General features: G+C 71.7%; 55 protein-coding genes, 1 pseudogene and 1 riboswitch (2 of these 57 only partly in view). Of the genes and pseudogenes, 23 read left to right on the top strand and 33 right to left on the bottom strand.

All coding sequences use genetic code 11. The features are described 5' to 3' along the window. The 4 genes and pseudogenes from ACIQK6_RS00955 to ACIQK6_RS00940 form a co-directional block, all read right to left on the bottom strand. On the bottom strand, window positions 1–856 hold the 5' portion of the coding sequence (locus ACIQK6_RS00955) for a hypothetical protein (RefSeq protein WP_329099450.1). It extends 317 nt beyond the left edge of the window; 856 of the gene's 1,173 nt are visible here — the first part of the coding sequence; its start codon is at window positions 854–856; its stop codon lies beyond the left edge, outside the window. Between the two features lie 50 nt (window positions 857–906). Continuing rightward, window positions 907–1,815, bottom strand: coding sequence for an N-acetylneuraminate synthase family protein (locus ACIQK6_RS00950; RefSeq protein WP_329107706.1), 909 nt, complete (start codon window positions 1,813–1,815; stop codon window positions 907–909). Window positions 1,816–2,235: 420 nt separating this feature from the next. Further along, window positions 2,236–2,607, bottom strand: a pseudogene (locus tag ACIQK6_RS00945) (cytidylyltransferase domain-containing protein); the annotation flags it as partial. Continuing rightward, window positions 2,604–3,935, bottom strand: coding sequence for a DUF6716 putative glycosyltransferase (locus ACIQK6_RS00940; RefSeq protein WP_329099451.1), 1,332 nt, complete (start codon window positions 3,933–3,935; stop codon window positions 2,604–2,606). The gene ACIQK6_RS00940 and the pseudogene ACIQK6_RS00945, both read right to left, overlap by 4 nt. Window positions 3,936–4,111: 176 nt before the next feature. Here ACIQK6_RS00940 and ACIQK6_RS00935 point away from each other — a divergent pair, with 176 nt between their 5' ends. Continuing rightward, a complete protein-coding gene (locus tag ACIQK6_RS00935; RefSeq protein WP_329099452.1) occupies window positions 4,112–5,098 on the top strand; it encodes a glycosyltransferase family 2 protein in 987 nt (328 codons plus the stop codon). Next, the gene (locus tag ACIQK6_RS00930) at window positions 5,095–6,441 is read left to right on the top strand and encodes a polysialyltransferase family glycosyltransferase (protein WP_329099453.1); all 1,347 of its coding nucleotides are present in this window, start codon (window positions 5,095–5,097) and stop codon (window positions 6,439–6,441) included. The genes ACIQK6_RS00935 and ACIQK6_RS00930 overlap by 4 nt, the downstream gene beginning before the upstream one ends. On the opposite strand, the gene leuE is transcribed toward ACIQK6_RS00930, so the two are convergent. Both leuE and ACIQK6_RS00920 read right to left on the bottom strand, forming a co-directional pair. After that, window positions 6,434–7,084, bottom strand: coding sequence for a leucine efflux protein LeuE (leuE, locus tag ACIQK6_RS00925; RefSeq protein ID WP_189733146.1), 651 nt, complete (start codon window positions 7,082–7,084; stop codon window positions 6,434–6,436). The two genes, ACIQK6_RS00930 and leuE, sit on opposite strands and share 8 nt — an antisense overlap. Before the next feature lie 45 nt (window positions 7,085–7,129). After that, window positions 7,130–8,710, bottom strand: a complete 1,581-nt coding sequence (locus ACIQK6_RS00920) for a methylmalonyl-CoA mutase family protein (RefSeq protein ID WP_329099454.1) — start codon at window positions 8,708–8,710, stop codon at window positions 7,130–7,132. A gap of 205 nt (window positions 8,711–8,915) precedes the next feature. Here ACIQK6_RS00920 and ACIQK6_RS00915 point away from each other — a divergent pair, with 205 nt between their 5' ends. Then, a complete protein-coding gene (locus tag ACIQK6_RS00915) occupies window positions 8,916–9,806 on the top strand; it encodes a peptidoglycan-binding protein (protein ID WP_402694062.1) in 891 nt (296 codons plus the stop codon). A gap of 319 nt (window positions 9,807–10,125) precedes the next feature. Here the strand turns inward: ACIQK6_RS00915 and ACIQK6_RS00910 are convergent, their stop codons facing one another. Next, window positions 10,126–11,175 carry a hypothetical protein gene (locus ACIQK6_RS00910; protein ID WP_402694061.1) on the bottom strand — a complete coding sequence of 350 codons (1,050 nt, stop codon included), beginning with the start codon at window positions 11,173–11,175 and terminating at the stop codon, window positions 10,126–10,128. Further along, on the bottom strand, window positions 11,175–11,918 hold the full coding sequence (locus tag ACIQK6_RS00905) for an RNA polymerase sigma factor (protein ID WP_329107709.1): 744 nt from the start codon (window positions 11,916–11,918) through the stop codon (window positions 11,175–11,177). Before ACIQK6_RS00905 ends, ACIQK6_RS00910 begins: the two co-directional genes overlap by 1 nt. Before the next feature lie 340 nt (window positions 11,919–12,258). Between ACIQK6_RS00905 and ACIQK6_RS00900 the strand changes: the two genes are divergently transcribed. The 7 genes from ACIQK6_RS00900 to ACIQK6_RS00870 all read left to right on the top strand — a co-directional run bounded on the left by ACIQK6_RS00900 (window position 12,259) and on the right by ACIQK6_RS00870 (window position 17,644). Continuing rightward, window positions 12,259–12,891, top strand: coding sequence for a 2-oxo-4-hydroxy-4-carboxy-5-ureidoimidazoline decarboxylase (locus ACIQK6_RS00900; protein WP_329099457.1), 633 nt, complete (start codon window positions 12,259–12,261; stop codon window positions 12,889–12,891). 152 nt (window positions 12,892–13,043) lie between these two features. Then, entirely contained in the window at window positions 13,044–13,424 is a 381-nt protein-coding gene (gene sdhC, locus ACIQK6_RS00895) for a succinate dehydrogenase, cytochrome b556 subunit (protein ID WP_329099458.1), read from the top strand. Window positions 13,425–13,429: 5 nt separating this feature from the next. Further along, a complete protein-coding gene (locus ACIQK6_RS00890; RefSeq protein WP_030010307.1) occupies window positions 13,430–13,912 on the top strand; it encodes a succinate dehydrogenase hydrophobic membrane anchor subunit in 483 nt (160 codons plus the stop codon). A 23-nt stretch (window positions 13,913–13,935) separates the two neighbouring features. Then, window positions 13,936–15,690 (top strand): succinate dehydrogenase flavoprotein subunit, encoded by a 1,755-nt coding sequence (gene sdhA, locus ACIQK6_RS00885; protein WP_329099459.1) that lies wholly within the window; start codon window positions 13,936–13,938, stop codon window positions 15,688–15,690. Continuing rightward, window positions 15,690–16,448 (top strand): succinate dehydrogenase iron-sulfur subunit, encoded by a 759-nt coding sequence (locus ACIQK6_RS00880; RefSeq protein ID WP_189733159.1) that lies wholly within the window; start codon window positions 15,690–15,692, stop codon window positions 16,446–16,448. The genes sdhA and ACIQK6_RS00880 overlap by 1 nt, the downstream gene beginning before the upstream one ends. Before the next feature lie 143 nt (window positions 16,449–16,591). After that, window positions 16,592–16,894 (top strand): hypothetical protein, encoded by a 303-nt coding sequence (locus ACIQK6_RS00875; protein WP_329099460.1) that lies wholly within the window; start codon window positions 16,592–16,594, stop codon window positions 16,892–16,894. A gap of 189 nt (window positions 16,895–17,083) precedes the next feature. Beyond that, window positions 17,084–17,644 carry a hypothetical protein gene (locus ACIQK6_RS00870; RefSeq protein WP_329099461.1) on the top strand — a complete coding sequence of 187 codons (561 nt, stop codon included), beginning with the start codon at window positions 17,084–17,086 and terminating at the stop codon, window positions 17,642–17,644. On the opposite strand, the gene ACIQK6_RS00865 is transcribed toward ACIQK6_RS00870, so the two are convergent. Both ACIQK6_RS00865 and ACIQK6_RS00860 read right to left on the bottom strand, forming a co-directional pair. Then, entirely contained in the window at window positions 17,620–19,620 is a 2,001-nt protein-coding gene (locus ACIQK6_RS00865) for an RNA polymerase sigma factor (protein ID WP_329099462.1), read from the bottom strand. The genes ACIQK6_RS00870 and ACIQK6_RS00865 overlap by 25 nt on opposite strands. Window positions 19,621–19,694: 74 nt before the next feature. Further along, window positions 19,695–20,018, bottom strand: a complete 324-nt coding sequence (locus ACIQK6_RS00860; protein ID WP_030010579.1) for a YciI family protein — start codon at window positions 20,016–20,018, stop codon at window positions 19,695–19,697. Between the two features lie 143 nt (window positions 20,019–20,161). Here ACIQK6_RS00860 and ACIQK6_RS00855 point away from each other — a divergent pair, with 143 nt between their 5' ends. From ACIQK6_RS00855 to ACIQK6_RS00840, 4 genes are all read left to right on the top strand, one after another. Next, a complete protein-coding gene (locus tag ACIQK6_RS00855; RefSeq protein WP_329099463.1) occupies window positions 20,162–20,839 on the top strand; it encodes a DUF998 domain-containing protein in 678 nt (225 codons plus the stop codon). 81 nt (window positions 20,840–20,920) lie between these two features. Next, the gene (locus ACIQK6_RS00850) at window positions 20,921–21,325 is read left to right on the top strand and encodes a hypothetical protein (RefSeq protein ID WP_329099464.1); all 405 of its coding nucleotides are present in this window, start codon (window positions 20,921–20,923) and stop codon (window positions 21,323–21,325) included. 3 nt (window positions 21,326–21,328) lie between these two features. Further along, the gene (locus tag ACIQK6_RS00845; RefSeq protein WP_329099465.1) at window positions 21,329–21,763 is read left to right on the top strand and encodes a DCC1-like thiol-disulfide oxidoreductase family protein; all 435 of its coding nucleotides are present in this window, start codon (window positions 21,329–21,331) and stop codon (window positions 21,761–21,763) included. A gap of 11 nt (window positions 21,764–21,774) precedes the next feature. Further along, window positions 21,775–22,527: a TetR family transcriptional regulator gene (locus ACIQK6_RS00840; protein WP_329099466.1), complete on the top strand. Its 753-nt coding sequence runs from the start codon at window positions 21,775–21,777 to the stop codon at window positions 22,525–22,527. 18 nt (window positions 22,528–22,545) lie between these two features. On the opposite strand, the gene ACIQK6_RS00835 is transcribed toward ACIQK6_RS00840, so the two are convergent. From ACIQK6_RS00835 to ACIQK6_RS00825, 3 genes are all read right to left on the bottom strand, one after another. Further along, the gene (locus ACIQK6_RS00835) at window positions 22,546–24,102 is read right to left on the bottom strand and encodes an ABC transporter substrate-binding protein (protein WP_329099467.1); all 1,557 of its coding nucleotides are present in this window, start codon (window positions 24,100–24,102) and stop codon (window positions 22,546–22,548) included. Between the two features lie 122 nt (window positions 24,103–24,224). Then, window positions 24,225–25,490, bottom strand: a complete 1,266-nt coding sequence (locus ACIQK6_RS00830) for a metallophosphoesterase (protein ID WP_329099468.1) — start codon at window positions 25,488–25,490, stop codon at window positions 24,225–24,227. Further along, window positions 25,487–25,789: an SCO4848 family membrane protein gene (locus ACIQK6_RS00825; protein ID WP_402694060.1), complete on the bottom strand. Its 303-nt coding sequence runs from the start codon at window positions 25,787–25,789 to the stop codon at window positions 25,487–25,489. Before ACIQK6_RS00825 ends, ACIQK6_RS00830 begins: the two co-directional genes overlap by 4 nt. Window positions 25,790–25,910: 121 nt before the next feature. Here ACIQK6_RS00825 and ACIQK6_RS00820 point away from each other — a divergent pair, with 121 nt between their 5' ends. The 3 genes from ACIQK6_RS00820 to ACIQK6_RS00810 all read left to right on the top strand — a co-directional run bounded on the left by ACIQK6_RS00820 (window position 25,911) and on the right by ACIQK6_RS00810 (window position 28,695). Then, window positions 25,911–27,158 carry a D-alanyl-D-alanine carboxypeptidase gene (locus ACIQK6_RS00820; RefSeq protein ID WP_329099470.1) on the top strand — a complete coding sequence of 416 codons (1,248 nt, stop codon included), beginning with the start codon at window positions 25,911–25,913 and terminating at the stop codon, window positions 27,156–27,158. Window positions 27,159–27,292: 134 nt separating this feature from the next. After that, window positions 27,293–28,207, top strand: coding sequence for a hypothetical protein (locus tag ACIQK6_RS00815; protein ID WP_329099471.1), 915 nt, complete (start codon window positions 27,293–27,295; stop codon window positions 28,205–28,207). Between the two features lie 59 nt (window positions 28,208–28,266). Next, window positions 28,267–28,695, top strand: coding sequence for a hypothetical protein (locus tag ACIQK6_RS00810; RefSeq protein ID WP_030012512.1), 429 nt, complete (start codon window positions 28,267–28,269; stop codon window positions 28,693–28,695). A gap of 100 nt (window positions 28,696–28,795) precedes the next feature. Here ACIQK6_RS00810 and ACIQK6_RS00805 read toward each other — a convergent pair whose 3' ends face one another. The 4 genes from ACIQK6_RS00805 to glyA form a co-directional block, all read right to left on the bottom strand. After that, the gene (locus ACIQK6_RS00805; RefSeq protein WP_329099472.1) at window positions 28,796–29,731 is read right to left on the bottom strand and encodes a YihY/virulence factor BrkB family protein; all 936 of its coding nucleotides are present in this window, start codon (window positions 29,729–29,731) and stop codon (window positions 28,796–28,798) included. Between the two features lie 202 nt (window positions 29,732–29,933). After that, window positions 29,934–30,557 carry a 2'-5' RNA ligase family protein gene (locus ACIQK6_RS00800; protein ID WP_329099473.1) on the bottom strand — a complete coding sequence of 208 codons (624 nt, stop codon included), beginning with the start codon at window positions 30,555–30,557 and terminating at the stop codon, window positions 29,934–29,936. A 96-nt stretch (window positions 30,558–30,653) separates the two neighbouring features. Continuing rightward, complete coding sequence (trpS, locus tag ACIQK6_RS00795) at window positions 30,654–31,667, bottom strand: tryptophan--tRNA ligase (RefSeq protein ID WP_402694059.1); 1,014 nt, start codon at window positions 31,665–31,667, stop codon at window positions 30,654–30,656. Between the two features lie 128 nt (window positions 31,668–31,795). Beyond that, complete coding sequence (glyA, locus tag ACIQK6_RS00790) at window positions 31,796–33,064, bottom strand: serine hydroxymethyltransferase (protein WP_329099475.1); 1,269 nt, start codon at window positions 33,062–33,064, stop codon at window positions 31,796–31,798. 34 nt (window positions 33,065–33,098) lie between these two features. Beyond that, a riboswitch (ZMP/ZTP riboswitch) is annotated at window positions 33,099–33,189 on the bottom strand. 132 nt (window positions 33,190–33,321) lie between these two features. Here glyA and rocD point away from each other — a divergent pair. Then, window positions 33,322–34,527 (top strand): ornithine--oxo-acid transaminase, encoded by a 1,206-nt coding sequence (gene rocD / locus ACIQK6_RS00785; protein ID WP_329099476.1) that lies wholly within the window; start codon window positions 33,322–33,324, stop codon window positions 34,525–34,527. Window positions 34,528–34,542: 15 nt separating this feature from the next. On the opposite strand, the gene ACIQK6_RS00780 is transcribed toward rocD, so the two are convergent. Both ACIQK6_RS00780 and ACIQK6_RS00775 read right to left on the bottom strand, forming a co-directional pair. Continuing rightward, entirely contained in the window at window positions 34,543–35,745 is a 1,203-nt protein-coding gene (locus ACIQK6_RS00780) for a glutathionylspermidine synthase family protein (RefSeq protein WP_329099477.1), read from the bottom strand. Between the two features lie 7 nt (window positions 35,746–35,752). After that, window positions 35,753–36,052 carry a hypothetical protein gene (locus ACIQK6_RS00775; protein WP_329099478.1) on the bottom strand — a complete coding sequence of 100 codons (300 nt, stop codon included), beginning with the start codon at window positions 36,050–36,052 and terminating at the stop codon, window positions 35,753–35,755. Between the two features lie 116 nt (window positions 36,053–36,168). On the opposite strand from ACIQK6_RS00775, the gene ACIQK6_RS00770 reads away from it, so the two are divergent. After that, window positions 36,169–37,002 (top strand): hypothetical protein, encoded by an 834-nt coding sequence (locus ACIQK6_RS00770; protein WP_329107711.1) that lies wholly within the window; start codon window positions 36,169–36,171, stop codon window positions 37,000–37,002. A gap of 146 nt (window positions 37,003–37,148) precedes the next feature. Here the strand turns inward: ACIQK6_RS00770 and ACIQK6_RS00765 are convergent, their stop codons facing one another. After that, window positions 37,149–38,549 carry a PLP-dependent aminotransferase family protein gene (locus tag ACIQK6_RS00765; protein WP_329099479.1) on the bottom strand — a complete coding sequence of 467 codons (1,401 nt, stop codon included), beginning with the start codon at window positions 38,547–38,549 and terminating at the stop codon, window positions 37,149–37,151. 47 nt (window positions 38,550–38,596) lie between these two features. Between ACIQK6_RS00765 and ACIQK6_RS00760 the strand changes: the two genes are divergently transcribed. Further along, window positions 38,597–39,088 carry a carboxymuconolactone decarboxylase family protein gene (locus ACIQK6_RS00760; protein ID WP_329099480.1) on the top strand — a complete coding sequence of 164 codons (492 nt, stop codon included), beginning with the start codon at window positions 38,597–38,599 and terminating at the stop codon, window positions 39,086–39,088. A 20-nt stretch (window positions 39,089–39,108) separates the two neighbouring features. Here ACIQK6_RS00760 and ACIQK6_RS00755 read toward each other — a convergent pair whose 3' ends face one another. From ACIQK6_RS00755 to ACIQK6_RS00725, 7 genes are all read right to left on the bottom strand, one after another. Further along, window positions 39,109–39,924, bottom strand: coding sequence for a hypothetical protein (locus tag ACIQK6_RS00755; RefSeq protein WP_402694058.1), 816 nt, complete (start codon window positions 39,922–39,924; stop codon window positions 39,109–39,111). A gap of 3 nt (window positions 39,925–39,927) precedes the next feature. Continuing rightward, entirely contained in the window at window positions 39,928–40,302 is a 375-nt protein-coding gene (locus ACIQK6_RS00750) for a hypothetical protein (protein ID WP_329099482.1), read from the bottom strand. Then, the gene (locus ACIQK6_RS00745; RefSeq protein ID WP_329099483.1) at window positions 40,299–42,008 is read right to left on the bottom strand and encodes a hypothetical protein; all 1,710 of its coding nucleotides are present in this window, start codon (window positions 42,006–42,008) and stop codon (window positions 40,299–40,301) included. The genes ACIQK6_RS00750 and ACIQK6_RS00745 overlap by 4 nt, the downstream gene beginning before the upstream one ends. Window positions 42,009–42,142: 134 nt before the next feature. Continuing rightward, window positions 42,143–43,132 carry a malate dehydrogenase gene (locus ACIQK6_RS00740; protein ID WP_327264070.1) on the bottom strand — a complete coding sequence of 330 codons (990 nt, stop codon included), beginning with the start codon at window positions 43,130–43,132 and terminating at the stop codon, window positions 42,143–42,145. Between the two features lie 195 nt (window positions 43,133–43,327). Beyond that, window positions 43,328–43,465 (bottom strand): hypothetical protein, encoded by a 138-nt coding sequence (locus ACIQK6_RS00735; protein WP_402694057.1) that lies wholly within the window; start codon window positions 43,463–43,465, stop codon window positions 43,328–43,330. Continuing rightward, on the bottom strand, window positions 43,462–43,998 hold the full coding sequence (locus ACIQK6_RS00730) for a DUF3017 domain-containing protein (protein ID WP_402694056.1): 537 nt from the start codon (window positions 43,996–43,998) through the stop codon (window positions 43,462–43,464). Before ACIQK6_RS00730 ends, ACIQK6_RS00735 begins: the two co-directional genes overlap by 4 nt. Further along, window positions 43,988–44,848: a bifunctional methylenetetrahydrofolate dehydrogenase/methenyltetrahydrofolate cyclohydrolase gene (locus ACIQK6_RS00725; RefSeq protein ID WP_030712694.1), complete on the bottom strand. Its 861-nt coding sequence runs from the start codon at window positions 44,846–44,848 to the stop codon at window positions 43,988–43,990. Before ACIQK6_RS00725 ends, ACIQK6_RS00730 begins: the two co-directional genes overlap by 11 nt. A 246-nt stretch (window positions 44,849–45,094) precedes the next feature. Between ACIQK6_RS00725 and ACIQK6_RS00720 the strand changes: the two genes are divergently transcribed. Then, a complete protein-coding gene (locus ACIQK6_RS00720) occupies window positions 45,095–45,766 on the top strand; it encodes a hypothetical protein (RefSeq protein ID WP_402694055.1) in 672 nt (223 codons plus the stop codon). Between the two features lie 78 nt (window positions 45,767–45,844). On the opposite strand, the gene purH is transcribed toward ACIQK6_RS00720, so the two are convergent. Next, window positions 45,845–47,449, bottom strand: a complete 1,605-nt coding sequence (gene purH / locus ACIQK6_RS00715) for a bifunctional phosphoribosylaminoimidazolecarboxamide formyltransferase/IMP cyclohydrolase (RefSeq protein ID WP_329099487.1) — start codon at window positions 47,447–47,449, stop codon at window positions 45,845–45,847. Continuing rightward, on the bottom strand, window positions 47,446–48,069 hold the full coding sequence (gene purN / locus ACIQK6_RS00710; RefSeq protein ID WP_030012097.1) for a phosphoribosylglycinamide formyltransferase: 624 nt from the start codon (window positions 48,067–48,069) through the stop codon (window positions 47,446–47,448). Before purN ends, purH begins: the two co-directional genes overlap by 4 nt. Window positions 48,070–48,312: 243 nt before the next feature. Between purN and ACIQK6_RS00705 the strand changes: the two genes are divergently transcribed. Beyond that, window positions 48,313–48,897: a hypothetical protein gene (locus ACIQK6_RS00705; protein ID WP_329099488.1), complete on the top strand. Its 585-nt coding sequence runs from the start codon at window positions 48,313–48,315 to the stop codon at window positions 48,895–48,897. Window positions 48,898–49,005: 108 nt separating this feature from the next. On the opposite strand, the gene ACIQK6_RS00700 is transcribed toward ACIQK6_RS00705, so the two are convergent. After that, window positions 49,006–50,655, bottom strand: coding sequence for a DUF6350 family protein (locus ACIQK6_RS00700; RefSeq protein WP_402694054.1), 1,650 nt, complete (start codon window positions 50,653–50,655; stop codon window positions 49,006–49,008). Window positions 50,656–50,774: 119 nt separating this feature from the next. On the opposite strand from ACIQK6_RS00700, the gene ACIQK6_RS00695 reads away from it, so the two are divergent. Then, window positions 50,775–52,028, top strand: coding sequence for a helix-turn-helix domain-containing protein (locus ACIQK6_RS00695; RefSeq protein ID WP_329099490.1), 1,254 nt, complete (start codon window positions 50,775–50,777; stop codon window positions 52,026–52,028). A 71-nt stretch (window positions 52,029–52,099) separates the two neighbouring features. Here ACIQK6_RS00695 and sucD read toward each other — a convergent pair whose 3' ends face one another. The 3 genes from sucD to ACIQK6_RS00680 all read right to left on the bottom strand — a co-directional run. Next, window positions 52,100–52,987 carry a succinate--CoA ligase subunit alpha gene (gene sucD, locus ACIQK6_RS00690; RefSeq protein WP_329099491.1) on the bottom strand — a complete coding sequence of 296 codons (888 nt, stop codon included), beginning with the start codon at window positions 52,985–52,987 and terminating at the stop codon, window positions 52,100–52,102. 21 nt (window positions 52,988–53,008) lie between these two features. After that, a complete protein-coding gene (gene sucC / locus ACIQK6_RS00685; RefSeq protein WP_329099493.1) occupies window positions 53,009–54,187 on the bottom strand; it encodes an ADP-forming succinate--CoA ligase subunit beta in 1,179 nt (392 codons plus the stop codon). Between the two features lie 280 nt (window positions 54,188–54,467). After that, window positions 54,468–55,319: the 3' portion of a VWA domain-containing protein gene (locus tag ACIQK6_RS00680; protein WP_329107713.1), read on the bottom strand. Its footprint extends 342 nt past the window's final position; 852 of the gene's 1,194 nt are visible here — the last part of the coding sequence; the start codon falls outside the window, past its right edge; its stop codon occupies window positions 54,468–54,470.

Here is a 55,319-nt window from a genome sequence, read left to right as displayed (position 1 = left end):
GGTGGGCGAAGTAGCGGGTGGCTCCGTGCTCCAGGGTCAGGGCGCGCACCGCGTCCAGATAGCGGTCCGGGTCCACCACCCCGGTCTCCACGAGCGAGGTGCCAACCAGGTCGGTGCCCTTGGTCAGCCGGGGCGGGCCGAACCGGGCGCGGGTCCAGGCGAAGTCGTTGACGCGCAGCGTCATCCCGCCGTGGGCGGTGACGGGCATCGAGCTGAACACCTCGACGCGGTGGCCGCGGTGTGCGGCCGGGGTGAAGCGGCGGCGCGCGGTCGCCGAGACGGGTGCGTACGCCAGCTCGCGGACCCGGCCGGGCAGTCCGCCGCCGCCGACCCGGTGCCACCGTACGAGGCGTTCACCGCGGGCGGTCTGGGCCATGAACTCCATGGTGGCGGTGCCGTCGTCGACCACCACGAGCTCCTCGGCGCGCACCAGGGTGAGCAGCAGCTGGACGTAGCGCGAGAAGGGGTCTCCGACGACGACCGTACGCGCGGCGCGCACGTCGCGCGCCAGCGCGGTGAGCGCCTTCAGCGGCGCGAACCGGCTCCCGCGCGCCTCCTGCCACCGGACCTCGTGTCCCTCGTCCCGCGCCAGCGCGGCCACCCGGCGCAGCTGGCCGCGGGACATCGGGTCGGTGGGCGGCAGGACGACGATCCGCAGGGGTGACGCCTCGCCGCCCGGCCGGGGGGCGGCGCCGGGTGGGTCCCCGCCGTCGCCGCGGCGGCCCCGCTGGCGCGGGACGCCGTCCAGCTGCGGCTGCCCTCCGGGCCGTGCGTACGCCCACTCCAGCACGTTCAGGAGCTGGACCGGACTCTCGACGAACGCCAGGGTGGGGGCGGAGGGGCTGGAGGGGGTCACCACGTGCTCCTTGTCGGGGGACGGAACGCGTACGCGCCAGGCGGCGGGGCTCAGACGGCTGCCAGCTCGCCCCGGACGCGGCGGAGCTTCTTCATGGGGCCGAGCTCGGACTCGTAGACGCGCTTGACGCCGTCGCCGAGGGCGGTCTCGATGGTGCGGATGTCGCGGACGAGACGGGTGAGGCCGCCGGGCTCGACGGAGGCGGCCTGGTCGGAGCCCCACATCGCGCGGTCGAGGGTGATGTGGCGCTCGACGAAGGTGGCGCCGAGGGCGACGGCGGCGAGGGTGGTCTGCAGGCCCGTCTCGTGGCCGGAGTAGCCGATCGGGACGTTCGGGTACTCCTCCCGGAGGGTGTTGATCACCCGCAGGTTGAGCTCCTCAGCCTTGGCCGGGTACGTCGAAGTGGCGTGACAGAGAAGGATGTTGGCGCTGCCGAGGACCTCGACCGCGTGACGGATCTGCTGCGGTGTGGACATGCCGGTGGACAGGACGACGGTGCGGCCGGTGGCGCGCAGGGCGCGCAGCAGCTCGTCGTCGGTGAGGGAGGCGGAGGCCACCTTGTGGGCGGGGACGTCGAACTTCTCCAGGAAGGCGACGGCCTCGGTGTCCCACGGGGAGGCGAACCAGTCGATGCCGCGCTTGGCACAGTGATCGTCGATGGCGCGGTACTCGTCCTCGCCGAACTCGACCTTGTGGCGGTAGTCGATGTAGGTCATCCGGCCCCAGGGGGTGTCGCGTTCGATGTCCCACTGGTCGCGCGGGGTGCAGATCTCCGGGGTGCGCTTCTGGAACTTCACGGCGTCGCAGCCGGCTTCGGCGGCGGCGTCGATGAGGGCGAAGGCGTTGCCGAGGTCGCCGTTGTGGTTGATGCCGATCTCACCGACGACGTAGACGGGGCGGCCGGGGCCGGCGGTGCGGGGGCCGAAGCTGCGCAGGCGGGAGTCGGGGGTGGTCGTCATGGCAGGAGGCGTCCTTCGGTGCGGGGGTGTACGGGGCGTACGGGGCGTGGGCTGCGGGTCGGGGTGTGCGTCCGGATCCGGGACGGGCCGTTCGGGGTGTGCGTCGGGGCGCGGGTCGAGCAGGGGGGCGAGCAGTCGGGCGCGGGCCAGGTCGTGCGGGTCGTCGATCTCCAGGACGCGCGCGGGGTCGGTGGCGACGGGGAGGGTGCGGCCGAAGAACCGGTGCCGGGCGCTGCGGAAGCCCGCGGCGTCCATGGCGTAGGCGGCGCCCGTCTCCAGCAGGTCCTGCGACCGGTCCTGGCGCCGGGGGCGGTGCGCCGCGTCGTGGTTGACGCCGGCCCCGCAGCCGTCGGCCCCCTCCCGCCAGAGGAACCCGTGGAACGGGGCCACCGTCAGGGCCGAGTCGGCCGACCCGGAGGCGACGGCCACGGCGACCGACTCGACGTCGGAGGTGGCGAGGAAGGGGCTGGTGCACTGGACGAGGAGGACCACGTCCACGACGAGGGAGTGCAGTTCTTCGAAGGCGGCGAGCGCGTGCAGGACCGCGGCCTCGCTGCTCGCGGTGTCGCCGGAGATCGCGGTGGGGCGGGCGATGACGTCGGCCCCGGCGGCGCGGGCGGCGGCGGCGATCGCCTCGGAGTCGGTGGAGACCACCACGTCGGTGACGGTCGGTGCGGCCCGGCAGGCCAGGACGGCGCGGGCGACGAGCGGGGTGCCGGCGACCTCGGCGAGGTTCTTGCCGGGGACCCCCTTGGAGCCGCCGCGGGCCGGGATGACGGCGAGGACCCTCACAGCTCCCCCAACCTGCGGATCACCGGGGCCACGCGCTGCACGCCGTGCCGGTAGGCCCCGCGGGCGGCCTCGCGCAGGTGGCCGCGGAGCCTGCGGCGCAGCCGGGACTCCCCCGCGGCCGGGCGCACCGCGCCGGGCAGCGGGGTGCCGTCGGGTGCGAGGTGGTGGCGGGCGAGGATCCCGGGGAGGTATCCGGGTGCGGTGGTGCGCGTGTAGTAGGGGGCGGGCGAGGGCAGCCGGGCGGCGGCGAGCAGTCCGGCGACCTTGGCCCGGGCGACGGCGTGGGCGTCCGCGCCCGTGGCCGCGCCCCCACCCGTGTCCGCGGCGGGCAGGACGCCCTGCGCCGCCAACCAGGCCGGGTCGCCCACCGGGAGGAGACCGGAGTCGATCTGGTCCCAGGAGGCCAGGCAGCCGGAGCCGAGGAAGTGGTGGTTGCCGAGGGCCTCGCGGATGCCGAGGTCGGTGAGGACGGCCGTCGGGATGGACCGGTGCAGGGATTCCAGGGCGGCCGTGGAGGAGACGGTGACGAGCAGGTCGGCGCCGTCCAGGACCTCGCCCATGTTCCCGTACACCAGGCGGCAATTGGCGGGCAGTCCGCCCGGAACCTTCTCGGCGAGCCGCTGGTACGGCTGCTCCTCCAGGTGCGTGGTGTGTTCCCCGGGCTTGCTGCGCAGCTTGATCAGCACGTCCCGCTCGGGGTGCAGCCGGGCGTGTCCGACGGCCCGTTCCAGCAGGTAGGCGCGGTCGGCGCGGCTGTCAGGCACGGAGGGCTGAACGGCGAAGACCACCGTGCGGGCGCGGCTGACGGCCGGCTCGTACGGCGCTCCGCCCAGGAAGGGCAGGGCGGTCTCGGTGACGGCGGCGGCGTCCGCGCCGACGCCCTCGTACACGGCGCGGAACCGCTGCGCGTCGTGGCGGGAGTTGGCGAGGACGAGGTCGGCGCCGTGGCGCAGCAGCAGCCCGTCGGCGAGCTTCTCGTATACGACTCCGACGTATCCGGTGACGAGGACGGGGCGCCGGGCGGGGGCGGGCCACAGGGCGCGGGCCCCGTGCAGGACGGCCTGGACGGCCCCGCCGACGAGCGCGAGGACGACCACGTCGTAGCGCTCGCGTTCGATCTCGGCGAGGAACTCGGCGCAGGTCACCTCGGAGAGCCGGTCGGCCCGCACCCCCACCTCGCCGAGCTGGCGCGCGGTGGGCGTGGCCCGGCCGCGCAGCAGGAATCCGGTGAGTTGGTGGTCGGGTACGAGACGGCGGGCGGTGAGTGCGCCCCATTTCCATCGCGTATCGGAATCGGCGAGTACGGCGACGCGTTTGCGTTCTGGCACGCGGCAGAAGCTATTCCGCGATTTCGGTGATCGGCCCAACGACCGCACAACAGCGGGTTAACAACGCGTCGACTAAATGCGAAAGCGCACGGGTTAACTCGCCCGCCCCGCGCCGTTCACATGGATTCCGCGTACGGGCCACAGTGAATGACGGGCGGCGCCCTAATGTCTCGCAGGTGCCCAAGCTCTCTGTTGTCGTGCCGTTCTACAACGTGCAGACGTACGCACCGGACGCCCTGAGGAGTCTCGAACTCAATGCCCGGGAGGATTTCGAGTTCCTGCTCGTCGACGACTGCTCGACGGACGGGACGCCCGACCTGCTGGAACGGGCGGCGCGCGAGCTGCCGGGGGCGGTGCACCTCAGACACGAGCGCAACGGCGGCCTGGCCACCGCGCGGAACACCGGCCTGGACGCGGCCCGCGGCGAGTACCTGACCTTCTTGGACGGGGACGACTGGCTGGCGCCCGGCCACCTGGCCCGGACCTTGGCCGCCATAGAGTCCCTGAGCTGCGATTTCGTCCGTACCGACCATGTGCGGTGCACCGGCCGCACGCGGAGCGTGCAGCGCGTCCCCTACGGCCCGCAATCGGTGGTCGCCGCGCCGCGCGCCGCGATCCTGCCCGCCGACCGGGCCACCTCGGTGGACTATCCGTACGCCTGGGCCGGGATGTACCACCGGCGGCTGCTGGACCGCGGGGTGCTGCACTTCACCGACGGGCTGCGGACCGCGGAGGACCGGCCGTGGATCTGGCGGCTGCACCGGGAGGCGGAGTCGTTCGCCGCGGTCGGGCTGCCCGGTATCTTCTATCGGCGCGGGGTTTCCACTTCGTTGACGCAGGTGGGGGACGAACGGCAGCTCGATTTCATCCGCGCATTCGATCAAGTGCTCGCGGAGGTCATCGCCGATCGAGAATGCGATCGACTGCTCCCGAAAGCCGTCCGAACCTATTGTGCAATTATAGCCCACCATTTCGGGTCCATCGAAAGGTTCGAGCCGGACGTGGCCAAGAAACTCCGTCTCATGAGCTCGGCCGCGCTCGGCCGCATGCCGCAGGACGTACTGGACCAGGCCCTGGACTCGATGGACGTCGAACGCTCCACCGTGCTGCGCCGCCTGCGCACCGGCCGCCGCCCCGCCCCGTCGGGAGCGGGTGCCCGATGACCACCCAGATCTTCCTGGCCTCCACCCTCTACGGTGCGGCCACGCTCGCGGCGGGAATCGACGCGGGATCCTTCCCGCCCGCCGGCCGCCGCATCCTGCTGACCAGCAACCACGCCGTCACGGCCGAGGTCACCCCGGGGGTCACGGACATGCCGGGCTTCGCCGCCCTGCGCCCCCGCTTCGACGAGGTCCTCGACTGGAACCGCGTCATCGAGCCGCAGCACCCGAGCACCTGGGCCCCGCGCGCGGAGGACGTCCCGATCTGGGAGCGGCAGCTGCGCACGCTGTGGAACCTGGGCGAGGACCGGGTCGAGCTGATCGTGGAGTCCCTCCAGGTCCCGCCGGCCCAGAGCCTGTGCCGGCTCTTCCCGGGCGCGGCCGTCGACGTCTACGCCGACGGGCTCATGAGCTACGGACCCACCCGCTTCCGCCTCGACCCCCAGCTCGGGATGCGGGTGCGGCGGGTGCTCCACCTGGACCTGGTGCCCGGGCTGGAGCCGCTGCTGCTGACGGAGTTCGGGGTGCGGGTGGAACTGGTGCCGACGCAGCCGTTCCTCAAGGTCCTCGCGGAGCTCGCCGATGCCACCGCGGACGGGGCACCCTGGCCCACCGACCCTCCGGCCCTCCTGCTGGGCCAGTACCTCTCCGCGCTCGACCTGATGACCCTGGCCGAGGAGGAGGAGCTGCACGTGTCGATGGTCCGGGGCGCGCACGCCCTCGGCCACCGGGAGCTGGTCTTCAAACCGCACCCCGGCGCCCCGGCCGCGTACTGGCGCCGGGCCGAGGAGGAGGCCGAGCGGCTCGGCGCCCGGCTGACCGTGATCGCCGCCCCGGTCCTGGCCGAGACCCTCTACCAGCGGCTGCGCCCCGCGCTGGTCGTCGGCTGCTTCTCCACCGGGCTGCTGACCGCCGCCACGCTGTACGGGCTCCCCGTCGCCCGGACCGGCACCGACGCGGTGCTGGCCGCCCTGACCCCGTACCCGAACAGCAACCGGGTCCCGCTGGCCCTGGTGGACGCGCTGCTTCCGGACCTCGCGGACGCCGGGGCCGTCCGCGCCTGGACGCCACCGACCCCCGAGCAGGTCCGGGCGGAGCCGGCCGCGCTGCTCACCGCCGTCGGGTTCACCATGCAGCCGCAGATCCTGGCCGCCCGCCGCCCGGCGGCCGAGGCCTACCTGGCCAAGCGCCTGACCCCGCACACCTGGCGGTACTTCACGCGCCGCCGGCTGACCGCGCTCGGCCTGCCGGGCGGCATCCCGGCGCAGCTGTCGTTCCTGCCGCGCAGCCGGGCGGTGCGCCGGGCCGTGCGGCGGATGGGATGGCTGCGCCGGGTCATCAGCTGACGGCGAGCTTGGCCGCGAAGCCGAGGAAGAGCACGCCCGCCGCCGAGGTGGCCCCGGCCGACAGCCGCTTGCGGCGCCGGAAGGCCGCCGAGAGGCGGGTCCCGCCGAAGATCAGCATCGTCAGGTACAGGAAGCTGCCCGTCTGCAGCAGACCGCCCAGCAGCAGGAAGGACAGCGCCGGGTAGGCGTAGGACGGGTCCACGAACTGCACGAAGAAGGACATCAGGAAGAGGATGGCCTTCGGGTTGAGGAGGCTGATCAGCAGCGCCCTCCGGTAGGGCCGCTCGTTCTCGGCCGGATCGGCGGGGACGGCGGCCTCCGCCTCGGCCCGCTCGGCGCGCGTGCGCCACAGCGCCCAGGCACCCCGCATCATCCCCACGGCCAGCCAGGCCAGGTACCCGGCGCCGAGGAACTTCACCACGGTGAACACCAGTGGGCTCGCCCGCAGCAGCGCCCCGGCGCCCACGGCGGTCAGCAGCATGAGCACGGCATCGCCGGTGAACACCCCGGCGGCGGCCTTGTACCCGGTGCGCACCCCGCGGCGAGCGGCCACGGAGAGCACGTAGAGGGAGTTCGGCCCCGGCAGCAAAATGATCAGCACCAGGCCGGCGAGATAAGTCGGAAGATCTGTCACACCCAGCATGCGCAGGAGTGTCCCATAGGGTTGCACCTGTCGCGCCAGTGTGTTTCACCAGGTGGAACCGGTGGGCTCGTAGGTGCCCCACACCTCCCGCAGCGCCCCGCACACCTCCCCCACCGTGGCCCGGGCGCGCAGCGCCTCCTTCATCGGGTAGAGCACGTTCGCCGTCCCCGCCGCCGCCTCCTTCAGGGCCGCGAGCGCCGCCGCCACCGCCGCCCCGTCGCGCTCCGCCCGCAGCCGGGCCAGCGCCGCGCACTGCCGCGCCTCGATCGCCGGGTCCACGCGCAGCGGCTCGTACGGTTCCTCGTGTTCCAGCGCGAAGCGGTTGACCCCGACCACCACCCGCTCCCCGTTCTCGGTCTCCTGCGCGATGCGGTAGGCGTTCCGCTCGATCTCGGCCTTCTGGAACCCGGCCTCGATCGCGGCGACCGCCCCGCCCCGGTCCTCGATCCGGCGCATCAGCGCGAGCGCCGCCGCCTCCAGTTCGTCCGTCATCCGCTCCACCGCGTACGACCCGGCGAAGGGGTCCACGGTGTGCGGCACGTCCGTCTCGTGCGCGAGGACCTGCTGGGTGCGCAGCGCGAGGCGGGCGGACTTCTCGGTCGGGAGCGCGATCGCCTCGTCGAAGGAGTTGGTGTGCAGCGACTGGGTGCCGCCGAGGACGGCGGCCAGGGCCTGTACGGCCACCCGTACGAGGTTCAGTTCCGGCTGCTGCGCGGTGAGCTGGACCCCCGCGGTCTGGGTGTGGAAGCGCAGCATCAGCGACTTCGGGTCCCGAGCCCCGAACTCCTCCCGCATGACGCGGGCCCAGATCCGCCGGGCCGCGCGGAACTTCGCGACCTCCTCCAGCAGGGTGGTGCGGGCGACGAAGAAGAAGGAGAGCCGGGGCGCGAACGCGTCGACCTCCATCCCGGCCGCCAGGGCCGTCCGGACGTAGGCGATGCCGTCTGCGAGGGTGAAGGCCACCTCCTGCGCGGGCGAGGCGCCGGCTTCGGCCATGTGGTAGCCGGAGATGGAGATCGTGTTCCAGCGGGGGATCTCGGCGCGGCAGTAGCGGAAGGTGTCGGCCGTCAGTCGTAGCGAGGGGCCGGGCGGGAAGATGTACGTCCCGCGCGCGATGTACTCCTTCAGTACGTCGTTCTGGACCGTCCCCGTCAGTTGCGTGCCCGAGATGCCCTGTTCCTCCGCCACCAGTTGGTAGAGCAGCAGGAGCAGCGCGGCGGGCGCGTTGATCGTCATCGAGGTGGAGACCCGGTCGAGGGGGATCCCGTCGAACAGCGTCCGCATGTCGTCGAGCGAATCGACGGCGACGCCGACCTTGCCGACCTCGCCCTGCGCGAGGGGGGCGTCGGAGTCGTGCCCCATCTGGGTCGGCAGGTCGAAGGCGACGGACAGCCCGGTGCCGCCGCCCTCGATGAGCTGCCGGTAGCGGGCGTTGGACTCGGTGGCCGTGCCGAAGCCGGCGTACTGCCGCATCGTCCACGGCCGACCGGTGTACATGTTCGGATAAATCCCCCGCGTGTAGGGGAAGTCGCCGGGCTGCCCGAGCTCGGCCGCCGGGTCCCACCCCGTCAGGTCATCGGGCCCGTAGACGGGTTCGATGGGGATTCCGCTCTCGGTGTGTGCCATGTGACGCAGTCCTCCGTCGAGCAAGCGGGCCCGGGACCGGCGGGACCTCCCCGAGCCCCCGCTGGGGCGCCCCCAGCCGCGCATCGCTTCGCAAGGCTGCGGACGGCTGCCGGTCACAATGGCGCAACATCCCGGAGCCGAGCGCAACTGTCCACGCACGCGGAGCATCACCTAGATACACGACGTAGAAACCGGGGGGACTGCAATGCAGCGCCAGAGAGTCATAATCCGCACGATCGGGGTGGCAACCGCCGTCGCACTCGCCGCGACCGCCTGCGGATCGCAGAAGACGGAGCCCGTCGCCTCCGCCTCCTCGGTTCCGTCCTCGCCCACGGCGGGCAGCTCCCCCGAAGCGTCCCCCTCCACCGACAACAAGCCCGGCGAGGCCTCGGCGTCCCCGTCCGCCTCCGCCTCCGCCTCCTCCTCCGCGTCGGCCTCCCCCTCCTCCTCCCCTTCGCCGTCGGTGAAGCAGATCATGGCCAACGGCGACGAGAACGAGCAGGTGCGCGAGCTCCAGGCCCGGCTGCGCCAGCTCAAGCTGATGTCGGTCGCACCGACCGGCTTCTACGGTTCCAAGACGACCGCCGCGGTCAAGTCCTTCCAGTCGAAGCACGGGCTGAACGCGACCGGCTCGGTCGACGAGGCCAGCTGGAAGAAGATCCAGAGCGACAGCAAGAAGCCCACCGCCGACGAGCTGCGTCCGTCGACCGTCAACGAGGTCGACGCCCCGGACCCGCGCTGCATGCAGGGCCGCGTCATGTGCATCAGCAAGGAGAGCCGCACGCTCGCCTGGATGATCGACGGCAAGGTCGTCTCGACGATGGACGTGCGCTTCGGCTCCGAGAACACCCCGACCCGCGAGGGCGTGTTCGACGTGGGCTGGAAGGCCAAGGAGTGGACGTCGACGATCTACCACACGCCGATGCCGTACGCGATGTTCTTCAGCGGCGGCCAGGCGGTGCACTTCTCGGCCGACTTCGCGGCCCGCGGCTACAACGGGGCCTCGCACGGCTGTGTGAACGTCCGGGACAAGGGGAAGCTCTCGGCGCTGTTCGACCAGGTGCGGGTCGGCGACAAGGTCGTCGTCTACTGGTGATGCCCGCCGGGGCGGGGGGGGCGGGACCGCCGTCCGGTCCCGCGGTGCCCGAGACCGTGCCCGAGGCCGCACCCGCGCCCGGGCCCGCGACGGACAGGAAGCAAGCGAAAAGCCCGAGGCATCGCCTCGGGCTTCTTCGGTTCCCGGTCCGAACGTAATGGGCGCGGGCAGGGCCGGGGGAACGTGCCCCGCCCGCGCCGGTTGCGCAGAGCCCAGGGGTACGGGGGGAACCCCGGCTCATGCGCGGCCGATGACCAGTCGGCTCGATATGTACTGCGCCACCGGTTCGAAAAGTGTTACAGGCAGGTCAGCACATGCATCAACGGCCGGTGCGCAGGTCGACCGAACCCCGCGGAATCGCCGGCGTCAGGGTCGGCGCCCTGAGCGTCCCGCCCTCCAGGGTGCCGCTGCGCTTGCCGCCGGAGCTCCCGTCGTCGAGCACCGACTTGCAGTAGTCCGGGATCCGGGTGAGGCCGTTGGCCAGGCGCGAGAGCCGCTCGCGGCGGGTCTCGTCGAGCCGGCCCGCTTTGAACTCCGTGCAGAGGTCAGCGACCTTGAGACGGTTCTCGCCTTCGCGGTCCCGGTCCTTGCCGGCCGTGTCGCCGCCACCGAAGGTGTCCCGGTCGCCGTCCTTGCTGCCCGTACTGCCCGTGCCGCCCGAGGCCGCCGCGCCGCCCTGGAGGTCCTTGCCCGAGCGGGTCGTCGCCGACGAGCCCGAGGAGGTGCCGTCGCCCGCGCCGGTCCCGGGCGTCGCGGCAGGCCCGTCCGTACCGGGCGGCTGCGCCGTACCGGGGGCGTGCGTCGGATTCGAGCCACTCGGCAGTGAGGTGGGCGTGGGCTTCGGACTGGCGCTCGGAGCTCCGCTGCCGATGCCCAGGGCCGGGTCCTCGCCGGCACTCACGGACATCGCCGGACCGGGTCCCGCGCTGTCGTGCCGGGACCGCTCCAGCAGCCCGGCGCCCGCCGCGGCGGCCAGTCCGCCGACGGCGACACTGGCCAGGGCCGCCGCCAGGCCGAAGCTCACGGCCCGGCCGCGCCGGGGCGCGGGCGGAGGCACGATGCGGCCGAGGTCGACCAGGGGTTCGGCGGACACGGCCGTCACGGGAAACGCCCCGGAAGGAATCGCGGACGGGCGCGCGCCGCCGCGCGCCGTACGGAAGGCGGCCACCGCCGCGTCCTCACCGGGCAGTTCCGTGCCCGCGGGCAGCGGACCTTTCACGCCACCGAGGGCGTCCAGGGCGGCACGCAGCCGCGCGGCCTCGTTCCGGGCACGCTGATCGGCGGCCGGCCCCACAGGTTCCACCGGTTCGCCGCGCAGCAGTTTTTCCGCAGCGGCTTCGTCCAGCCACCTGTTGCGCTCGTCGGCCATCACATGTCCTTCTGCGTCCGCCAACGTGAATCCGTCACACCGGTTTGTTCTACGAAGCCCCCGCTCCGGCCACGCTGCGCGGGTACGGCGTCGAGATCCCTCCCGCCCCCGCCGCCCCATGCCTGGCCACGGGCATTATGGCCGACCGTCGGAGCCGGATCCGATCCGGTGTCCGGGTCCGGTTCGAAGCCACCCTCCGTACCGAGCAGCTCGGCCAGCTTCTTCAGGCCCCGGTGGGCCGCGGTCCGTACGGCACCGGGCCGCTTGCCCAGGGTCTCGGCCGCGCTCTTGGCGTCCAGCCCGACCACGACGCGCAGGACGACGGCCTCGGCCTGGTCCTGCGGCAGCTGCGCGATGAGCGCCATGGTGCGCCCGGTGTCGAGGGACTCCATGGCCGCGCCCGCGGTGTCGCACTCGGCGGCCCAACTCGTCAGCTCGGTGTCGTCGCCGCCGATGGCGGGGCGGCGGCCGCGCATGCGGATGTGGTCGAGGGCGCGGTTGCGGGCGATGCGGGCCGCCCAGCCGCGGAAGCGGTCGGCGTCGCCCGTGAAGGAGTCGAGGTCGCGGGCGATCTGCAGCCAGGCTTCCGAGGTCACGTCCTCCGCGTCGCCGTCCCCGACGAGCGTGCGTACGTATCCCAGCAGCCGTGGGTGCACGGCGCGGTACACAGCACGGAACGCGTTCTCGTCGCCGTCCTGTGCCGCGAGCACCGCGGCGGTCAGCTCCGCGTCGTCCCCCAGCAAAGTCCCCAACCCGTTCACTGTCCTGTACGTGTGGCGCAAATCAGCACGTTACGGCTTTCAAGCACCTCTCGTCCACGAGTGATACAACGCGCAACCAATCCTGTGCGGAGCGAGGTGTGACAGAAAACGCACCCGAGGCGCTGACAGGGGTACGGGCTTGTCGCACGAGCCCGTGACGGACGGCGACCGGGGCCTCTCCTGTGGGGGGTGGCGGCCTCGGTCGCCCTCCCCTTCCCGGGGCCCTCACCCTGCCCGTCCGTGGCGCTCACGTCATCCTTTCGACTCACTTCCGGGTGAAATCCCCGAATCGGTACGACACACCCTGCCCTGCGTCGATAGCGTGGCGGTACACCCCCGCCGCGCCCCGAGGAGCCCCCTGCTGTCCAGCCACCTTCCGGCACAGGCCCCAGGGCGCACCTCCCGGACCGGATCCACGGGAAGCTCCGCCCCTCCTCACGGATTCGGACTGGCCCGGTTCAACGCCCTGTCCCCCGAAGCCGCCCGGGCCGTCCTGCTGCACTGCTGCGGAAGCCGCCGCTGGGCGCACCGGGTGGCGGCGCACCGCCCCTACCCGGACTCCGCGACCCTGCTCGCCGCCGCCGACGAGGCCTCGTACGACCTCTCGCAGGGCGACCTGACCGAGGCCCTGGCCGCGGAGTGCTCGGCGGAGCTGGACCACGGGGCTCCGTACGCCGCCCTGCTGGCCCTCGACGCGGCCCACGCGGAGTACGAACGAAAGTTCGGCCACGCCTTCGTGATCTGCCTCGACGGGCACCCGCCGGAGGAGCAGGCCGACCAGTTGCTGGGCGCGATCCGCCGCAGGATGGGCCACGAGGTCGACGAGGAGCGCTCGATCTCCGCTGACGAGCTGCGTCGTGTCGCTCAGGCCCGGCTCCGGGATCTGACACGCTGGCTGACCTCTCCGGATGGGCTGACTGCCACGGAAATCGGGCTATTCGCCCCTGTGGGATAGCCCGTACGTGCCTGTTTGATCACACCGATGGACCCCGCGCAAGGGAACCGACAAAGCGTCGCTACGATGTCCGGGGCCGGAGGACCGTACCCGGCCGGGCCCGACCGACAAAGAAGCCGGCTGGCCCCCGCCCCGCTTCCGGAGGGTTTTCCGTGCCGGCTGGAACGTTGTACCGCGGCCGGGAAGGAATGTGGTCCTGGGTGGCTCATCGAGTCACCGGCGTCCTCATCTTCTTCTTCCTGTTCGTACACGTCCTCGACACCGCTCTCGTCCGCGTCTCCCCCGAGGCGTACGACGATGTCGTGGCTACCTACAAGACTCCGATCGTCGCGCTGCTGGAGTACGGCCTCGTCGCCGCCATCCTGTTCCACGCGCTCAACGGTCTCCGTGTCATCGCCGTGGACTTCTGGTCCAAGGGCCCGCGCTACCAGAAGCAGATGCTCTGGACCGTCGTGGGCATCTGGGTCGTGATGATGGCCCTGGCCCTGTACCCCGTACTGGGCCACGCCTACCTTGAACTGTTCGGGAAGTGACACGCATGTCTTCTGACACTTCTTTCGAAAAGGGCGTCGGCGACGTGGAGGGCGTTTCCCTCTACGACGTGGACAACCCGGCGCCTTACATCGAGGCCCCGCGCAAGCGGACCGGCAAGACCCCGCGCTCGACCCGCGGCAACTTCGAGATGGTCGCGTGGCTCTTCATGCGCCTCTCGGGCATCGTGCTCGTCGTCCTGGTCATCGGCCACCTCGTGATCCAGCTGGTGCTCGACGGCGGCGTGTCCAAGATCGGCTTCGCCTTCGTGGCCGGCCGCTGGGCCTCCCCGTTCTGGCAGGTCTGGGACCTGCTGATGCTGTGGCTGGCCATGCTGCACGGCGCCAACGGCCTGCGTACCGTCATCAACGACTACGCGGAGCGTGCCAACACGCGGCTGTGGCTGAAGGGCCTGCTCTACACCGCCACGGTGTTCACCATCCTTCTGGGCACGCTGGTGATCTTCACCTTCGACCCGAACATCCGCTAGGCAACGGGGCTGAGGCGAAACCAATGAAGATCCACAAGTACGACACCGTCATCGTCGGCGCCGGTGGCGCGGGCATGCGCGCCGCCATCGAGTCGACGAAGCGCAGCCGCACCGCCGTGCTGACGAAGCTGTACCCCACCCGCTCCCACACGGGCGCCGCGCAGGGCGGCATGGCCGCCGCGCTGGCCAACGTGGAAGAGGACAACTGGGAGTGGCACACCTTCGACACGGTCAAGGGCGGTGACTACCTGGTCGACCAGGACGCCGCCGAGATCCTGGCGAAGGAGGCCATCGACGCCGTCCTCGACCTGGAGAAGATGGGCCTGCCGTTCAACCGCACCCCGGACGGCACCATCGACCAGCGCCGCTTCGGCGGCCACTCGCGCAACCACGGCGAGGCCCCGGTCCGCCGGTCCTGCTACGCCGCGGACCGCACCGGTCACATGATCCTCCAGACGCTGTACCAGAACTGCGTCAAGGAGGGCGTGGAGTTCTTCAACGAGTTCTACGTCCTGGACCAGCTCCTGGTCGAGGAGGACGGCGTCAAGAAGTCGGCCGGTGTGGTCGCGTACGAGCTCGCCACCGGCGAGATCCACGTGTTCCAGGCCAAGGCCGTCATCTACGCCTCCGGCGGCACCGGCAAGTTCTTCAAGGTGACCTCCAACGCGCACACCCTCACGGGTGACGGCCAAGCGGCCTGCTACCGCCGCGGCCTGCCGCTGGAGGACATGGAGTTCTTCCAGTTCCACCCGACGGGCATCTGGCGCATGGGCATCCTGCTGACGGAGGGCGCCCGCGGTGAGGGCGGCATCCTCCGCAACAAGGACGGCGAGCGCTTCATGGAGAAGTACGCGCCGGTCATGAAGGACCTCGCGTCCCGTGACGTCGTCTCGCGCTCCATCTACACCGAGATCCGTGAGGGCCGCGGCTGCGGTCCGGCCGGTGACCACGTGTACCTGGACCTCACGCACCTGCCGCCGGAGCAGCTCGACGCGAAGCTCCCGGACATCACCGAGTTCGCGCGCACCTACCTGGGCATCGAGCCGTACACGGACCCGATCCCGATCCAGCCCACCGCGCACTACGCCATGGGCGGCATCCCGACCAACGTCGAGGGTGAGGTCCTGTCGGACAACACCACCGTCGTCCCGGGCCTGTACGCGGCCGGCGAGGTCGCGTGCGTGTCGGTGCACGGCGCGAACCGCCTGGGCACCAACTCGCTGCTGGACATCAACGTCTTCGGCAAGCGCTCCGGCATCGCCGCCGCCAAGTACTCCCAGGAGAACGACTTCGTCGAGCTCCCGGAGAACCCGGCGCAGCAGGTGGCCGACCTCGTCGAGCACCTGCGCAACTCCACGGGCAACGAGCGGGTCGCCGACCTGCGTCTGGAGCTCCAGGAGACGATGGACGCGTGCGTGATGGTGTTCCGTACGGAGCAGACCATCAAGACCGCGGTCGAGAAGATCGCGGAGCTGCGCGAGCGCTACAAGAACGTGTCCGTCCAGGACAAGGGCAAGCGCTTCAACACGGACCTGCTGGAGGCCATCGAGCTGGGCAACCTGCTCGACCTGGCCGAGGTCATGGCCGTGTCCGCCCTGGCGCGCAAGGAGTCCCGCGGCGGTCACTACCGCGAGGACTACCCGAACCGCGACGACGTCAACTTCATGCGCCACACCATGGCGTACCGCGAGGTCGGCGACGACGGCAAGGACTCCGTCCGGCTGGACTACAAGCCCGTCGTCGTCACCCGCTACCAGCCGATGGAGCGTAAGTACTGATGGCCACCCCCACCCTGGACAAGATGGAGGCGGCGGCCGCCGCCTCGCCGTTCATCACGGTCACCTTCCGGATCCGCCGCTTCAACCCGGAGATCTCCGAGGAGTCGACCTGGCAGGACTTCCAGGTCGAGATCGACCCGAAGGAGCGCGTGCTCGACGGTCTCCACAAGATCAAGTGGGACCTCGACGGCACGCTGACCTTCCGTCGCTCGTGCGCGCACGGCATCTGCGGCTCCGACGCGATGCGGATCAACGGCAAGAACAGGCTCGCCTGCAAGACGCTGATCAAGGACATCAACCCGGAGAAGCCGATCACCGTCGAGGCCATCAAGGGCCTCACGGTGATGAAGGACCTCGTGGTCGACATGGAGCCCTTCTTCCAGGCCTACCGCGACGTCATGCCGTTCCTGGTCACCAAGGGCAACGAGCCGACGCGCGAGCGCCTGCAGTCCGCCGAGGACCGCGAGCGCTTCGACGACACCACCAAGTGCATCCTGTGCGCCGCGTGCACGTCCTCGTGCCCGGTGTTCTGGAACGACGGCCAGTACTTCGGCCCGGCGGCGATCGTCAACGCGCACCGCTTCATCTTCGACTCGCGCGACGAGGCCGGCGAGCAGCGGCTGGAGATCCTGAACGACAAGGACGGCGTGTGGCGCTGCCGCACGACCTTCAACTGCACCGACGCGTGCCCGCGTGGCATCGAGGTCACGAAGGCGATCCAGGAAGTCAAGCGTGCGCTGATCACGCGCCGCTTCTGACCTTCCGGTCCGAGTGCGAAGGCCCCGTCCCCGGTTCGCCCGGGGGCGGGGCCTCGTCGTTCCCCCGCAGATCATGGCGCATTGGTGTCTCGCGGCTCGTGTGCGCCGCGGATACCGTCCGGCAAGGAACCGGGGAGGGATCCGTGGAGGAGACGGCCGCATACGAGGTCTGGCACGGCGACACCTTGGTCGGTGCGCTCTGGGACGTGCATGTCGATCAACCGTGGTTCCTCTGCCGTTTCGTGCCGGCAGCCGGCTGGGATGAGCTCGGTCCGCTCTTCGCCGCTCAGGAGGAGGCACGACGTGAGCGCTTTCCCGAGCACCTGATCGGCGCGCTCGCCGCTGTGCGAGAACTCGGTGTGGAACTGCGGCCTGTGGTGGGCGGTGAGCCGATCCGCCCGTGGATGATCTATCTCAGCGAGGGGCGGTCAAGCTTTCGGTACTGACCCTCGTCGTCACCCCTTGTGCACGCGCGAAGTCGGGCCAAGCCCGGGGACCGCTCTGTCCCCGCCTCCCGGCAAGCACGGAGGGCAAGTTGGTGCGCAAGCACGTCACGGCCCCGGTCGGTGCGGCGCTCTGACCTGGGTTGGGGAGCGGGGGTACGGGGCGGGGGTCCCTGTGGAAGGATCGACTGCATGAGCGAGCAGCAGCCGAATCCGTACACGAGCGACCCCGCCGGCCAGGGCGGTCAGCCGGGCACGCCCGCCACGCCCGGTCAGGGTGACTACAAGTGGGGTCCCGGCGAAGCCAGTTACGGCTACCCGCAGCCCTACCCGACGGCGCCGGCCTACCAGCCGACCATCGGCGGCGCCGGCTTTCCGACCCCCGCCTACAGCACCGCCGTTCCGGTCGGCGGAGCCGGTCTGTCCCTCGGTGACATCACCGTCGCCGGGGACCAGATCATCACCCCGTCGGGCAACATGCCGCTCCGGGGCGCGATGTGGAACGCGACCGATTTCTCGCGCACCGAGGAGAAGATCCCGCCGCACGCGATCGTGCTCGCGATCATCTTCTTCCTCTTCTGCCTGCTCGGACTGCTCTTCCTGCTGATGAAGCAGAAGACCACCACCGGCTACATCCAGGTCACGGTCACCAGCGGTGGCCGCCACCACTCCACGATGATCCCGGCGGTGGACGCGTACACCTACCAGTGGGTGATGTCCCAGGTGAGCTACGCGCGGTCGCTGAGCATGTGAGGCCCGCGCTCCGCCGGGCGGGGCCTGAGCCGGCCCAGCGTGTAGCCGCCGGCCGCCGGATCCAGGGAGCGGGTGGCCTCTTTGAAGAGGTACTCGGCCCGCTCGTAGGAGAGGCGGCGCCGGCCCGTGTCCGGGCAGAGGTCGGCCGGTGCGGGCGTCCGACCCGGTCCGGGCCGCCGGTCAGAGAGGAACACCGGGCCCCGGGTCCGGCCGGCCAGCAGCCCGGGTAGGAGACGGGCGGTCCCCGAGCGCCAGCTCACCCAGGTGCGGCCGGCCGGAGCCCGGCGGTCCGCGAGGTCGAGGTCCTCGACGTTCAGCGAGAGGACCGCCTTCACCCCGGCCCCCGACTCGAACAGGAGCCGCCACAGCGTCCGTTCGCGCAGCGGCAGGTCCGGACGGCCGCAGAGCGCGTCGAGCTGGGCGGGGCCCAGCGCCGGCGCCCGGGAGCCGGTCTCCTCCGCGCGCCGCTCCAGCCCTGCCGCGAGGTCGCCCAGGTCGGCCCAGGAGCCGAAGGACCGCACGGCCGAGCGGTGCCGGTTCCAGGTCCTGGCCGCCGCCCCGCCCCAGGCCGCCCTGACGACGCCGGCCACCTGGTCGGCCGTCAGGGAGGCCAGCGGTCGCCGGTCGCCGAGGTCCAGGAGCAGCCTGCGGAGGGTCTGTCCGTAGGAGCGGACCGTCGCCGGGTCCAGCTCGTCGCGGGCGAGGAAGTCGCGGGCGGCCTCCCCGAGCGTGGGTCCGTGACCGGTCGGGTCCGTGCCGGCGATCGCGTCCGCGCGCCGCTCCAGGAAGGCGCGCTCGGCGGCGTTGCGGGTGAGTGCTGCCGCCCGGTGGAACTCCAGCCGCGCTTCCTGCTGCCGGTCGAGGCGCACCAGCAGGTCTCCCCTGACGCTCGGCAGGAGGTGGTAGTCGCGCAGTGCGGGATCGGCGGCCAGGGAGTCGACCAGATCCAGACCGACCCGGGGGCCGTGGGCCATCCCGAGCGACACGGCCCGGTTGAGCTGGACGACCGGTGTCGGCAGCAGCTGCGCCAAGGCCCCGTACAGGCCGGCAATCCGGGCCCAGTCGGTGTCCTCGGCGGTGGTGGCCTGCGCATGGCACACGGCTATCGCCGCCTGGAGGAGGTACGGGCCGGGCGACGTACCGCCGACCTGCCGGGCGCGCAGCATGGCGGTGAACCCGCGGCGGATGAGCAGCTGGTCCCAGCGTCCGCGGTTCTGCTCGTGCAGCTGTACGGGCTCGCCCGACGGGCCGGTGCGGGCGGCCGAGCGGGAGGCCTGGATCTCCATCAGGGCCACGAGTGCGTGCGCCTCGGCCTCCTGTGGCGCCAGTTCCGCCAGCAGCCGGCCCAGCCGCAGGGCTTCGAGGCAGAGCCCGGGCCGCATCAGGTCGTCGCCCGAGGTCGCCGAGTAACCCTCGTTGAAGATCAGGTAGATGACCTCCAGGACGGACGAGAGGCGTTCGGGCAGTTCGGCTTCGTCCGGCAGGTCGAAGGGCACGCGCTGCTCGGCCAGCGTCCGCTTGGCGGCGGCGATGCGCTGGGCGATGGCGGGCCCGGTGACGAGGAAGGCGCGGGCGATCTCCTCGGCCGTCAGGCCGCCGAGCAGCCGGAGCGTCAGTGCGGCCCTGGCCCCGGTCGGCAGGACGGGGTGGCAGGAGATGAGCATCAGCCGCAGGACGTCGTCCTGTTCGGGTTCCCGCTGCTGTTCCAGCTCGTGGGCGAGCTGTTCCTGCTTGTGCGCCAGCCGCCGGTCGCGCCGGATGTGGTCGACCGCCCGCCGTTTGGCCGTGGTCGTCAGCCAGGCGCCGGGGTTGTCGGGGACGCCCGTGACGGGCCACTGTTCGAGTGCGGCGACGAGCGCGTCCTGGGCCAGTTCCTCGGCGAGGCCGACGTCGTGGACCATCCGCGTGAGCCCGGCGATGATCTTCGCGGACTCGAGCTTCCAGACGGCGTCGATCGTGCGATGGGTGTCCGGCACGGGCACGATCACAACACCGGCCCCGGCTCGCACGCAAGCCGGGGCCGGATACGGGGCGCCACGGCGCCGGCGGGTCAGGGGCCGAAGACCTGCTGGACCACGCTCTCGCCGTCACCGACGATCCTGCGGAAGCGGCGGGCCAGTTCGATCGCCTCCTCCTTGGAGCGGACCTCGATCAGGGCGAAACCGGCCACGGCCTCCTTGGCCTCGGCGAACGGCCCGTCCGTCACGGTGATCTCGTCCCCGAGCGACGTCACCAGGACACCGCCCGGCTCCAGGCCGCCGGTCGCCAACAGGACACCGGCCGCCGACAGTTCCTCGATGAACCGGCCCATCTCCGCGTACAGGTTCTCGTCGGGGGCGGTGTCGGAAGGCCGGGTGGTCATCAGGTAGCGCATGGGGTCCCTCTCCTCGGTCGTGCGGTGCTTGCGACACCACGTCGAACGGGGCGGTGTGACAGGGAACGGTCGCCGTTCCCTGTCACACCGCCGGATCGACGTGTCGGCGAGAACCGGAAACGACCGAGCAGAGAGGCACCCACATGACCACCACCACAGCCGCCACCACCACCGCCCCCGCGACCCGATCCCGCACCCGGGCCGCCACCCGCTCCCTGCTCGCCTGTGCGGTCGCGGCGACCCCGCTGTGGGTGGCCGTGGCCCTGCCCCAGGCCGCCCTCCGCGAGGGCTTCGACATCACCCGCCACCCGCTGAGCGCCCTGAGCAACGGATCCCTGGGGTGGCTCCAGATCACCAACTTCCTGATCGTCGGAGTGCTGCTCGCCGTGGGAGCGACCGGCCTGCGCCGGGCCCTGCACGGCGGACCCGGAGGCATCTGGGCGCCGCGACTGGTGCGCGCCGCCGGTGTCGGCATGATCGCCGCGGGCGCGTTCGTCATGGACCCGGCCGACGGCTTCCCCGCGGGTACCCCCTACGGGCAGCCCGCCGCCCTCACCTGGCACAGCTACGCCCACTTCGCCGCGGGATCGATCACCTTCCTCTCGCTGATCGCCGCCTGCTACGTCCTGGGCCGTCGCTTCGGCCGCGCCGGTGAGCGTCGGTACGCCCTGCTCGCCCGGGTCGGCGGCACCGCCCTCCTGCTCGGCAACGGCTGGGCCATGGGCGGCGGCAGGGCCGGCACGCTCACCCTGGCCGTCGGCGTGATCACCGCGATGCTCTCGATCTCCTTGATCGCGAACCGCTTCCGCAGTGCCCGCTGAACATCGCTTGAACTTGTTCAAAAAGGGGTCTACAGTCACCCTCGTCAGCAAGTTTGAACACGTTCAAAGGGGTTGGGGAACATGGACCTCACCGTCGTCACGTACGTCATCTACCTGCTCATCAGCATCGCCCTCACCATCTGGGTGGCCCGCACGCTCAGCCGCAACGGCCGTGTGTTCATCGGTGACGTCCTGCACGGGAACGAGAAGCTCGCAGACGCCGTCAACCAGCTCCTCGTGGTCGGCTTCTACCTCGTGAACATCGGCTTCGTGACCCTCTACCTCCGGTCGAGCCAGGAGATCCGGACCCCCCGCGCCCTCTTCGAGGCGCTCTCGGTCAAGCTCGGCGTCGTCCTGCTGGTCCTCGGTGTCATGCACCTCGGGAACGTGTGGGTGCTGAACAAGATGCGCCGCCGCGGGATCATGGAGCGCCAGCAGACCCCGCCCGTCCCCCCGCAGGCGTGGACCGCACCGGTCGGAGCCTGAGCCGTGACGACCGCCGCCGCCACCGCGCCCGTGCGGAACCTGACCGTCCTCTACGACGCCGGCTGCCCGTTCTGCGTGCACATCCGGCACTGGCTGCTCGCGCAGCGGTGGCTGGTCCCGCTCGCCCTGGTCCCCGCCGCCTCCTGGGAAGCGCGGCGGCGGTTCCCCCGCCTCGACCACGCGTCGACGCTGCGGGAGATCACCGTCATCGGGGACACGGGGCAGGTGTGGACCGGGACCGACGCCTTCATCGTGTGCCTGTGGGCGCTGGTCGAACACCGGCCGAAGGCGAACTGGCTGGCCACCCCGGCCGGCCGGCCCTTCGCCCGGGCGGCGATGCACACGGCCTCCGCCTGGCGGCGGGCCGTACGTACCGAGGGTTACCCGGAGGCCGCCGAGGGACCGGCCTGTGACGACGAGTGTTCCGTCCCCCGATAGGCTCATACATCGTGACTGATCAGAAGGCTCCCAAGAGCGAGCAGACCCGCACGCTCATCCTCGAAACCGCGCTCCGCCTCTTCCAGGAACGCGGCTTCGACAAGACGACCATGCGGGGCATCGCGAAGGAGGCCGGCGTCTCGGTCGGCAACGCCTACTACTACTTCGAATCGAAGGAACACCTGGTCCAGGGGTTCTACGATCGGATCGGCGCCGCCCACCAAGCCGCGGTACGGCCCATCCTGGACAACGAGACCGATCTGCAGAAGCGGTACGCGGGCGTGTTGACGGCCTGGCTGGACATCGCGGCCCCGTACCACGAGTTCGCCTCCCAGTTCTTCAAGAACGCGGCGGATCCCGAGAGTCCGCTCAGCCCGTTCTCGCCGGAGTCCGAGCAGGCGCGGCAGGCCGCGATCCGCATCCACCGCGAAGTGCTGGCCGGCGCGAAGACCAAGGTGCCGGCCGAGCTGGCCGACGTACTGCCCGAGCTGATGTGGCTCGCGCAAATGGGCCTGGTCCTGTACTGGGTCTTCGACCGCTCGCCGAACAGCGAGAAGACGCGGCGGCTCGCGGAGCGCGGTGCGCAGCTGACGACGCGGGGCATCGTGCTGGCCCGCTTCCGGGTGCTGCGGCCGCTGGTGCGGGAAGTCCACGAGCTGTTCGCGGACTTCCTGCCGGGCATGGCCCAGACGGCCACGGCGGGGGCCCGGCGCCGGGCCTCGGACCCGTACCCGGGGACGGGGACGGGGACGGACCCCGCGTAGCCGCCGGGAACGCGACGGCTACAGCCAGTCGAGTTCCCACAGGCGCCAGACGCCGGTGCCGTCGGACAGGTACTGGGCTCCGGTGACGTCCTCGCGGGACATCACGTAGTCCTTCTTCTGCCAGATCGGCACCATCGGGGCCTGCTGGGCGACCAGCTGCTGGAGGTCGCGGAACTCCGTGGCCGCCTCGCTCCGCTCCGCGTGGGACTGGGTACGGGTGATCAGCTCGTCGACGCGCTTGTCCGAGAAGCCGTTGTTCATGGACGAATCGGCACCGACGAGCGGGGCGAGGAAGTTGTCCGCGTCCGGGAAGTCCGCGATCCAGCCGATGGTGTAGGCGTCGAACTCGCCCGCCGCGTACGCCTTCTGGAAGTCGCTCCACACGTCGACCGGCTTGATCGTCACCTGGAAGAGGCCGGTGGCCTCCAGCTGGCGCTTGAGCTCCTCGGCTTCGGGCAGGTTCGCGCCGCGCACGTTCACGCCGAGGTTGAGGCGGACGGGGCCGGTGATCCCGGCGTCCTTGAAGAGCTTCTTGGCGGTCGCCTGGTTCGGGGCCGGGTAGGCGTCGAAGAACGGCGTGCTGTGGCCGGCGATGCCCGCCGGGACCAGGGAGTACAGCGGGGTGACGGTCCCTAGGTGGACCTCGACGGCCACCTTGGCGCGGTCCAGGACGGCGGCGACGGCCTGGCGGACGGCGAGCGGGGCCGCGGTGGAGCCGGGGCGGACGTTGAAGACGATGGAGCGGGTCTCGCTGCCGCCGGAGGCCTGGTAGCGGGTGTCCTTCAGGCCCGGGTTGAGGCCGGCGAGCACGGCGGGCGGCATGTCCCGGTGCGCGACGTCGATCTGGCGGGCCTTCCAGGCCTGGTCGAGCTGTTCGGAGTCCTTGAAGTACTTGACGGTGACCGGCGTGTGGGCCGGCTTGCCCTGGCCCTTGTACGAGTTGTTGGGCTTGAGCTCGACGCTCGTGCCGGCCTTGTAGCCGCCCAGCGTGTACGGGCCGGACCCGTCCGCCTTGCCGTCCTCGCGCAGGGACTTCGCCGGGTACTTGTCCTTGTCGACGATCGAGGCGGCGCCCGTCGCGATCTTGAAGGGGAAGGTGGAGTCGCCGGCGGAGAGGTTGAAGGTGACGGTCCGTCCCTCGGCCTTGACCGACTCCAGGGTGTTGAAGAGCGGAGCCGGCCCCTGGTCGGAGTTGATCGCCTTGATGCGGTCGAAGGAGTGCTTGACGTCCTCGGCGGTGATGGTGCGGCCGCCCGCGAACTTCACGTCGGGGCGGAGCTCGCACGTGTAGACGGTGAGCTTCTGGCCCACGAAACCGCAGGAGGCGGCGGCGTCCGGCACGGGGGCGTCGGAGCCGGGCTTGATGGTCAGCAGCGACTGGTAGATGTTGCTGAACAGGGCCCAGGAACCGGCGTCGTACGCCCCGGCGGGGTCGAGGGAGGAGACGACGTCGCTCGTACCCACCCGGACGGCACCGCGGCCGCCGCCGTCCTCGGGCAGCAACTGCCAGGCACCCACGCCGACCACGCCGAGGACCAGCCCGGCCGCGATTATCTTCGAGCGGACAGACCGCATCCCCTGAACCCCACCCCATGACCGAAGACAGCGACCTGCTGTCCGATTAACGGTCATCCCATCACGGAATTCTGGCCTCCGGAAGGTCAGTTGGGGCGGATGCTCCGGGCGCTTGACGCCGATCAGGCCTGAAATGAGGCGAGTTCGACGACCGTGATGTCGGACGGCGCCCCAACTCGGACCGGCGGCCCCCACGCTCCGGCCCCGCGGGACACGTAGAGCTGGGTGTCTCCGTAGCGTTCCAGGCCCGCGACGGTGGGGTTGGCGAGCTCCGCGAGGTAGTTGCCGGGCCAGAGCTGGCCGCCGTGGGTGTGGCCGGAGAGCTGGAGGTCGACGCCGTGCCGGACGGCGTCGTGGATCACGACGGGCTGGTGCGCGAGGAGCACGGCGGCCCGCGTCCGGTCCCGGTCGCCGAGGGCCGCCCGGAAGTCGGGGCCGCTCCCCTCCCGCTCCCCCTGGATGTCGTTGACCCCGGCGAGGTCGAAGTACGGCAGCTCGCGGCGGGCGTTCTCCAGCGGGTTCAGCCCCAGCTCGCGGACGTGGTCGATCCACTGCTGGGCGCCCGAGAAGTACTCGTGGTTCCCGGTGACGAAGTACGAGCCGTGGCGGGCGGCGAGCCGGCGCAGCGGCTCCGCGGCGGGCCCGAGGTCGGGGACGCTGCCGTCGACGAGGTCGCCGACGATGGCGATGAGGTCGGGCTGGGTGCGGTTGACGGTGTCCACGATGCGTTGGGTGTGGGCGCGGCCGAGCACCGGGCCGAGGTGGACGTCGCTGACGACGGCGATCCGGAAACCGTGTGCCGCGCGCGGCAGTTTGGCGAGGGGGACCCGCACCCGCTTCACGCTCGGCCCGCGCAGGACCCCGTGGGTCCCGGCCCCGACCGTGCCGAGGGCCACGGCGGCGGCCGTCCCGCCGACCGTACGGGCGACGAACCGGCGGCGGCTCAGCCCGTCGCCCGCGGCGGGCCGCTCGGCGGCGGCCGGGGCGGCCGGGGCGGCCGCGGGCGCAGCCGCGGCGGGCACCTCCACGGGCTCGGGCCGGTCGGCCACCGATCCGGCGGAATCACGGTGGGCCAGACGGCGCAGCGACAGCGCGCGGATCGGCTCCGCGACCAGCATCGTCAGGGTCAGGTACAGGAGTACCGCGAGCCAGAGGTACCCGGGCCAGGCCACCGTCTGCTGGAGCCAGAAGGGCGCGCCCGCGCGACCCGTGGTGAGCGCGGCCACAGAGAGGAGGGGCAGGGCGATGGCCAAGGCCGTGCCGATGCGCCGGGTCCGGCCGCCGGGGGCGGTGGTGTCGCGGACCAGGCGGATCCAGAGCCAGCGGTGGACCAGGACCAGGAGGGCGCAGACCGCCAGGGCGACGAGCGCGAAGACCAGGACCGTCATGCCGGTGCGCCCCGGTCCGGATGGTCCGTTCCGTCCGTACGCTCCACACCGTCCGCACGTGACGAACGCCGCAGGGCGAGGACGCTGCGCAACCCGATCAGACCGACCGCCGTCCCCAGGAGAAAGGACGTCACCGCGAGCGTCAGGTGCACCCAGAAGTAGGAAGTGGGATCGCCGGCCGCATCGAAGGCAAGACCACTGCCGTTCTTCCACAGGTTCCGGACGAAAGACACCCAGATGAACCAGCTCCACACTCCGAAGGCGAGCAGGAACCAGGAGGCGGTACGGCTGAGTCTCATGCCTTCAGTATCGGATTCGTCCCCGGGACGGACGCGCCGGGGTGGGCTGTCCCGGGGTTGGTTGCCCGGAATTGGCCGGTCCGCTGCGCTCTCCAGCTCATCGGGAGGTACTTTCACCTGCGTGTCTGCCAAGACGACCGCGCTGACGGTCCTTTCCGCCGCGTTGCTGGTGCCCGCTCTGTTGGTGGCCCCCGCTCACGCCGCGCCGGCCCCGCCGGCCGACGCGAAGGGCCAGCCGCCCCAGGCCGCGGCCCCCGCACCGGCACCGCCCGTCTCGATGTCCACGGTCGGCGGATCGCTGCTCGGCCAGCCGGGGACCCAGGTGAACCTGCTACCGGGTGCTCCGGCGCTGCCTGCGACCCTGACCGGGCGGTCGTGGATCGTGGCGGACGCCGAATCCGGTGAGGTACTGGCCGCGCACAACGCGCACTGGCAGCTGCCCCCGGCCTCGACCATGAAGATGCTCTTCGCGGACACCGTGCTGCCGAGCCTGCCCAAGGACCAGATCCACCAGGTCACCGACAAGGACATGGAGGGCGTGGGCCCGGGCAGCAGCATGGTCGGGGTCAAGGAGCACCTCGAATACTCGGTCCACGACCTGTGGCTCGGCGTGTTCCTCAAGTCCGGCAACGACGCCGTGCACGTGCTTTCGGCCATGAACGGCGGCATCGACAAGACCGTCAAGGACATGCAGGCGCACGCCGAGGAGCTCCAGGCACTGGACACCCACGTCGTGTCCCCCGACGGGTACGACGCCCCGGGACAGGTGTCGAGCGCGTACGACCTCACGCTGTTCGCCCGCTCCGGACTGCAGAAGCAGGACTTCAGGGAGTACTGCGGCACGGTGAGCGCGAAGTTCCCCGGGCTGCAGGAGCCCGGGAAGCCGCGCGAGTACTTCGAGATCGCGAACACCAACCGGCTGCTCACGGGCGCGGCCGGGATCGCCCCGTACAAGGGCATGGCGGGGGTGAAGAACGGCAACACCTCGATGGCCGGGGCCACCTTCACCGGCGCCGCCCAGCAGGGTTCCCGGAAGCTCCTGGTCACGGTGATGAACCCGGACGGGGGCGGGGCGAACCAGGTGTACGAGCAGACCGCCGCGCTCCTGGACTGGGGTTTCGCGGCGGCCGGGAAGGTCAAGCCGGTGGGTGAACTGGTGCCGCCGAAGAGCGCGGACACCTCCTCCCACGGCTCCCCTGCGCAGTCGCACGAGAACGACCCGGCGGCGGCCGGCAAGGACTCGGGCGGCGGCGCGGGCACCGCGCTGGCCGTCGCCGGCGGTGTGCTGGCCGTCCTGGCGGGCGGCGCCTTCGCGGTCAACCGCCGCTGGCCCCGCGGACGCCGCGGCCGGGGCGAAGAGCTGGTCTGAGACCGCCGGAGACGGAGCCGCGCTAGCCCGGTTCCGGCAACCGCACCACCTAGCAACTCACAGGTTCACCGGAGGGCCTCGGCAGGGTTTGCTCGCTCCCGTCGGCACGAAGCCGGCGGGAAGGGGGTCCTCCCATGCGGAGGAGATGGTCGGCCGTCGTCTTGGTGGCCTGTGCGGTCGTGGTGGCCTGCGGCGCACTGCTCGCCGTGGCGGCCCGGACCGCTCTCCCGGCCGACGGCGCCGGCCGGCGGACCCCGCCGCGCGCCCTGGAGGCCGCCGAGCTGGACGTGCTCCACACCGCGGGAGAACTGCTCGTACGGGACTGCATGCGGGCGCAGGGATTCTCGTACTGGCCGGTCCCGCGCGTGCCGCACCCGGATTGGCGGGACTTCCCGTACGGCGTGGACGACGTGGACTGGGCCCGCAGCCACGGGTTCGGGCGCCGGATCGAGCGGCAGCTGGACGAGGAGGCGGCTTCGGGGCCGCGCGCCCAGTACCAGAGCGGGCTCTCCGCACAGCGGCTGCAGGCTCTCGGGGTGGCCCTCATGGGGCCCGATGCGACGGGGCTGGCGGTCGAGAACCCCGGCGGGGGCACGCTGAGCCACAGCGACCGGGGCTGCATCACGGCGTCGTGGCGGCAGCTCTACGGGGACGTCCGCCTGTGGTACGGCTCCAGCGAGACCGTGAAGCAGCTCGGCGCGGTGCGCACCGGCCGGGTCAACCAGGACCCCGCCTTCCGAACGGCGCTGGCCGGGTGGAGCGAGTGCGTCGGACGGCGCGGTTTCCCGGCCGCGCACCCGGTCCGGCAGCGCGACGAACAACTGGCACGGACCGGTCCGGCCGCCGAGGCCGAGGACGTGCCGATGGCGAGCGCCCAGGCCGAGTGCGCCCGCTCGACCGGGCTCGCCGACACCGCGCAGGACCTGCACCGGCGCTTTTCGGACGTGATCCGCGCCGAGAACGGGGCCGCTTTCGACGCCGTGCGTCGGTTGCAGGTGGCGGCCCTGCCCACAGCTCGCGATGTGGTCGCCCGGCACACCGGGAGCTGACGTCGCGTACCGCCGAACGGCGGTGAACCATGTACGGCACTCATTGGGAGGGACCCCAGATGAACAAGCTCAGGACGCTCCTCGCGGGGCTCGCGATCGCCGGTGCGGCGGTGGTGGCCGTTCCGACCGCGGCGCAGGCCGACGGCGGCTGCGGATACACGAACTTCTGTGCCTACTCGGACGATTACAACTACCTCTACCAGAACGCCGGCAACTCCAACGACTGGCCCTACCAGGTCAAGAACAAGGTCGACTGGGTCCGCAACAGCGGCAGCGCCGGCGGCCGCGACCACGTCAACATCTACTACAACGAGAACAACACCGGCGCCTACGCCTGCATCGGCTACGGCACCGAATGGAACCTGCGGGGCAACGCGCAGTCGTTCAACTGGACCCGCAACGGCGACGCCAGCGGTCAGTGGAAGGCGGTCCACGACAACGCCGCCTCGCACCGGTGGGTGTACGGCTGCGGCAACGGCACCTGGTAGAGCTTCCCTCCGGCACCACCCGGTGGCGCACCGGGCCCCACACCGGTGCGCCACCGGCGCGTTCCCCCCAGGGGTGGCACCCCGGGGGGAACGCGCCGGCTCAGCGGCCGGCGGAGGGCTCCGGCGCGCCGGCCGGCGGGGCGGTCGGCGGAGCGGCCGGAGGGTCTTCCGCGCCGTCGCCGTCCGCATCGTCGCGCGTGGCCGTCCAGGAGGAGACGTACAGCAGCAGTTTCGCCGTGAAGTTGATCCAGAGCAGCAGGGCGATCGGTACGCCGAAGGCTCCGTACATGCTCTTCCCGGCGACCTCCCGCATATAGCCGCTGAGCAGCAGTTTCAGCAGCTCAAAGCCGGCCGCGCCGATGAGGGCCGCCTGGATCAGTCGGCCGCGCGGCGGTTCGACGCCCGGGAGCAGGGTCAGCACGTAGAGCAGCAGCAGGAAGGCGGCCACGACGCCGACGAGGAAGGCGAGGGAGCGCAGCAGCGCGCCGCCCGCGCCCTCGCGGGGGATGTCCAGCCATTCGGCGGTCTTCCCGACCGCGCTGGATCCGAGGATGGAGGCGGCGGCGGAGGCCAGGCCCACACCGCCGAGGCCGATGAGGACGAGCGTGTCCTTGCCCTTGCGGGCGATCGGGTTCCCGTCGTCCTCGTCGTCCTTCTCCCAGACCGCGCGCAGGCAGTCCCGCATGGAGCCGACCCAGCTGACACCGGTCACGAGCAGGAGGGCGCCGGCGACGAGACCGACCGTGGCGGCGTTGGCGACGAGCCCCTCGATGTTGAGCTGGTCGGAGATGCCGGGGACCTGTTCGGAGAGGTTCTTCTCCAGCCGGTCCAGCTGCTCCGGGCTGAGCAGCGCCGCGCCGATCGCGGCGGCCACGGTGATCAGGGGGAAGAGCGCGAGGAAGCTGATGAAGGTGATGGCGGCGGCGAGGCGGGTCCAGTGCACGCGGTCGAGACGTTGGTACGAACGCCACGCGTGCGTCCGCATCAGCCGGGCCGCGAGGGGCCCGATCACCGGGAGTTTCGTCAGCCAGTCCATGGGGTCACCGTAATTCAGCTCACGGAAATAGCCGGGATTGTCCGCTCCGGCCGCTACGGTCGTCGATTGTGACTTTTCCCGAAACGCGCCCTACGGGTCGCCCGTTCCACACCCTGGTCCTGCGAAGGCTGAGATTCCGTGCCCGGCGCATCGCCCGGCTCCCCCTGACCCTGCTGTTGCCCCCGGCCCCGCACCAGCTCCGTCAGGACGGCGGTACGGTCGCCCCGGCGGCTCCGGCCGTCCCGGCCGCCCCGGCGGCCTGGTCGGCGGGTGAGCCGGCCTGCGCCGGGACACAGTTCGGCCCGCTCCCGAACGGGTACTCGCGCAGCTTGCGCCAGACCCCGTCCGAGCCCTGCTCGTAGAGCGCGAAGCCCTCGCAGACCCACTCGGCGTCGTACGCGGCGAGGGTCGTGAACGCCAGGTCCATCGCCTCCTCGGAGATCCCGTGGGCGACCGTGACGTGCGGGTGGTACGGGAACGCCAGCTCCCGGTCGAGCGGCCCCTGGGGGTCGCGGACCTCGTTCTGGAGGCGGGTGCAGCCCGCCACCCCTTCGGCGATCTTGACGAAGACGACCGGCGAGAGGGGGCGGAAGGTTCCCGTGCCCGCCAGCCGCATCCGGAAGGCCCGGAAGGCGGCCGCGACCTCGACCAGGTGGGCCCTGATCGCGGGAAGCCGTTCCGCTTCCACCTCGGTGGGCGGGACGAGGGTGACGTGCGTGGGGATGCCGTACGCGGCAGCGTCCCCGAAGCCCGCGCGCAGCTCCTGGAGCTGGCTGCCGTACGGCTCCGGGACCGCGATCGAAACGCCGAGCGTTACGGTCCCCACGTATCTCTCCTCCGCTTGTCGCTGTGGACTGCTGCCGCCCAGTGTGGCGGCAGCACCCCCCTTCGTGCCAGGGCTCTCTGTCCGTAGTTGCGTTCGTCAGTGCTTGGCGGGCAGCAGACCGAGGCGGTCGTAGGCCTGTGCGAGCGTCTCGGCGGCGACCGCGCGGGCCTTCTCCGCGCCCTTGGCCAGGAGGGAGTCCAGCGTCTCCGGGTCGTCCAGGTATTCCTGGGTCCGCTTCTTGAACGGTGTGACGAAATCGACCATCACGCCGGCCAGGTCGGTCTTCAGCGCGCCGTAGCCCTTGCCCTCGTACTTGGCCTCCAGCTCGGCGACGGTCTCGCCCGTGAGGGTGGAGTAGATCGTGAGCAGGTTGCTGACGCCGGGCTTCTTCTCGGAGTCGAAGCGGATCTCGGCCTCGGTGTCGGTGACCGCGCTCTTGATCTTCTTCTCGGTGACCTTGGGCTCGTCGAGGAGGTTGATCAGGCCCTTGGGGGACGACGCGGACTTCGACATCTTGATCGCCGGGTCCTGGAGGTCGTAGATCTTCGCGACCTCCTTGACGATGTGCGCGGCGGGCAGGGTGAAGGTCCGGCCGTAGCGCTGGTTGAAGCGCTCCGCCAGGTCGCGGGTCAGCTCGATGTGCTGGCGCTGGTCCTCGCCTACGGGGACGGCGTTCGCCTGGTAGAGCAGGATGTCGGCGACCTGGAGGATCGGGTACGTGAACAGGCCGACGCTGGCGCTGTTGACGCCGCCCTTGGCGGACTTGTCCTTGAACTGGGTCATCCGGCTGGCCTCGCCGAACCCGGTGATGCAGTTCATGACCCAGCCGAGCTGCGCGTGCTCCGGCACGTGGCTCTGGACGAAGAGCGTGCAGCGCTCGGGGTCCAGGCCGGCGGCCAGCAGCTGGGCGGCGGAGAGGCGGGTGTTCGCGCGCAGATCCTTCGGATCCTGCGGCATGGTGATCGCGTGCAGGTCGACCACCATGTAGAAGGCGTCGTGCGTCTCCTGCAGGGCGACGTACTGGCGGATGGCTCCGAGGTAGTTCCCGAGGTGGAACGAACCGGAGGTGGGCTGGATGCCGGAGAGCGCGCGAGGACGATCAGAAGCCATGGCTTCATTCTCTCAGGTGCGGGGGCGGGCCCGTGCCCGCCGCCGGCCGGATCCCCCACCCGCGCCTCGATCGCAGGCGGGGCCGGAATTTCCGGCCCCGCCTGCGATCGGGGCGATCGGGCCGCCGGTCAGGCGAGCGGCAGGCCCGGGGCCGGGAAGGCGGCCATCAGGTCCGTCACCTCGGCACGGATCACGGCGAGGGCCTGCTCGTCACCCTTCGCGGCGGCGTCGACCGCGCGCGAGATCCAGTCCGCCACCACCGGCATGTGCTCCGTGGACAGCCCGCGGGACGTCAGCGACGGCGTACCGATCCGCACCCCCGAGGGATCGAACGGCTTGCGCGGGTCGAACGGCACCGTGTTGTAGTTCACGACGATGCCCGCCCGGTCCAGAGCCTTGGCCGCGATCTTGCCCGGCACGTCCTTGCCCGTCAGGTCGATCAGGATCAGGTGATTGTCCGTACCGCCCGAGACCAGGTCGAAGCCCTTCTGCAGCAGCGCCGCGGCCAGCGCCTTGGCGTTGGCGACGACCTGGTGCGCGTACGCCGTGAAGGACGGCTGGGCCGCCTCGTGCAGCGCCACCGCGATACCGGCGGTCGTCTGGTTGTGCGGGCCGCCCTGCAGGCCCGGGAAGACCGCCTTGTCGATGGCCTTCGCGTGCTCTTCCCGGCACATCAGCATCGCGCCCCGCGGACCGCGCAGGGTCTTGTGCGTGGTGGTGGAGATGACGTCGACGTGGTCCGCCGGGGACGGGTGCGCGCCGCCCGCGATCAGACCCGCGATGTGGGCCACGTCGGCGACCAGGATCGAGCCCGCCTCGCGGGCGATCTCGGCGAAGGCGGCGAAGTCGATGGTCCTCGGCAGGGCGGTACCGCCGCAGAAGATCACCTTGGGGCGCTCGGCGAGGGCCAGCTCGCGCACCGCGTCGTAGTCGATCAGGCCGGTGTCGGCCCGGACGCCGTACTGCACGCCCCGGAACCAGGAGCCGGTCGCCGAGACGCCCCAGCCGTGGGTGAGGTGCCCGCCCATCGGCAGGGCCATGCCCATCACCGTGTCGCCCGGCTTCGCGAAGGCCAGGTACACGGCCAGGTTGGCCGGCGAGCCGGAATACGGCTGCACGTTGGCGTGGTCCACGCCGAACAGGCCCTTGGCCCGTTCGATCGCCAGCGCCTCGACGCGGTCGATGTTCTGCTGGCCCTCGTAGTAGCGGCGGCCGGGGTAGCCCTCGCTGTACTTGTTCTGCAGCACGGTGCCGGAGGCTTCGAGGACGGCCGCGGACACGTAGTTCTCACTGGGGATCAGGCGCAGGGTCTGTGCCTGCAGCACTTCCTCGGCGGCGACGAAGGACGCCAGCTCGGGGTCGGTGGAGAGAAGGGCGGGATGGCGGCTCGCGGACATGGCGGGCTCCTCCGGGGTCGATGTGATCGGTACCCCGCGAGGCCCAGGCGAGCGGCCCTGTATGCGGTCGAGCGCGCACGACTCCCCCGGAGTTGGTTCTCCGTACGCCAGTCGCCGTGCGTACCGGACACCTTAGCGGGCGCGCCGGGAGAGAGGTTTCTGCGTCCGCGATACGAGCGACGATAAGAAGGTGACGCCACCCTCGTCACCGCTGCACCCGGCGCTTCATCCCGCCCGGACGGACGATCGGAGACCCCGTGTCGACAACTGCTGATGCCATCCGCTCCGCCGACGCGCACAGTGCGCACAATTACCACCCGCTGCCCCTGGTCGTCGCGTCGGCGGAAGGCGCCTGGATGACCGATGTCGAGGGCCGCAGATACCTCGACATGCTCGCCGGGTACTCGGCCCTCAACTTCGGGCACGGCAACCGCCGTCTGATCGACGCGGCCCACGCCCAGTTGGAGCGGGTCACGCTCACCTCGCGCGCCTTCCACCACGACCGGTTCGCCGACTTCTGTACCGAGCTCGCCGCGCTGTGCGGCAAGGAGATGGTGCTCCCCATGAACACGGGGGCGGAGGCCGTGGAGACGGCGGTGAAGACCGCCCGCAAGTGGGGTTACGAGGTCAAGGGCGTCCCGGACGGGCACGCCAAGATCGTGGTCGCCGCCGACAACTTCCACGGGCGGACCACGACCGTCGTCTCCTTCTCCACGGACCACGACGCCCGCGACCACTTCGGCCCGTACACGCCGGGCTTCGAGATCGTTCCGTACGGGGACCTCACCGCGCTGTCCCACGCCGTCACCGAGAACACGGTGGCCGTGCTGCTGGAGCCGATCCAGGGCGAGGCGGGGGTGCTGGTGCCGCCCGCCGGGTACCTGAGCGGCGTACGGGAGCTGACCCGCGAGCGGAACGTCCTGTTCATGGCGGACGAGATCCAGTCGGGGCTGGGGCGGACCGGCCGGACCTTCGCGTGCGAGCACGAGGGCGTCGTCCCGGACGTCTACATCCTCGGCAAGGCGCTCGGCGGCGGCGTGGTGCCGGTGTCCGCCGTGGTCGCCGACCGCGACGTGCTCGGGGTGTTCCGGCCCGGGCAGCACGGATCCACCTTCGGCGGGAACCCGCTCGCGTGCGCGGTCGCGCTGGAGGTCATCGCGATGCTCCGGACCGGCGAGTTCCAGGGCCGCGCCACCGAGCTGGGCGAGCACCTGCACCGGGAACTGAACCTGCTGGTCGGCGGGGGCGCGGTGACCGCGGTGCGCGGCCGCGGGCTGTGGGCGGGCGTCGACATCGACCCCTCGCGCGGCACCGGCCGGGAGATCTCCGAGAAGCTGATGGAGCTCGGGGTGCTGGTGAAGGACACCCACGGGTCGACGATCCGGATCGCCCCGCCGCTGGTGATCAGCAAGGAGGACCTGGACTGGGGCCTGGCCCAGCTCCGCTCGGTGCTCGGCGCTTAGGGTCGCCCGGTCCGGTCAGAGGATGACGTGGGGCAGGAAGCGGGCGTACTCGTCCGTGACCGGCCCCGCCGATTCGCGGATGCCGAGCCCCGCCGCCTCGTCCTCGACGACCCATGCACCGAGCACCACCCGGTTGCCGTCGAAGTCGGGCAGCGGGGCCAGGCCCTGGAAGCAGTACCGCTCCCCGTCCTGCGGTACGAACGGCTCGTCGCCCCCGCCCGCCCCGTGCAGGGTGACCCCCGCGCCCTCACGGCCGAGGAGGGGCTTGGCCACGTAGCCGGCGGACCCGGGCTCGGCGAGCTCGCGCGGGCCGTCGAGGTAGGCGGGCAGCAGGTTGGGGTGCTCCGGGAAGAGCTCCCACAGGATCGCGAGCAGCGCCTTGTTGGACAGCAGCATCTTCCACAGCGGCTCGATCCAGCAGGTGGAGCCGGAGCCGCCGCCGTGGTCGTACGTGCCGAGGACGTGCGGGCCGAACTCGTCCTCGGCCAGCCACTCCCACGGGTAGAGCTTGAAGCAGGAGCGGATGAAGCGGAGCTTCTCGTCCACGAACCGGCCGGACAGGCTGTCCCAGCCGATCTGCTCGACGGACAGGGCCTGGGTGTCCAGGCCGGCCTGCTCGGCGGTCTCCTGGAGGTAGGCGACCGTCATCAGGTCCTCGCCGAGCTCGTCGGCTTCGGAGTGCGCGAAGTGCAGCGGGCCGGGCGGGAGCAGCTCGGCCTGGCGCCGCCAGGCGTCGACAAGCCGCTCGTGGAGGGAGTTCCACTGGTCGGCGCCGGGGAAGCGTTCCTCCATCCAGAACCACTGCGGGCTGGCCGCCTCCACCAGGGAGGTGGGGGTGTCGGCGTTGTACTCCAGCATCTTGGCCGGGCTGCCGGTGCCGTCGTAGCGCAGGTCGAAACGGCCGTACAGGGAGGGCTGTTCGGCGCGGCGCCGCCAGGACTCGGCGATCTGCGCGGCGAGCCCGGGGTCGGTGATGCCGAGGTCGGCGAAGCGGTCGTGCTCGACGATGTGCGCTGCCGCGGCCAGGCACATGGCGTGCAGCTCCTCGACCACGTTCTCCAGGGCCTCGACCTCGGGGAGCGAGAAGGAGTAGTACGCGCTCTCGTCCCAGTAGGGGCGCAGGGAGTCGTCGGGGTAACGGGTCAGGGGGTAGATCACCCCCTGCTCCTCGACGATCTTCTGCCAGTCGGGACGGGGCTCGATGGTGTGCCGCTCCATGGTGCGATCAGCCGCCGCTGGAGCCGGAGGTGTTCCCGCCGATGCCGCCCCGGGTGACGGCGGACTTCTCGAAGCTGCCGCCGGCGACCTTGCCGGCGGCCACGTAGCCGCCGTAGTAGTACGAGCCGCGGCCGCCGCTCTTGCACTCCTTGTTGTTCAGGTGCTGCAGCGTGGAGCGGGAGGCGCAGCGCTTGTCGGGCTCGTCGCTGCTGCCGCAGGCCACGAGGGTGGCCGCGAGCAGGCCCATGCCGCCGAGGGCGACGGCGCCGGAACGCATGCGTCGCTGATTGGTGCTGCTGCTGTCCATGTCTGCTGCTCCCCCTGGGGCCTCGCGTGCTGCCGACAGAGTAGAGCGGGGGCACCGGCCGATGGAATCCGGCCGCTGTGAGATCCGTGACCTAGAGTCAGTTCGTGCTGATTGGGATGATTTGCGCGCTCGGTGCGGCGGTCTGCTTCGGTACGGCCTCGGTCCTGCAGGCGGTCGCGGCGCGGGCGGCGGAGCCCGGCAGCGGGTCCGGAGTGGACACGGCGCTGTTCCTGCGGGCCGTGCGGCAGTGGCGGTACCTGGCGGGTCTGGCCCTCGACGGAGCCGGCTTCGTGCTCCAGATCATCGCCCTGCGGCACGTCCCGATCTACGCGGTGGGGGCGGCGCTGGCGGCCAGCCTGGCGGTGACGGCGGTGGTCGCGGCGCGGCTGCTGCGGGCGCGGCTGTCCCGGACCGAATGGGGCGCGGTGGCGGTGGTGTGCGCGGGGCTGCTGATGCTGGGGCTCTCCGCCGGGGAGGAGGGCACGGGTACCGGGTCGGCGGCGCTGGAAGTGGGAATGCTGGCGGTGGCCGGACTGGTGCTGCTGGTCGGCGTGGTCGCGGGCCGGCTCCCGGACGGCCCGCGCGCGCTGGTGCTCGGCCTCGCGGCGGGGACGGGCTTCGGGGTGGTGGAGGTCTCGGTACGGCTCATCGACTCGCCGTGGGACCTGCGCAACCCGGCCCTGTACGCCCTCCTGCTGGGCGGCGGCGCGGCCTTCCTGCTCCTCACCTCGGCCCTGGCGCGCGGCTCGGTGACGGTGGCGACGGCGGGCATGGTGATCGGCGAGACGATCGGCCCGGCGGTGGTGGGCGTGGTCTGGCTCGGCGACAGCACCCGCGAGGGCCTGGCCTGGCTGGCGGTGACGGGCTTCGCGGTGGCCGTGGCCGGCTCCCTGGCCCTGGCCCGCTTCGGCGAACCCCCGACCCCGGCGGAGCCCGACCCGGCCGGCTGAACAGGGCCGACCCGGCGCCCGGCTCCCGACCACTCCGCCGCGATCTTCCAGCCCCGCCAGGGGGCACCTCCCAGCGGTAGCTGGGGGAGATTGAGGCGCGGGGGTCCGGGGGCGGCGCCCCCGGCAACGGCGCCGCAGGGCACGCGTCACGGCAGTGCCGCCGACAGGGCCGCCAGCGTCGGGGACCACGCGCTGTCCGACGGCGTCCCGTAGCCGACGACCAGCGCGTCCCGCGGCGCGAACTCGGCCTGCGGGTGGCGGAAGGCGGAGAGCCCGTGCAACGCCAGGTCCTGCCAGGCCGCCGACTGCAGGACCGACCGCTCCAGCCCCTCCGGGAGGTCCAGCACCGCGTGTAGCCCCGCCGCGATCCCCGACACGCCCACCCGGTCCCCCACCGCCGCCACCAGCTCGTCCCGGCGCCGCCGGTACCGCAGCCGCATCCCGCGCACGTGCCGGTCGTAGGCCCCGGAGGTGAGGAACTCCGCCAGCGTGAGCTGATCCAGCGCGCTGGTGGCCCAGTCCGTGGGGCCCTTGGCGGCCAGCACCTCCTCCAGCAGCCCCGGCGGGACCACCATCCAGCCCATCCGCAGCCCGGGCGCCAGCGACTTGCTGGCCGTCCCGAGGTACACCACCCGGTCCGGGTCCAGGCCCTGCAGCGCGCCGACCGGCTGGCGGTCGTAGCGGAACTCCCCGTCGTAGTCGTCCTCCAGGATGAGCCCGCCCGTGGTCCGGGCCCAGTCGACCGCGGCCGCCCGTCGGGCCGGGGTCAGGGCGACGCCCGTCGGGAACTGGTGCGCCGGGGTCAGCAGCACCGCTCCCGCCGCCGCGGTCAGCTCCCCCGTCCGGGCCCCCTCCCCGTCCACGCCGAGCGGGCTCGTCCGCAGCCCCGCCCGCACCAGCTCGTCCCGGTGGAAGTCCAGGCCGTAGCCCTCCACCGCCACCTCGCGCACCCGCCGCGCCCTCAGCACCGCCGCGAGCAGCTTCAGCCCGTGCAGGAAGCCCGCGCACAGCACGATCCGGTCGGGATCCGCGTACACCCCGCGCGCCCGCGCCAGGTATCCGGCCAGCGCCTGCCGCAGCTCGATGCGGCCGCGCGGGTCGGCCGCGTACCCGAAGGCCTCGTTCGGCGCATCGGTCAGCGCGCGCCGGGCCGCTGACAGCCAGGCCGCGCGCGGGAAGCCGCCCAGGTCCGGGGAGCCGGGGATCAGGCTGTACGCGGGCCCCTTGCGCGCGGGGCGCCGTACGGGGGCGGCGGCCGCGGACCGGCGCGGGCGGGCCCGTTCGGCGACGCGGGTGCCGGAACCCTGGCGGGCCGTCAGCCAGCCCTCGGCGACGAGCTCGGCGTACGACTCGGCGACCGTGTTCCGGGCGATGCCCAGGTCGGCGGCGAGGGTGCGGGACGACGGCAGCCGGGTGCCGGCCGCCAGCCGTCCGCTGCGCGCGGCTTCGCGCAGGGCCTCGGTCAGACCGGCCCGCAGGCCGCGTCCGGCGGTGAGGTCCAGGTGCAGATGCAGGTCGGCACCGAAAGTGGCCCACGATTCCGTCATGGATATGGACCATATCGGTGGGCCGCCTGCGTCCTACGGTGGATCACATGACGATCACGAACGAACACGCCCCCGAGCACACCCCGCGCATCCACATGGCCAAGCTCGCCCCCGAGGTCTACAAGGCCGTCCTCGCCCTGGAGATCGCCTCCAAGAAGGGTCTGGATCCCTCCCTGGTCGAACTCGTCAAGATCCGGGCCTCCCAGCTCAACCACTGCGCCTTCTGCCTCGACATGCACACCAAGGACGCGATCGCCGCCGGTGAGAGCGTCGAACGCATCATCCAGCTGGGCGCCTGGGAGGAGTCGCGGCACTTCTACACCGAGAAGGAGCTCGCCGCGATCGAGCTCACCGAGGCCGTCACCGTCCTGACGGACGGCTTCGTGCCCGACGAGGTCTACGAGAAGGCCGCCGAGCAGTTCGAGGAGCGCGAGCTCGCCCAGCTGATCGCCGTCATCGCGACGATCAACGTCTGGAACCGCATCGGTGTCACCACCCGCATGGTGCCGGGCCACTACACCCCGGGCATGTACAAGTAGGACCGGTCGTTCCGGCCGGGTCATTCCGGCCTGAAAGACTCCACGGCCGCCGTCAGGTTCGCGCGCACCGTCGTGCCGTCGGCGGCCGGTCCGGCCGCCAGCAGCGCCCACCGCCGACCGTCCGGGGCGACGGTGATCCGCTCGATCGCGCGGCGACGGCCGTGCGACTCCTCGTTGTCGTACTCGTACACCAGCTCGCAGGACCCACCGGACACCGGATCGAGGGAGACCTCCCGGTAGCCGGGACGGCTTCCGAGGGCTTGCGAGGAGGTCCGCAGCAGCTCGCACGCTCCAACGCCGTCCGGCTCGGCGACGCGGAAGATCTGGACCAGCGCGCTGCGGTCCCCGGGCCGCCGGTAGAAGGAACCGCTGCCGGTCTCGTCGTGGCTGCGCTCCCAGCCCGTGGGGACCGCGACCGAGAAGCCGCCGTCGTCGCGCACCACCGAGTACGCCGGCGGGACCGAGGGCGACGCGGAGGAGGAGACGGAGACGGAGGGGGGCGGGTACGGGGACGCGTCCGGCCCCGTACCGGACGGCGGGGCCGGCGTGCCCGGAGCCGACGGGGCTGCGGCAGGTGCCTTCGGCTCCCCGCCGCCCAGTACGAACCATCCCGCCACGGCGCAGCCACCCAGCACCGCCGCCCCGAGGGCCACCAGCAGCGGGCCCCGCCACGAGCGTTCCCGGCCCGGGTCGGCCTGCCCACCCGGGCCTCCCGGGCCGCCCCCTGGTGGGCGGGGCGGGTACGAGGGCGGGGGCGGTGGGGGCGGCGGGGGCCGCTCCGTCCGCTCCCAGCGCTGCGACTGCGGATTCCAGTGGGCACCGCCACCCGTGGCCACCGGTCAGCTCCCCAGCGAGGCGAGCAGCCCTCCGAGGGCGGCGGCCGCGTTCACCGAGTCCACCAGCGGGGCCCAGCGCTGGAGCGCACCCCTGAGCCGGGCGGGCAGGCCGGGCCGGATCTCCCCGGCCTCCTCCAGCTCGCCGGCGGCTTCGTCCAGTTCGGCGTCGAGCGCCGACCGGTCGGCGCTGCGGGGCAGGCGGACGAGGGCGATGCGCAGCTCCCGTACGGCCTCCAGCAGTTCCGCCGCGCCCGGGGCGCCCGCCCCCGTACCGCCTTGGTGGATCGTGGTGTTGGTGTTGTTGGTGCCGCCGATGCTGAAGGCGCTGCCTTCGATGCGGTTGATCCGCACTTCCCCGGCTCCCCCGTCTTGCGTCACTGCCGGTCTCCCCTGCCTGTGTGGTGGCTCGTCTGGTTGTGGTGCCCGCTGCCGCCCACGCTGAACGCGCTGTGGCTCACCGACTGGATGTACACCCCGCCCTCCGCGACGGTGACCGCCCGCTGCGCGAACTCCTGCGTGTGCCAGCCCGCTTCGTGCAGGGCGAGGGTCACACCGCCGACGATCCGGTCCTGAATGGTCTTCAAGTACCGGTCCAGGTCCATCAGCTGGAAGAGGGAGGCGTCCTCCTGCGCCGCCAGCTCGCGCACGGACACGGCCGGACCGGCCGGGAGCGCGCCGCCGTGACCCTCCGTGGCGATCTGCCACGGGCCACGGCTGCCGCCCGCGAGGGCGGTGAGCGCCTTGGTGAGCGAGCGCGGGGCGTGCTTGAGCGCCCAGACCGTCTTGGCGAAGGGGTTGTTCCGCAGGTGGCGCCGGGCCACGTCGTCGGCCTCCTGGAACCGGGGCCGTACGGGCAGCAGCACGTGCGGCGCCACCTCCAGCATCAGCATCCCGCCCTGGGTGTGGACGCGTACGAAGACGGTGACGACGAGGTTCTCGTCCCAGCCGCCGACCCGTACCCGCAGGAAGTGGCGGCGGCGCTCCCCGCCCTCCTCCACCGCTGCGGCCCGGTGCGCCTCGAACGCCCGGTCCGAGAGGTCCGGTTCGTGCGCCGCGGGCAGCCCGGACGCCGGCAGGAACACGCACTCGTCGATGACCAGTTCCCGCAGCCGGTCCAGTACGGCCTGCTCGGCCTCCGGCGAGCCGTGCGGCGACGGGACGCGCAGCGCCTCCAGCCGCGGCCGGATCCGGGCCATGATCCGCTCGTTGTCCAGCGGTTCGGGATCGACCCCCTCCGCGCGCGGGCGCAGCTCGACCGACAGGTGCCAGGGGCGGTAGGGCGCGCCGGCGCCGCAGAACGGATCGTCGACGTCGTAGATGACCAGGCGGCTGTGCTGCGTCCGCAGGATCCGGTCGCGGATCCTGGCGAACCGGCGGCCGGAGGCGGGGTCGGCGTTCGGGTCGGCGTACCGCGTCCGGCTGAGCGAGGTGCTGATGACGCGGGCGAAGTGGCCCCGCTGGAGGCCGACGACCAGGGTCAACAGGGCGAAGACGATCAGGGCGGTCCAGGCGTAGTCGCTCGCGATCGCGGCGCCGAACACGGGCAGCGCCAAGAAGGTGTCGAACGGCGCCAGCTCGAACGCCCGCTGCATGACCTTGAAGGTCAGGGCCGAATCGTCGGTCCCTCCCACGCCCGTTTGACCGTCGATCGCACCGGCCAGCAGGCCCAGACCGACGTCGAGGAGCAGCAGGTAGCCGCAGCCGCGCAGGAGGAGTTCGAAGAACCGGCTGCCGCGCCCCGTCTTCTTCCGGCGGCGCGCGATCCGCCCGGCACCGCTCAGGAAGGCGGCCGGGAGGAGCAGGAAGAGCATGAGCGGCTGGGCCAGCAACAGCCCGAGGCCCCACACCGCCAGGACGGCCGAGGCCCAGGCCGCTTCGGCACGGCGGGCCTGGAGCGCGTGGGCGAGGACGCGGGAGGCGTCGAAGCCGTAGGAGGGCGCGACGTAGCGCTCCTCGTGGACGTAGAGCTCCTGGATCACCCGGTCGCGGTACGCGGCGTCGAGATAGCTGCCGGCACACAACAGTCGGCCCGCTTCGCTGAGCGAAGGGTGCACCGGAGTTCTGTCGTCCGCGGTGCCTGTCACCGAATCCCCCTTTCGGTGTGCGGAGGGAAACGCTAAGGCGATCACCGGGGGCGCGACAGGCTCGATCGCGCCAAAAGGCCCCGGCGCAATGCGCCGGGGCCCTTCGGACGTGCGGATCGAGTCGGGTGACCGGATCAGATCAGGCCGAGCTCGCGGACCGCGTCGCGCTCCTCGGACAGCTCCTGGACGGAGGCGTCGATGCGGGTGCGGGAGAACTCGTTGATGTCCAGGCCCTGGACGATCTCGTACTTGCCGTCCTTGCAGGTGACGGGGAAGGAGGAGATCAGACCGGCCGGGACGCCGTAAGAGCCGTCCGACGGGATGCCCATCGAGGTCCAGTCGCCCTCGGCGGTGCCGTTGACCCACGTGTGCACGTGGTCGATCGCGGCGTTGGCGGCCGAGGCGGCCGAGGACGCGCCACGGGCCTCGATGATCGCGGCGCCGCGCTTGGCGACGGTCGGGATGAAGGTGTCGGCCAGCCACAGCTCGTCGTTGACGACCTCGGCGGCGTTCTTGCCGGCGATCTCCGCGTGGAAGATGTCCGGGTACTGGGTCGCCGAGTGGTTGCCCCAGATGGTCAGGCGCTTGATGTCGGAGACGGCGCTACCGGTCTTGGCGGCCAGCTGCGAGATCGCGCGGTTGTGGTCCAGGCGGGTCATCGCGGTGAAGCGCTCGGCCGGTACGTCCGGGGCGGCGGCCTGCGCGATGAGCGCGTTGGTGTTGGCCGGGTTGCCCACGACCAAAACCTTGATGTCGTCCGCGGCGTGCGCGTTGATGGCCTGGCCCTGCGGCTTGAAGATGCCGCCGTTGGCGGCGAGCAGGTCGCCGCGCTCCATGCCCTTGGTACGCGGGCGGGCGCCCACGAGCAGCGCGACGTTCGCACCGTCGAAGCCCTGGTTCGGGTCGTCGAAGATGTCGATGCCGGCGAGCAGCGGGAAGGCGCAGTCGTCAAGCTCCATGGCGGTGCCCTCAGCGGCCTTCATGCCCTGGGGGATCTCCAGAAGACGGAGCTTGACCGGCACGTCCGCGCCGAGCAGGTGACCGGAAGCGATGCGGAAGAGCAGCGCGTAGCCGATCTGGCCGGCGGCGCCGGTCACGGTGACATTCACGGGAGTGCGGGTCATGGCCTTCTCCGTTAGACAGCTGGCGGTGGGGCGTCCCTGCCCCATGTGCTGGAGGACGCCGCTCCCCAGTAAATCTTGACGTGAAGAGACATCCGCGGTCAGGCTATCCGACCCGGGACCGGGCTAACCCCCGGGTCCGTGTGGTGCACGGCACACGGACCCCGGCGTTCGAAGGTTCGACCGGTCCTCGGACCGCTATTCGACCAGGAAGGCCCGGCCCGTCCGGTGTCCTTCGACCGACTTGACGCAGGCGTTCGCCGCGCGGGCCACGGGCACGGCGTCGAATCCCGCGGAGGCCGCGCTCGCTTCGCCCGCGTCACGCGCGCCGCTCACCGCACGGTGAAGCGGACCGCACTCTCCATGAACGGGAGCACCAGCCACGGCTTGGGCGCTGCCATCACCAGCGCGAGCAGCGTGATCGCCACGCCCAGCAGCCCGTAGGTGATCATGTCGGTGAAACGGGAGCGCACCGCGAGCATGCCCACCGAGGGCAGCACGCGCCGCATCACCGAGGCCGCGATCAGGGCCAGGCCGATGGCCAGGCAGCCGACCCGCGGGTGCCCGAAGGCCGTGGCCAACAGTCCGACCGCCGTCGCGGTGAGCACGCTGAGCATCGGCCACTGACGGGCCGGCGTGGACACGGCCCCCGGAACGGCCCGGCCGCTGCCCTCGGGGCGCGCGGTGTCCCGGGTGATGGAGGGGAAGCGGCGGGACCTGACCGGCGCCTCGGCGCCGGCCTTGGCGGGACCGGCCGCGACGGGACCGGCCGCGACGGGCGTCGCGGGCACGACCGGAGCGACGGGGGTGCCGTTCGTCCGGGCCGCGCCGCCGCCCGTCGCGTTCTCCGCGTCCGACTCAGCCTGCACTGGTGGTCCGTTCCGCCGCCTCGACGACATTGACGAGCAGCTGGGCGCGGGTCATCGGGCCGACCCCGCCCGGGTTCGGCGAGATCCACGCGGCCACCTCGGCCACGCCGGGGTGCACATCGCCAACGATCTTCCCTTCCCCGTCGCGGCTGACGCCCACGTCGAGCACGGCCGCGCCCGGCTTCACGTCCTCCGGCTTGACCAGGTGCGGGACACCGGCCGCCGCGACGATGATGTCCGCCTGGCGCAGCTGCGCGGAGAGGTCGCGCGTACCGGTGTGGCAGAGCGTCACGGTGGCGTTCTCGGACTTGCGGGTCAGCAACAGGCCGATGGAGCGCCCGACGGTGATCCCGCGGCCGAGGACGACGACGTGCGCGCCGTTGATGCCGACGTCGTGGTGGCGCAGCAGTTCGACGATCCCGTACGGGGTGCAGGGCAGCGGTCCCGGCTCGTTCAGCACCAGTCGGCCGAGCGACATCGGGTGCAGACCGTCGGCGTCCTTCAGCGGATCCATCAGCTCCAGGACCCGGTTGGTGTCGATGCCCTTGGGGAGCGGGAGTTGGACGATGTAGCCGGTGCACTCCGGGTTGGCGTTGAGCTCCCGGACGACCGCCTCGATGTCTTCCTGGGAGGCCGTCCCGGGCAGTTCGCGCTGGATGGAGGCGATGCCGACCTCGGCACAGTCCTTGTGCTTGCCGTTCACGTACCAGCGGCTGCCCGGATCGTCACCGACCAGGAGGGTGCCGAGGCCGGGGGTGATGCCCCGGGCCTTCAGGGCCGCCACGCGGGCGGTCAGTTCGGACTTGATCGCTGCGGCGGTGGCCTTGCCATCGAGAATCTGGGCGGTCATGCCCCCATCCTCCCGGATGAGGCGGCCCCGGTTCCAGTCAAGGCACTCGCAGGGGCTCAGGGTTCATTGCACTTGCACAACAAGTCACCGGCCGTAACCTAACCGACTGGACAAGCCCGGGCCCGCCGGACCACGATGAATCGACTGATGTACCGCGGGCAGTGCCGGGGGGCGGGACCGCACCGTGCAAGGATTCCTCCGTGCTCAGCCGTGCGTCCCCGCACTTCCACGGAGGAACACCCCAACATGAGCTTCGGCGAACCGCAGAACCCGTACGGACAGCAGCCGCCGCCGCAGGGGCAGCCCGGCTACGGCTACCCCCAGCAGGCACCCCAGGGCATTCCTCCGCAGAGCGGCTACGCCTACCTGCAGCAGGCCCCGCAGGGCTACCCGGGCGGTCCCGGCGGGTACCCGGGTGCGCACATGGAGATGCCGGGCGGTGCGAAGGCGGCCCGCGTCATCCTCTTCATCGTGGGCGCTCTGCAGGTGCTGGGCGGCCTGTTCGCGATCATCGGGGGCGCCGTGTTCGCCGCGGTGCTCGCGGAGGCCGGCTCCTCCAGCTCCTCGAGCTCCTCCAGCTCCTCCGCGGAGGAGCTGAGCGCCGTCGCCGGCACCGTGGGCGTCGTCATCGGAATCGTCTTCATCGGCCTGTCCCTGTGGCCCATCCTGACCGCGGCCAAGATGGCCAAGGGTCGGGGCGGCGTCCGTGTCTCCGGCATCATCTACGGATCGCTGCAGACCTTCTTCGCCGCTTTCGGCGTCCTGGCGAACCTGATCACTCTCGGCACCGACGAGCACGTCCCGGTCGGATTCGGCGTGGTCGCCTCACTGCCGTCCCTGATCTCCCTCGCCCTCGGCCTCACCATCGTCATCGGCCTCGCCAAGGCCGGGGACTACTTCCGCCGTCCCCAGTACTGACCGTCCCGTACGCATACGGCGAAGGCCGCGTCCCGCAGTACGGGGCGCGGCCTTCGCCGTGTGTCAGACGGGCCGGACTCAGTGGAAGAAGTGCCGGGTCCCGGTGAAGTACATGGTCACGCCGGCCTTCTGCGCCGCCTCGATGACCTGCTCGTCACGGACCGAACCGCCCGGCTGGACCACGGCCTTGATGCCCGCGGCCGTCAGGATCTCCAGCCCGTCCGGGAACGGGAAGAAGGCGTCGGACGCGGCGTACGCGCCCTGCGCGCGCTCGGCGCCCGCCCGCTCGACGGCGAGCTTCGCGGAGTCGACACGGTTGACCTGGCCCATGCCGACGCCGACCGAGGCGCCGTCCTTGGCGAGCAGGATCGCGTTGGACTTGACGGCCCGGCAGGCCTTCCACGCGAAGGCCAGCTCGGCGAGCTCCGCCGGGGACAGGGCGTCGCCGGTGGCCAGGGTCCAGTTGGCCGGATCGTCGCCCTCGGCCTGGAAGAGGTCGCTCTGCTGGAGCAGCGCACCGCCGGAGATGGGCTTGAGGTCGCCCGGCTGGTGCGGGGTGCCGTCCACCTTCAGGACGCGGATGTTCTTCTTCTTGGCCAGGATCTCGACCGCGCCGTCCTCGTAGGCGGGGGCGGCGATGACCTCGGTGAAGATCTCCGCGACCTGCTCGGCGAGCTCGACGGTCACCGGACGGTTGACGGCGATGACGCCGCCGAAGGCCGACAGCGGGTCGCAGGCGTGCGCCTTGCGGTGGGCCGCGGCGACGTCCGCGTCGACCGCGATGCCGCACGGGTTGGCGTGCTTGATGATCGCGACGCAGGGCTCGTCGTGGTCGTAGGCGGCGCGGCGCGCGGCCTCGGTGTCCACGTAGTTGTTGAAGGACATCTCCTTGCCGTGCAGCTGCTCGGCGTTGGCGAGTCCGCCCGGCTGTCCGTCCGTGTAGAGGGCGGCGGCCTGGTGCGGGTTCTCGCCGTAGCGCAGGGTCGACTTGCGCTCCCAGGCGCCGGCCAGGAACTCGGGCAGCGCCGCGGCGTCGTCCTCGGGGGCTTCCGGGGCGTAGGCGTTCGTGAACCAGGAGGCCACGGCCACGTCGTAGGCGGCGGTGTGCTGGAAGGCCTCCGCCGCGAGCCGCTTGCGGGCGGTGAGGTCGAAGCCGCCGCCCTGGGCCGCCGCGATGACGTCGGCGTAGCGGGCCGGGCTGGTGACGACCGCGACCGAAGGGTGGTTCTTGGCGGCGGCGCGGACCATCGACGGGCCGCCGATGTCGATCTGCTCCACGCACTCGTCGGGCGTGGCGCCCGACTGGACGGTCGCCAGGAAGGGGTAGAGGTTGACGACCACCAGGTCGAAGGGCTCGACGCCCAGCTCGGCGAGCTGGTTGCGGTGGTCCTCCAGGCGCAGGTCGGCGAGGATGCCGGCGTGCACGCGCGGGTGCAGGGTCTTGACCCGGCCGTCCAGGCACTCGGGGAAGCCGGTCAGCTCCTCCACCTTGGTGACGGGCACCCCGGCGGCGGCGATCTTCGAGGCGGTGGAGCCGGTGGAGACGAGCGCGACGCCCGCCCCGTGCAGCCCGAGGGCCAGCTCTTCCAGTCCCGTCTTGTCGTAGACGCTGATGAGCGCACGCCGGATCGGCCGCTGGGTCGTGGTCGGGTCGTTGCTCGCTGCGGTGTCTGCGGCGGTCACTGGATTGTTACCTTTCGTCCCTCAATGCGGTAGCCGTGCCGGGCCAGGCGCCCCACGACATCGACGAGCAGCTGGCGCTCGACTTCCTTGATGCGCTCATGGAGAGCGGCTTCGTCGTCCTCGTCCCGGACCTCGACCACACCCTGGGCGATGATCGGACCGGTGTCCACGCCGCTGTCCACGAAGTGGACCGTGCAGCCGGTGACCTTCGCGCCGTAGGCGAGGGCGTCCCGTACGCCGTGCGCACCCGGGAAGGCGGGGAGGAGGGCGGGGTGGGTGTTGATGAACCGGCCGCCGAAGCGGTCGATGAACACCTTGCCCACGATCTTCATGAATCCCGCGGACACCACGAGGTCCGGCGCGTACGCGTCGGTCGCCTCGGTGAGGGCGACGTCCCACTCCGCGCGGCTGTCGTAGCCCTTGACCGGGCAGACGAAGGTGGGGATCCCCGCCTTCTCCGCCCGCTCCAGGCCGGCGATGTTCTCGCGGTCGGCTCCCACGGCGACGACTTCGGCACCGAAGCCCTCGGATCCGCCGGGGTGGGCGTCGATGGCATCGAGCAGGGCCTGGAGGTTGGTGCCGGAACCGGAGACCAGCACGACCAGGCGGGAGGCGGCCATGGGAGGCCCTTTCTCGCGGGATTGCGGTGTTCGTCTTGTGTGGTCGTACGAAACTTCGGGGTACCGATATATGGGGAACCATACGAAGCAACGGACCGCCTGCAACGATACCGGTACACGGGACGGCCCCCGAGGGACGGGGGGACGGCCGGGCGGTAGCGTCTGGCGTACAAGCCACGAACTGGCCTCACCTCGCCACGACGTCCCCGCGACGTCCATGACACAGGGGAAGAAACACACCCGATGCCGGACCGCCGTCAGCCCGACTCCCCCACCGACGACAACCCCTTCGCGGCTCCGCCGGAAGGCCGGCCCGACCAGCCGTGGCAGCCGCGCAGCGGCGGTGGCGGCGGGAACGGCGACGGCCAGAAGGACTCGGACGGCCAGCGGGGTCCGGCGCGATGGGACCCGACGGACCCAATCCAGCGCCGTGCGCGCTACGCGCTGCTGGCCGGCATGTGGGGCTCCTTCTTCGGGATCTTCCAGATCCCGTCGGTCGCACTGCTGCTCGGGGTGCTCGCCCTCTACTGGGGCATCAGCGCGCTGCGCGGCAAGCCCGCCGCGGCGACCGCCGAGGGCGCCCCGGCGGCACCGTCCGGCCTGGACGCCCTGGGCCCGGCGGCCCGCCCCCAGCGCACCGCGGCGGTGAGCGGCCTGGTCACGGCCTCCCTGGCGATCCTGCTGGCGTTCGGCTCGTACGCCCTGCAACTCGCCTACAAGGACTTCTACGTCTGCCGCGACGACGCCCTCACCCAGTCGGCGGAACTCCAGTGCAACACCCTCCTCCCGAACAACCTGGTGGGCAACATCCTGAAGGTCCGCCAGTAGGCGCCCTCCCCAGCCCCGCCGGCGCTTGAGGCACCCTTCCAGCCCCGCCGGCGTTTGAGGCGCGGGGTCTGGGGCGGAGCCCCAGCGGCGGCGCCACACCCGAACGGCCTACTCCGGTGGCGGCTTCCGCCGGGCCAGCACCCGCGCCCCAACCACCTGCGGAGCCAACGGCACTGACACCGCCTCGGCCACCTCGGCCACCTCGGCCACCTCAGCCGCGCCGGCCACGCCACCCGGCCCGGCCAGCAGACCAGGATCCAGATCCAGCCCGGACACCACGGTCACGGCCCGCCGCGCCCGCCCCCCGGGCACACCCGCAGGAACCCCAGGAACCCCAGGAACCGCAGGAACCACCGGAGGTACCGGTACCGGGGGAACCGCAATGTCCGGAATCAGCGCCCCCGCAGCCTGCCGCATCGCCGCCCACCGGACCTCCCGCACCCCGCTGTCGTGCCACCCGTCGTCCACGGCCACCGCTTCATCGGCGTCCAGGGCGGACGGCCCGATGGCCGGGCGGGTCCGCCACGCGTGCACCGCCACCGCGACCGGCACGGCCAGTACCGCCGTCCAGACGAAGGCCGCCACCCCGGTGGTCCACCACACCGGCCCGAATTCCGACAGCAGCCGCGAGCCCAGCGGCCCCGCCGAGGCCGCCGCGAGCCCGGCCATCGCCAGACCGCACACCACCGCACCGAGGGCCGCCGTGAGCGCGGTCTCCCCGTACGAGACCTCGCGTGCCCGGCGTACCGCGAACCAGCCCACCGCGAGCCCGGCGACCACCGGAACCCCGGCGACCGCCCAGGTCAACGGGGTTCCGGGGCCCTCGGCCGGGAGCGCCGCCAGCAGCGGGAAGCGGGGCAGTCCCGGCGCGCCCGGGAAACCGAGCGGGGTAGCCGTCGCGTCGGCGCCCAGGGCGAAGCCGGGCCCGAGCGCGTAGGCCGCTCCCCAGACCATGGCGTTGGGGATCAGGGTGAGTGCGAGCAGCAGGACGGCGAAGCGGCCCGACCAGACCCCGGTCAGCGACAGGAAGGAGGACTGGACCTCGGCGCCGTGCCACGCGAGCGAGGCGCCGACGACGAGCGCGCCGCCGCCCAGGAGCACCAGGGCGCCGCCCGCGCCCGCCCGGAGCGCCAGCGCGTAGCGGGGGCGCACGGCAGCCTTCCGTACGCACCCGGGCAGCCAGGACGGCAGCGGTCCGAGCGGACGCCCCCGGGCCCCCCACACCCCGGTTGCGGCGGCGAGTACGGCCACCAGCGGGATGTGCCAGGCCGCACTGATGGGGTCGGCCGACAGCGGGCCGCCGGCGGCGTACACCGTGACGAGGGCCCCGACCGCGAGATAGCCGCAGAGCACGGCCGAGAACACGGCTCCGGCGGGCAGCACCTCCTCGTCGTCGTCCTCGGTGGCGCTCCCCAGCCGGGCGGCCCGCCGCATGAGCAGCACGGGCAGCACGACGAGGAGCAGGGGCGTCATGCCGACGGGTGCGGGGACGCCGGAGAGGGTGTCGTAGCGCACCAGCTCCGTCCCGTGGGCGAGCAGCCACAGCCCGGCGGCCAGGTGCAGGGCCCCACCGGGGCCGCTGTCGGGGTAGGGGGAACTGATCCACAGCACGATGACGAGCACGGCGAGGAAGCCGAGCCCGAGTCCGGCCGCCACGGCTCCGCCCACGACGCATGCGGCGGCGGCCGGTGAACGGCGCCGCACGCCGGCTCGCGGGGCCGCTGACAACGGGGTCCCGCGTTCGGTCACTTGGGTCACCCCGCCATGGTGCCAACGACACGCGCTATGGACTGGTAACAGGCGAATGCCCGTGGTGTCGCTCAATATACGTTTATGTACTTTTTCGCCCAGATCGTCCAGTTTGCGGGGAGTGTGGCATGACACCAAGCGTCGAGACGACCTCCCCAGAGGACTCGGAGCTGAGCCTGCCCGCCCCCAAGGAGCGCCGCAGACTGCGCGAGGCGGCGGAACTGACGCACGATGAGGTCGCCTCGGCCGTGGGCGTCACCGCGGCGACCGTCCGCTCCTGGGAATCGGGCCGCACGGACCCCCGCGGGCGCAAGCGCGAGCTGTACATGCAGTTCCTGGGGCACCTGGCCGCCCTGCCGCAGGAGGCCGGTCCCGCCGGGGCGCCCGGAGAGGCGAAGCAGGCGAAGGCCGCCGCCGAGGAACCCGCCGCGGACCCACCCGCCCCGGACGGACCCGCCGCGGACGGACCGTCCGCGGACGCGCGGACCGAGCCCGCCGAGCTCCCCGTCGATGCCTCCGTCGAGACCCCCGTCGAGGCCCCCGTCGAGGCCCCCGCGAGGGTCCCCGCGCCGGGGCCCGCCGAGGCCTTCGACGCCCTCTACGCCCACGCCGCCCACGACCTCGCCCGGCAGGCCTACCTGCTCACCGGCCGCCGGTCACTCGCCCTGGAGGCCGTGGAGAAGGCCTTCGTCCAGGCCTGGGACCGGTGGCCCGAGGTGGCCGCCGACCCGGACCCGGTGGGCTGGGTGCGCGCGATCGCGTACGAGTACGCGCTCTCCCCCTGGCACCGGTTCCGGCGCGCCCACCGCCATCTCGACAAGCCGCCCGCCGAACCCTCCGACCGGATCCTGCTCGACGCCCTGCTCGCGCTCTCCCCCGCGAACCGCCGTACCGTCCTGCTCTACGACGGCGTCGGCCTCGACCTCCCCGACACCGCCGCCGAGACCGAGGCGACCACGCCCACCGCGGGCAACCGGCTCGTGCACGCGCACGCCGACCTCGCCGACCGGATCCCCGAACTGGCCGACGTACCGCTCGAAAAGCAGTCGGCGCTGCTGCGCGACCTGCTCACCGCGCTACGACCGGCCGTCGACCTCGACCTGCGCCCGGCGGTCGCCGTCCGCGGCGGCGGGGAGCGGCGCACCCGGATGTGGACCCGCGCGACCCTCAGCCTGACGGCGATGATCGCCGTCTCGACGGCCTACACGGTCATGACCGCGCCCACCCACTACGAGCCCCCGCTGGCGCCCGGCGAGAGCGTCTCCGGCGTGCCCCCGCTCGCCGGACCCCAGCAACTCACCGAACGGAGCAAACAGCTCCACGACAAACTGCTCGCCGACCCGGAGGCCGGACCGGCACGGATCGCCCCGAAGGTCGAATGAGCCGATGAGAACGGGCGTGGGCCGCACCCCCCGAGGGGTGCGGGCCACGCCCGTGCAGTGTCGCGTCCCGCTTACTTGGCGGCGAGGATCTCGCGCGCCAGCTTCGCGGTCTCGGTCGGCGTCTTGCCGACCTTCACGCCGGCGGCCTCGAGGGCCTCCTTCTTGGCCTGCGCCGTGCCGGAGGAGCCGGAGACGATGGCGCCCGCGTGGCCCATGGTCTTGCCCTCGGGGGCGGTGAAGCCCGCGACGTAGCCGACGACCGGCTTGGTGACGTTCTTCGCGATGAAGTCCGCCGCACGCTCCTCGGCGTCGCCGCCGATCTCGCCGATCATGACGATCAGCTCGGTCTCCGGGTCGGCCTCGAAGGCCTCCAGGGCGTCGATGTGCGTGGTGCCGATGACCGGGTCGCCACCGATGCCGACGGCGGAGGTGAAGCCGATGTCACGGAGCTCGTACATCATCTGGTAGGTCAGCGTGCCCGACTTGGACACGAGACCGATCTTGCCGGGCTTGGTGATGTCACCCGGGATGATGCCGGCGTTGGACTGGCCGGGGGTGATCAGACCCGGGCAGTTCGGGCCGATGATCCGGGTCTTGTTGCCCTTGGCGGTCGCGTACGCCCAGAAGGCGGCGGAGTCGTGCACCGCGATGCCCTCGGTGATGACGACGGCCAGCGGGATCTCGGCGTCGATCGCCTCGACCACGGCGGCCTTGGAGAAGGCCGGCGGGACGAAGAGGACGGAGACGTTGGCGCCCGTCTTCTCCATCGCCTCGGCGACGGAGCCGAAGACCGGGACCTCGGTGCCGTCGAAGTCGACGGTGGTGCCGGCCTTGCGCGGGTTCACGCCGCCGACGATGTTGGTGCCGTCAGCCAGCATCAGCTTGGTGTGCTTCATGCCCGTGGCACCGGTCATGCCCTGGACGATGACCTTGCTGTCCTTGTTGAGGAAGATAGCCATGTGAGTCTGTGACCTCTGCCCTTACTTCGCAGCCGCGAGCTCGGCGGCCTTGTCGGCCGCGCCGTCCATGGTGTCCACGCGCTGCACCAGCGGGTGGTTGGCGTCCGAGAGGATCTTGCGACCCAGCTCGGCGTTGTTGCCGTCGAGACGGACGACCAGCGGCTTGGTGACCGCCTCGCCCTTGTCCTCGAGCAGCTGGAGCGCCTGGACGATGCCGTTGGCGACCTCGTCACAGGCGGTGATGCCACCGAAGACGTTGACGAAGACGGACTTGACGTCCGGGTCGCCGAGGATGATCTCGAGACCGTTGGCCATGACGGCGGCGGAGGCGCCACCGCCGATGTCCAGGAAGTTGGCGGGCTTGACGCCACCGTGGTTCTCGCCGGCGTAGGCGACGACGTCGAGGGTGCTCATGACGAGACCCGCGCCGTTGCCGATGATGCCGACCTCACCGTCGAGCTTGACGTAGTTGAGGTTCTTCGCCTTGGCGGCGGCCTCGAGCGGGTTCGCGGCCGCGTGGTCCACGAACTCCTCGTGACCCGGCTGGCGGAACTCGGCGTTCTCGTCGAGCGAGACCTTGCCGTCGAGCGCGATGACGTCGCCGCTGGCGACCTTCGCGAGCGGGTTGACCTCGACGAGGAGCGCGTCCTCGGCGATGAAGGTCGCCCACAGGGTCACGAGGACCTCGGCGACCTTCTCGGCGACCTCGGCCGGGAACTGCGCCAGCGCGACGATCTCGCGGGCCTTCTCGATGGTCACGCCCTCGTTGGCGTTCACCGGTACCTTGGCGAGCTTCTCCGGGGTCTCCTCGGCGACCTGCTCGATGTCCATGCCGCCCGCGACGGACGCCATGGCGAGGAAGGTGCGGTTGGTCCGGTCGAGGAGGTACGAGACGTAGTACTCCTCCAGGATCTCCGGAGCCGTCTCGGCGATCATCACCTTGTGGACCGTGTGGCCCTTGATGTCCATGCCGAGGATGTCGGTCGCCCGGGCGACTGCCTCGTCCGGGGTGGCGGCCAGCTTCACGCCACCGGCCTTGCCGCGGCCGCCGACCTTCACCTGCGCCTTGACGACCGACTTGCCGCCCAGCCGCTCGGTGGCCTCGCGAGCCGCCTCAGGCGTGTCGATGACTTCACCGGCCAGCACCGGTACACCGTGCTTGGCGAAGAGGTCCCTCGCCTGGTACTCGAACAGGTCCACGCGCGTCCGTCCCTTGTCTTTTTAAAGATTCGCAGTGATTCGCGGTTATCTGCTATCTGCGTGGGCGTGCCGCGGAGGGCAACGTGACGGCGCTGTCACAAGGAAGGCGCACACGGTGACCGTGGACGCGGCATGTCCGTCCCGCAGGTTATCCCCGAGGGACGTGGGACCCTAAATCGCAGATCACACCTGAGCGGTGATACCTGTCACAGAACGCCTCACGGTTGAACTGGAAGTTCGTGTGATTCACCGATTCACAGCAAAGCCCGGGACGCGGCCGTCAGGGTGTCGGCAGGGGGCGTTTCTCCAGCGCCGCGGCCATCACGTCCGGGAACAGGTCCGGAGTGCAGGCGAAGGCCGGCGCCCCGAGCGCCGCAAGGGCTGCGGCGTGTTCGCGGTCGTAGGCCGGGGCTCCCTCGTCGGACAGGGCCAGCAGGGTCACGAACTCCACGCCCGCAGCCTTCATCGCGGCGACCCGCTTCAGCATCTCGTTGCGGATACCGCCCTCGTAGAGGTCGCTGATCAGGACGACGACGGTGTCGGCGGGCCGGGTGATCTTCGACTGGCAGTAGGCGAGGGCGCGGTTGATGTCGGTGCCACCGCCCAATTGGGTACCGAAGAGGACGTCGACCGGGTCGTCGAGCTGGTCGGTCAGATCGACGATCGCGGTGTCGAAGACGACCAGACGGGTGGCGATCGAGCGCATCGAGGCGAGGACCGCACCGAAGACGGAGGCGTAGACGACGGAGGCCGCCATCGAACCCGACTGGTCGATGCAGAGGATCACCTCCTTCTTCACCGCTTGCGCCGCCCGGCCGTAGCCGATCAGCCGCTCGGGAACGACGGTGCGGTACTCGGGCAGGTAGTTCTTGAGGTTGGCCCGGATCGTGCGGTCCCAGTCGATGTCGCGGTGGCGCGGACGGCTGATCCGCGCGGACCGGTCCAGGGCGCCGGTCAGTGTCGCCCGGGTCCGCGCCGCAAGCTTCTTCTCCAGTTGCTCGACCACCTTGCGGACCACGGCCCGCGCCGTCTCCTTCGTCGTCTCGGGCATCGCCTTGTTCAGGGAGAGCAGGGTGCCGACGAGGTGCACGTCCGGTTCGACGGCCTCCAGCATCTCCGGTTCCAGCAGCAG

The organism is Streptomyces sp. NPDC091682 (genome assembly GCF_044756625.1).
GTDB lineage: Bacteria > Actinomycetota > Actinomycetes > Streptomycetales > Streptomycetaceae > Streptomyces.
The sequence above is the reverse complement of the archived record's forward strand: the minus strand, read 5'-3'. Positions and strand labels throughout refer to the sequence as shown.

Excerpts from the sequence above, each read along its gene's own strand:
- ACIQK6_RS00930 (WP_329099453.1), top strand. The coding sequence starts at position 5,095 with ATGACCACCCAGATCTTCCTGGCCTCCACCCTCTACGGTGCGGCCACG.
- leuE (WP_189733146.1), bottom strand. The coding sequence starts at position 7,084 with ATGCTGGGTGTGACAGATCTTCCGACTTATCTCGCCGGCCTGGTGCTG.
- ACIQK6_RS00915 (WP_402694062.1), top strand. The coding sequence starts at position 8,916 with ATGCAGCGCCAGAGAGTCATAATCCGCACGATCGGGGTGGCAACCGCC.
- sucD (WP_329099491.1), bottom strand. The coding sequence starts at position 52,987 with ATGGCTATCTTCCTCAACAAGGACAGCAAGGTCATCGTCCAGGGCATG.
- ACIQK6_RS00920 (WP_329099454.1), bottom strand. The coding sequence starts at position 8,710 with ATGGCACACACCGAGAGCGGAATCCCCATCGAACCCGTCTACGGGCCC.
- ACIQK6_RS00830 (WP_329099468.1), bottom strand. The coding sequence starts at position 25,490 with ATGACGGTCCTGGTCTTCGCGCTCGTCGCCCTGGCGGTCTGCGCCCTC.
- ACIQK6_RS00805 (WP_329099472.1), bottom strand. The coding sequence starts at position 29,731 with ATGGACTGGCTGACGAAACTCCCGGTGATCGGGCCCCTCGCGGCCCGG.
- ACIQK6_RS00860 (WP_030010579.1), bottom strand. The coding sequence starts at position 20,018 with ATGCGCTACCTGATGACCACCCGGCCTTCCGACACCGCCCCCGACGAG.
- ACIQK6_RS00825 (WP_402694060.1), bottom strand. The coding sequence starts at position 25,789 with ATGAGACTCAGCCGTACCGCCTCCTGGTTCCTGCTCGCCTTCGGAGTG.
- ACIQK6_RS00725 (WP_030712694.1), bottom strand. The coding sequence starts at position 44,848 with ATGACCGCCCAGATTCTCGATGGCAAGGCCACCGCCGCAGCGATCAAG.
- ACIQK6_RS00950 (WP_329107706.1), bottom strand. The coding sequence starts at position 1,815 with ATGACGACCACCCCCGACTCCCGCCTGCGCAGCTTCGGCCCCCGCACC.
- ACIQK6_RS00910 (WP_402694061.1), bottom strand. The coding sequence starts at position 11,175 with ATGGCCGACGAGCGCAACAGGTGGCTGGACGAAGCCGCTGCGGAAAAA.
- sdhA (WP_329099459.1), top strand. The coding sequence starts at position 13,936 with ATGAAGATCCACAAGTACGACACCGTCATCGTCGGCGCCGGTGGCGCG.
- ACIQK6_RS00720 (WP_402694055.1), top strand. The coding sequence starts at position 45,095 with ATGAGCTTCGGCGAACCGCAGAACCCGTACGGACAGCAGCCGCCGCCG.
- ACIQK6_RS00870 (WP_329099461.1), top strand. The coding sequence starts at position 17,084 with ATGAGCGAGCAGCAGCCGAATCCGTACACGAGCGACCCCGCCGGCCAG.
- ACIQK6_RS00890 (WP_030010307.1), top strand. The coding sequence starts at position 13,430 with ATGTCTTCTGACACTTCTTTCGAAAAGGGCGTCGGCGACGTGGAGGGC.
- glyA (WP_329099475.1), bottom strand. The coding sequence starts at position 33,064 with ATGTCCGCGAGCCGCCATCCCGCCCTTCTCTCCACCGACCCCGAGCTG.
- ACIQK6_RS00815 (WP_329099471.1), top strand. The coding sequence starts at position 27,293 with ATGCGGAGGAGATGGTCGGCCGTCGTCTTGGTGGCCTGTGCGGTCGTG.
- ACIQK6_RS00695 (WP_329099490.1), top strand. The coding sequence starts at position 50,775 with ATGACACCAAGCGTCGAGACGACCTCCCCAGAGGACTCGGAGCTGAGC.
- ACIQK6_RS00760 (WP_329099480.1), top strand. The coding sequence starts at position 38,597 with ATGACGATCACGAACGAACACGCCCCCGAGCACACCCCGCGCATCCAC.
- ACIQK6_RS00775 (WP_329099478.1), bottom strand. The coding sequence starts at position 36,052 with ATGGACAGCAGCAGCACCAATCAGCGACGCATGCGTTCCGGCGCCGTC.
- ACIQK6_RS00835 (WP_329099467.1), bottom strand. The coding sequence starts at position 24,102 with ATGCGGTCTGTCCGCTCGAAGATAATCGCGGCCGGGCTGGTCCTCGGC.
- trpS (WP_402694059.1), bottom strand. The coding sequence starts at position 31,667 with ATGGCTTCTGATCGTCCTCGCGCGCTCTCCGGCATCCAGCCCACCTCC.
- ACIQK6_RS00850 (WP_329099464.1), top strand. The coding sequence starts at position 20,921 with ATGGACCTCACCGTCGTCACGTACGTCATCTACCTGCTCATCAGCATC.
- ACIQK6_RS00780 (WP_329099477.1), bottom strand. The coding sequence starts at position 35,745 with ATGGAGCGGCACACCATCGAGCCCCGTCCCGACTGGCAGAAGATCGTC.
- ACIQK6_RS00810 (WP_030012512.1), top strand. The coding sequence starts at position 28,267 with ATGAACAAGCTCAGGACGCTCCTCGCGGGGCTCGCGATCGCCGGTGCG.
- ACIQK6_RS00855 (WP_329099463.1), top strand. The coding sequence starts at position 20,162 with ATGACCACCACCACAGCCGCCACCACCACCGCCCCCGCGACCCGATCC.
- ACIQK6_RS00880 (WP_189733159.1), top strand. The coding sequence starts at position 15,690 with ATGGCCACCCCCACCCTGGACAAGATGGAGGCGGCGGCCGCCGCCTCG.
- ACIQK6_RS00705 (WP_329099488.1), top strand. The coding sequence starts at position 48,313 with ATGCCGGACCGCCGTCAGCCCGACTCCCCCACCGACGACAACCCCTTC.
- purN (WP_030012097.1), bottom strand. The coding sequence starts at position 48,069 with ATGGCCGCCTCCCGCCTGGTCGTGCTGGTCTCCGGTTCCGGCACCAAC.
- ACIQK6_RS00765 (WP_329099479.1), bottom strand. The coding sequence starts at position 38,549 with ATGACGGAATCGTGGGCCACTTTCGGTGCCGACCTGCATCTGCACCTG.
- ACIQK6_RS00770 (WP_329107711.1), top strand. The coding sequence starts at position 36,169 with ATGATTTGCGCGCTCGGTGCGGCGGTCTGCTTCGGTACGGCCTCGGTC.
- ACIQK6_RS00740 (WP_327264070.1), bottom strand. The coding sequence starts at position 43,132 with ATGACCCGCACTCCCGTGAATGTCACCGTGACCGGCGCCGCCGGCCAG.